Here is a 56045-nt window from a genome sequence, read left to right as displayed (position 1 = left end):
ATTCGACTGTTGGGGCGCGATTTCCGCCAGGATCAGTGCCCATGCCCAGCCAACGGCGTTATGCCCCGACGGGTAGGAGCCGTCCTTGGAAAGCATGGGCTCTTCGGCGGACGTGCAAGTCGGCTGATGGTTCACCCTGAAGGGCCGGGCGCGCGCATATTTGTCTTTTACGCCGTAGGTGGATAGTCCCGCATCGGCCAGGGTCCGGCGCAGCAGCAGGTAGAGCCTGGGCGTCTGCTCCTGCGATACCGGTGCGTCCAGGGCGCAGGAGAAGACATCGGCGGCCTGCGGGAATTTCAGGTTGGCGTCCTGGACCGCCAGCCGCCAGCGCGCCGTACCGCGCAGGGGCAGGTTGGCACGCGCGATCTCGTCGTCCAGCGCCTGGGCGGCTGAGCCGGGGGCGGGCGGTGGCGGTACGAGTGCCAGGCTGTCGGGCCGTGCCTGCGCCGGCAGGTAGCCGGCAAGAATCCCGGGCCGGATCTCCGGCACCGGGGCCGCGGCACTACCTTGCCCCTGGCTGGCGCATCCGGCTGCGATCAACGCGCCGGACAGGACCGACAAAGTCGCGATCCGGTTGATGAATGGCGAAAAATGCCTGGATGAATGGCTTGTCTGCATCTGATAGGTGTTTCCCTGTTATTCCCGTCGGACCGGCGTGGCACCGGCAAGCCTGGCCGACGTGCCCCCTTTCACGGCGACCGGGTTGCTATGCGTGCCTGGTTAAAGCCCGGCCTCAGGCCGCCGCGTCGAACATCTTGCGCAGAGTCGATTTCAGGATCTTGCCATTGGCATTGCGTGGCAGCATGTCGGGGCAGAAGACGATCCGCACCGGTACCTTGAAGGCTGCCAGCCGCTCGCCCACGAACGCCTGCAGCTCGGCCTCCGTCGCTTGCGCACCCGGCTTGAGGCTGACCACCGCCGCCGGTTCTTCGCCCAGCGTGCGGTGGGCGATGCCCACCAGCGCCGCGTCCATCACCGCCGGGTGATCGTACAGCGCGCTCTCGACCTCGATGCAATAGATGTTCTCGCCGCCGCGGATCAGCATGTCCTTCATGCGGTCGACGATATAGACGAACCCTTCCTCGTCCAGCCGCGCAATGTCGCCGGTCTTGAGCCAGCCGTCGATGAACGTCTGCGCGGTGGCTTCCGGCTTGTTCCAGTAACCGCGCACCACATTGGCGCCTCGCACCATCAGTTCGCCGGTTTCGCCGGTGGGCAAGCTGCGGCCGCGTCCATCCACCACCTTCATCTCGCCGATGGGCAGTGCCGGCCCGCCGCTTTCCGGGCGCGCTACATATTCCTCGGCGCTGTGGCTGGTGAAGGTGGCCGAGGTCTCGGTCATGCCCCAGCCGATGCCGGGCGCCGAGTGCGGGAACACCTCGGTGATGCGGCGCACCAGTTCGGCCGACGCGGGTGCGCCGCCGTAATTGACGTTTTCCAGCGAGGACAAGTCGAAGCGCTCGCGCTCCGGATGCTCGATGATCTGCCACGCGATGGTGGGGACACCGCCAGCCGCCGTGCAGCGCTCGCGTTCGATCAGTCCCATGGCGCGCACCACGTCCCAGCGGCGCATCAGTACGATCTTGGTGCCGCTGGCCAGCGCGCCGTTCAGCACCGCCATGCAGCCGGTGACGTGGAAGAAGGGCACCGACAGCAGCATGCCTTTCTGCGGTGCGGCAGGGTCAGGGGCCGGGATGGCTTCGCCGCGGCGCAGGCAATTGCGCATCGGGCTGAACGCGGCGGCCACCGCCACGTTTGTGGCATTGCGGTGGGTGCCAAGCGCGCCCTTGGGCTTGCCGGTGGTGCCCGAGGTGTAGAAGATGGTGGCGTCGTCGTCGGCGTGGAGCGGGATGTCCGGCACAGGCAACCCGGGCAGCGCGGCCCATTGCGCGGGCGTGCCGATCAGGCCTTCCAGCGCCGCGATGCGCGCGTCGGCCTGTGGCGCGGTGGCGCGGCTGACGTAGATCTTTTGCAGCGCGGGGCAGCCCGGCAGATGCTCCAGGATGCGGCCCAGGCGCTCGTCATCCACGATGGCGATCTTGCTGCCGGAGTCGGCCAGGCCGTATTCCAGTTCGGCGCCGGTCCACCAGGCATTGAGCGGCGTGACGATGGCGCCGGCCAGCAAGGCGCCGTAGAAGACCGCCGGCCATTCCGGCAGGTTGCGCATGGCCAGCGCAATGCGATCGCCCTTGCGCACGCCGTCGCGGATCAGCGCATGCGCGATGGTCAGCGCGGCACGGCCGAACGCGTCATAGGACACGCGTTCGTCTTCATAGACGACGAAGGTCTTGTCACCCAGCGCGCGGGCTTGCAGGAAAAGGTCGCGCAGCGTGGCCGGCGCGTTTTTCCAGACGGTGGTGGAGATGCCCCGGATCACGCGCGTTTCGGTTTCGAAAGGGGCGCCGGGAGCGGTAAGGCGGGCGTGCGCTTCGGCCAGGCTGATGGCCGGCCAGGACTTAGCGGTTTGCGGGTTGTTCGACATCGATGCCTCCCTGACTGCATGGCAGGATGGGCAGCGCTCTGGCGTGCCGGCGAGGCACGCGTGCCCGCGCGCATCGCCCACCCGGAGAGCCGGGCGGCAATGGGTGCGGGCACGGTGCGCCCCGGCTCAGGCCTCAAGCTTCAGGCTTGGAGCGAGCCCGTAAAGGGAACAACGGGTGCGGCGTGGCTCAGATCGTGACGCCGCCGTCCACCACCATGGCCTGGCCGGTCATGAAGGTGCTGGCAGCCGAGGCCAGGAACACCGCGGCGCCGGCAATTTCCACCGGTTCGCCGATGCGGCGCAGCGGCGCGCCCTGCGTCGACAGCTTGTAGCGCTCCGGATCTTCCCACAGCGCCTTGGCAAAATCGGTACGGATCAGGCCCGGTGCGATGCAGTTCACGCGCACGTTGTGCGGACCGAACTCCACCGCGAGGTTGCGCGCCAGCTGGAAGTCGGCCGCCTTCGAAACGTTGTACACGCCGATGGTGGGCGAGCCGCGCAGGCCGCCGATGGACGACACGATGATGATCGAGCCGTCCTTGCGTTCGATCATCTGCGGCGCGACCATCTGAATCAGCCAGTGGTTGGAGATGACGTTGTTGTCCAGCACCTTGCGGAACTGTTCGTCGGTGACCCCGCTCATCGGGCCGTAGTAGGGATTGGAGGCGGCGTTGCAGACCAGCACGTCGATCTTGCCGAACGTGCTGTTGGTTGTGTCGACCAGGTGCTGGAGATCTTCCTTGGAGGAGATATTGGCCGGTACGGCGATGGCGGTGCCGGCACCATGCCTGGCATTGATGGCATCGACGACTTCCTGGCAGGCCTCGGCCTTGCGCGAGGAAATCACCACTTTGGCCCCTTGTACCGCCATCTGCTCCGCGATGGCACGGCCAATGCCGCGTGAAGAGCCGGTGACGACGGCAACCTTGCCGGTCAGGTCGAACAATGACATGCGTGTCTCCTGGTGTCCTGGTCCTCGCGGGGCGGGACCAGATGTTCTGTAAAGGGCGCTATCGAAACTTCCTATTGGCAGCATCGCCGGATGCGTGTTCTGCACAGCGGATCATGCGGCGGTGCCGTGCGGCCAGGCCGCTGATCGCGCGTCCGGCAATCCTACCGCCCGGTACATTATGGTTGGGCGCTATCGCGCAGTCCACACACAAATCCGCGCCTGGCCCGGCTTATCAGCGTTTTTTCTTTTGGCAATGAGCGCGGTGCATAACGTGCGTGCGATGCGCGCGCAAGGGTATGCTTGCAGCGTGCCCGGCGTGCAACGCGTCGCCCGGCCATACCAATCATTCAGGACAAGGCAAGCGCCACATGCTCTGGCAAATCAGGAATACCGAGGTCTACCTGCTCGGGGCGATCCACGTGCTGGATGCGCCGTTATCGGCCCTGGAGCGGGCCGCTGAGCAAGCCTGGCACGCGTCGGCCCGCATCGTCTTCGAGGTAGCGCTGGACCGGCAACCGGATTTCGGCGCGGCGTATTTCCCGGACGGCGATGGACTCAGCCAGCATCTGCCGCCTGCCACGTTCGAACAGGTGCGGGCGCTATGGCTGGACTTCGGGCTGCCCGGTGCGGAGCTGGAACACCTGCGTCCCGTGTTTGCTGCAATGCACCTGCAGTTCGCGCTGGCCGCGCGGCACGGCATCCTGGCGCAGCATGGCGTCGATCGTTTCCTGTGGACGCGCGCCACGGCGGAAGGACGGGCGACGGATGCGCTGGAAGACGGTACCGAAGCGCTGCGCATGCTGCAGGGCGTGCCGCTTGATGAGCAGATGTCGATGCTGGCCTTCTTCGCCGAGCAACCCGAACTCGCCGCCGCGGAGCCGGCCGACATGGTGCGATGGTGGCGGCAGGGGCAAGCCGAACCGTTCGCCAGGCTGCTTGCGCAGCGCCGGGCACAGTGGCCGTGCTCGCTGGCGGTCCTGGTCGACGCGCGCAACCGGCAATGGATGCCGAAGATCCGGTCGCTGATCGCGGACCGCGTGCCGACCCTGATCGTGGCGGGCGCGCTGCATATGGTCGGGGACGCGGGCCTGCCGGCGCTGCTTGAGGCGGCAGGCTTCGAGGTACGCTCTGAATCTGGCTGAAGCCGGCTGAAGCGCGCCTAGCTTGATCGCCGCGCTGCGATCAACGCGGGCAGCATCCGCGTTAGTTGATCCCGGTCGGCAGGATCCAGCGCGAGGCCGAAGCTGTCCGCCAGCGCTTCGATGATTGCCGCCGGGGTTTCCAGGCGCTGGCGTTGCGCGCTGCCATCGCCAGCGCGTACGGTAAGGTCGTCGTTGACCAGCGTCAGCCGGCTGCCGCCCTGCGAGCGCGCCATGGTCAGTGCGTTGCGGAACAGGCTGTCGGGATGGGTTGAGGTGTACCAGTTGCGCGGTTCGAAATCGATCGCCTGCTGCGGCGAAAGATCGAATCGGTAGAGCTTGAGCCAGCCATTTGCGCCGCCGACTTCCAGGTCGTAGAGATGAAACGCGGCGCCTGGCGTATCCACCGCTGCCAGGCGGTAAGGGAATGCTGCATCGGCTCGCTCCGTCTGCGGCAGCGGCATCGCGCGATACGGGTTGGGGCCGCCGAAGCCCACGTCCACGATATAGCTGTGATGTGCCGCTTCCACGCGCAGCAGCATATGCGATTGCATGGTGGGCACATCGTCAGGGACATTCCACCGCACCCGCGCGGCGAGCGCTGTAACGCCATAGCCAAGCGTTCGCAGCACGGCGGCAAGCAAGGTGTTCTGCTCGAAACAGTAGCCGCCGCGCGCCTGCGTGACCAGCTTGTCGAAGACTGCGTCCAGGCCAATGCGGATCGGGCGCCCGAGCAGCACGTCGACATTTTCAAACGGAATATGCTCCAGGTGCGCGGCAATCAGGCTGTCGAGCGCCGCAAGGTCCGGCTGGCCGGGCTGCGGATGGCCGATGCGCTCGAGATAAGCGTGCAGGCGGATGTCGTCTAGCGTAGTCATGTGGTCATGTCGATGTTTGCCTTGCGCTAGCCGCGCAGGCTGAAGTGTCGGGAAGTCATGGCGGGCTCATTCCAGCGCCAGCAGCGCCGGCAGGTCGAGCAGCTCGATGTCCGCGTAATGCAGGCGCAGGAGCCCTCGCGTTTCGAGCTCGCGCAGAGCCTGGTTGACCGTCTGGCGAGACAACCCGAGCATCTGGCCAAGCTGTTCCTGCGGGATGTGTACGGAGCGGCGCTCCAGTCCGGGCTGGTTGCCGTAAGCCTGCGCCATGGCCACCAGCCGGCGCGCGGTGCGCGCGAGCGGGGGCAGCAATTGCGTTTCTTCCACGTAATGGAACGCCTCCCGGGTCTTGGCTGCGAGCAGCTTGCCAAATTCGCGCCACCATTCGGGATGCGCGGACAGCATCGCATAGAGCCTGTCGCGCTGCAGGTGCAGCACGGTGGCCGCGCTGGTGGCGTGGGCATCGTGCGTGCGGGCCAGTCCGTCGAACAGGCAGATCTCGCCAAACCAGTTGCCCGGTTCCAGCAGGCCGAGCAGGGCCGCCTTGCCCGACTCGCTGTGGGTGTCGATCTGCACCGTGCCGGCCACCACGGCGTAGATGCCATCAAAGGCGTCGCCACGGGCAAACAGCAACTGGCCGGCCGCGAGCTTGCGGCTGACGGCGTCCCGCAGCAGGGTGTCCTGCAGAGCCGCCGGCAAGGTGCCGAACCAGCTGCCGCCACGCAGGACGCGCAGCGGATCCGGGGACGGCTCCTGCCGTTCGCGGGGCGCCAAGCGCATGATGATCTCCTTTTATCGGCGCCATGCCGGATTGTCAGAAACCGGACAGACGGGCTTTTCCCTGCCTATTACTATACGGCCACAACAGGCGGCCACCATAAAGCAGCCGCGATAACGATGCCCTGGCAGGAGGAGCCCCGTGAAGACCCTGATCGACCACTTGGCCAACTACGCAGCCTATCACCGCAACGCGCGCAACGTGTTCACCCATTTCATCGGCATTCCCATGATTGTGCTGGCCGTGACCACGCTGCTGGCCCGCCCGGCCATGACGCTCGGCGAAGGCCCGGCGTACCTGACCCCGGCCATGGTGGTGTACGGGTTGTCCTGCCTGTTCTACCTGCGCCTGTCGGCGGGTTTCGGGCTGGCGATGACACTGATCCTGGCCGGTTTCGTGTACCTCGGCGACGCGATCGCGGCGCTATCCACCGGCGTGTGGCTGGCCTGGGGCGTCGGCCTGTTCGTGGCGGGCTGGCTGATCCAGTTTGTCGGCCACTATTACGAAGGCCGCAAGCCGGCGTTTGTGGACGATCTGGCCGGACTGCTGATCGGGCCGCTGTTCCTGGTGGCGGAAGCCGCCTTTGCCGCAGGCCTGGCGCGGGAGACACGCGAGGCCGTCATCGCCCACGCGCAATGACAGGATCCCCCTGCGCGCCGCACTCCAGCAACCAGCCGCGTAGCTGCAGGACCTTGTCGTCGGGTGCCAGGCCGCGCCGGTGAGCGAAGTAATAGGCCTTGCGATTGTCGATGCCGGCCGGCAGCGCGGTGAATGGCACCACCAGCCGGCCCTGCGCCAGTTCCTCGGTGATCAGGATGCGTGGGATCAGGGCTACGCCGACGCCGGCCGCCGCCGCCTGCGCCAGCATGGTGTAGAGGTCGTAGCGCGGGCCGCGCAAGGCTTGCGCCGGCTGCGCCGCGCCCGCGGCGGCAAGCCAGTCGCTCCAGGCGCGCAAGCGCGTGTTCAGGTGGAGCAGCGGAAGGTCAAGCAGTTGATCCAGGCCCAGTTGCTTGCGGCGTCCCAGCAGGGACGGACTGCACACCGGGACCGAAGGGCCTTCTTCCAGGATGCGCTCGCCTTCGGTCCCCGGCCACAATCCCTCGCCGTAATAGATCGCCGCGTCGAAAGCGGTATCGCTAAGCTCGAATGCCTCGGTGCGCGCCGACAGGTGCAGCGTCAGGTCAGGCAGGGCGCGGGCGAGCAGCGGCAGGCGCGGGATCAGCCACTGGCTGGCAAAGGTGGGCCCGATCGCCAGCTCGATGGCGCGCCCGCGCGGACGCTGGGCCATCACATCCAGCGTGACCTGCTCGATCTGGTCGAGCCGCTCCCGCACTTCCTCGGCATAGGTCCCGCCCGCTGGCGTCAGCACGATGCGCTTGCGGATGCGGTGGAAAAGCGGCACGCCCAGCCGCGCTTCCAGGCCGGCGATCTGACGGCATACCGCGCTTTCCGTTACCGCCAGTTCGTCCGCGGCGCGGGTAAAACTGCCAAGCCGTGCCGCGGCCTCGAACATCTGCAGCGCCGTGAGACTGGGAATGCCTTTGCGCATAGTGCGTTTTTGGAAGGAAGTTGGTGCGAAGTTATCAATTGTACGAAGTCTGCCGCGGTCGCACAATAAGACCCGCCCGGGGGCCGTCGGCTCCCGCCATCCCCTGAAAACAAACGAATTCCAGCGCATTGACCATGACGAAGCCGAATCTGCAACGCCTCCTCGAGACCGTTTGTGGCGAGACACAAGCAGCACAGTTGCTGCAATTGATGAATGTTTCGCCGCAACTGCTGTCTTCCAGCAGCGAACAAGCCAGCCGTGCCGAATTAGCGCAGGCGCTCAATATGGTGCTGTTCGCTGGCATCCTCGAACGCGTGCCGACGGGCATGGCCTATACGCGCGACGTCATCGAGGCGGGCGGCCAGGTAGTGTTCGACCACGGCGCGCTGCGCACGGTCAAGTGGGAATGCGGCGACCTGCCTGCGGGCGAGATCGCCTTCACCCGCATCCTCGCGCCGCTGGGCTACCGCCTCAACGGCACCTATCCGCTCGATCGCATCGGCATGACGGGCCGCTCCTACGCGCATGCCGACCTGCCGGACGACATCGCGCAGTACTTCCTGAGCGAACTGCACCCCGAGCGTTTCAGCGCGGCATTCCAGGCCGCGGTATCGCGCGTGGTGTCGGCGTCCGCCGACCCCCTCGATGACGATGCCGTGGCGCAGCTGGCCGTGCTGGAGCGCGATGCCAGCCTGCCGATGGCCGACGCGGCTCGGCTGGTGCCCAAGCTGGCCGCCTGCTTCGACCGTCATCATGCCGAGCCGGCGCTGGCCGACTATGAATTGCTGCTGAAGGAATCGGCCGAGATGGCCTGGATTTCCACCGAGGGCAATGCGTTCAACCATGCCACCGACCGCGTGGCGGACGTGCGCGCCGTGGCCGACGCGCAACGCGGCCTGGGTCGTCCGATCAAGGATACGGTGGAAGTGTCGCGCTCCGGGCGGGTCTTGCAGACGGCGTTCAAGGCGGACCCGGTGGAGCGCCGGTTTGTCGGTGCCGACGGCACCGTGGTAAAGCGCACCGTGCCGGGCTCGTTCTATGAGTTCATCACGCGCGATTTCGTGCCCGCCTCGGAAGCCGCGGGCGGCACGCTGGACCTGTCCTTCGATGCCGGCAATGCCCAAGGCATCTTCAAGATGACGGCTGCCTGCTGACAGGCAAGGGCGGGCCTGTCATGCCTGGCCCGCCGGCAGCCGCAGGCGGGCCAGCAGCCCGCCCAGGTCGCTGCCGCCTAGCGCCAGTCCTCCCTCGTAAAGGGCTGCCATCTCGCTGACGATGGCCAGCCCCAGTCCGCTGCCGGCAGCGGACTCATCCAGGCGCCCGAAGCGGGCCGTAGCCAGTTCGCGCGCTTCGGGCGGCATGCCCGGACCATCGTCTTCCACCACGATTTCGAGCATGCCTGCCTGCTCCGCGAGCCTGACGCGAACGCGCGAGCGGGCCCACTGGCAGGCATTGTCGAGCAGGTTGCCGAGGATCTCGATCAGGTCCTGGCGGTCGCCGGCAAAGTGCCCGCTGCCTTCCACTTCGATGACGATCTCGCGCCCGCTGTGCAGGCGCGTAAGCGCGCGCGCCAGCTCGGCCGCCGCCGGACCGGCCTCGATACGGGCACCGCGAGCACCGGCCGCACCGGCCGCGCGTGCGCGCGCCAGGTGGCGATCCACCTGCCGGCGCATCGCTTCGACCTGCGCGGCGGCGGCGCGGGCCGCCTCGCCGGGCAACCGCCCGGCTTCGTTGGCAAGGATGGCAAGCGGTGTCTTGACCGCATGGGCGAGATCGGCGGCCTGGCGCCTGGAGCGCTCCAGCGCATCGGCGTTGCGCGCCAGCAAGGTATTGATTTCATTGACCAGCGGCACCACTTCGGTCGGCCACGTCCCCCCTAGCCGGGTCTCGCGGCGTGCCTGTAGCGCGGCCAGCGCCCTGCGCAACCGCGCCAGCGGCGCCAGGCCGAATTTCACCTGGGCCGCCACCGCCAGCAGCAGTCCGGCGCCGAGCGCCGTCAGCGACCAGCCCAGCAACCGGTTGAAGGCCTGGCGCGCGGCGCGCAGCTCGGTGCGGTCCAGTGCGACCGAGAGCGTCACCGGCGTGTCCGCCGACGCCAGCACGATCGGGCGCGATACCACCAGCAACGATTGCCCGTTGGGCCCGGGCCGGATTTCCGCGTGGCTGCCCGCCACCTGGTTGCCCACCGTGGCAGGCATCTCGGCATCCCAGAGCGAGCGCGAGCGCAACGTGGCACCCTTTGCCTGCGCCTGCCAGTAGGCGCCGGAATAGGGCAGTTCGTAGCGCGGATCGGCCGGCGCGCGCGTCAGCGCGAGCTTGCCGTCGGGACTCCAGTCGAGCGCGGCGGCCAGGCTGGTGAGCTGGTTGTCGAGTTGGCGCACATAGGTCTCGTTGACATGGCGCGCGAACAGCGTGGAGAGCAGCCAGCCGGTGCCGCCAAGCGCGGCGGCCAGCCAGACAGCCGCGACCGCGAGCAGCCGGATGGCTAAGGAGTGGCGCATGGATCAGGCGGTGGGCGGGCGCAGCCGGTAACCCTGGCCGCGCACCGTCTCGATCACGTCGACGCCGAGCTTGCGCCGCAGCCGGCCGACGAACACTTCGATCGTATTGCTGTCGCGATCGAAATCCTGCGCGTAGATGTGCTCGGTCAGCACCGCTTTGCTGATGATCGCGCCCGGGTGGTGCATCAGGTAATCGAGCACCTTGAACTCATGCGCGGTCAGCACCACGGCGGCGCCATCGACCGTCACCACGCCCGTGCGTGCGTTCAGGCGCACCGGTCCGCAGGCGAGTTCGGGCGCGGCCATGCCGTGGGCGCGCCGGATCAGGGCGCGGATGCGCGCCAGCAACTCTTCCATGCGGAAGGGCTTGGCGAGATAGTCGTCGGCCCCGGCATCGATGCCTTCCACCTTGTCGGTCCAGCTATCGCGCGCGGTCAGGATCAGCACCGGCAGGTTCACCTGCGCCGCGCGCCAGCGGCGCAACACGGATAGCCCGTCAAGGCTGGGCAGGCCAAGATCGAGCACCACGGCATCGTAGGGCTCTTCGGCGCCCAGGTGCCAGCCATCGATGCCGTCGGCCGCCGTATCGACCGCGTAGCCCGCGTCGACCAGGCTCGCATGGATCTGCGCGGCCAGCGTGGGTTCGTCTTCTACCAGGAGGATGCGCATGGGGATCAGGATTTCTTGCGGGCCTGCTCAAGGCCGTGTCCCTTGGCCTTGAGCAGCGTGGCGGTCTTGGCGTCGTATTCCAGCTTGGCCACCGAGCCGCCCGGCAGCAGCAGCTTGACCTCGTATTGCCAGACGCCATCGTCGCGGTCGAGCTTGACGCCGATCACATCGCCCGCGTATTGGGCCGATACCGCTTCCAGGATGCGCGTGAGCGGCAGGATTTCGCCGGACTGCACGGCCGCCCGGGCGCGGTCGGCATCCTTGTCGGCATGGGCTGGCGGCGCGGCCGCCAGCAGCAAAGCCAGGGCAGCCGCCAGCGGCAGCAGCGCACGCGCCGCGCGCGGCGGCCAGGTGGGCGAGGAGGCAGTGCGCGCAGGACGCGCGCCGCGGAATGGAAGCAATGGTGTAAGGAAGCGGGGCAATACGGGAGCGGGCAAGCCTTGGTCGATCGGAGCAGTGTGCCGGGGCCTGCCTGAACGGAAGCTGAACGGCGTGCTCAGCCTCGGTTCAGGCTGGGGTTACCACAATGGACGCCGTTCATCGTCACGCTCACCGCTAAACAGGAGTCAGGCCATGCAAAGCGTCCGCATCCCCAATGATAGTCCTTCCGGCATCGACCACCGCGCCACGCGCGATGGTCTCGCGCTGGCCGCGGCCGTGCTGGTCGTCCTCGCGGGCGTTGTCGCGCTGTTCTGGGCGCAGGCCGATGCCCGGGCTGTGCTGCACGAATGGAAGCACATGGACAGCGGCCTGTCGATGATCGTGCTTGGCGCGCTGGTGCTCGGACCACTGCTGGCTTTCGGGCTGGACGACTGAGCGCGCACCCTTGGGATTCCCTGGATTTCCGGCGGGTTTTCCATGTATGGACAACGTTCGTTCCCTGGTCCTACACTCGACCCACAATAAAAACGCACGACCGTTCGCATTTATTGGCTCCGAGCATGATGGACCATGCACGCCGGGCATGACCGCGAAGTGCGATTCCACAGGGTCAATCCACCAAGGAGACATGGCATGGAATCAAAGAACGTCCCGCTGGTTGCCGAGCTGTTGCGCGATGCGCCGAAAAACTGGGGCAAATGGGGCCCGGACGACGAGGTCGGTTCGCTGAACTATCTCACCCAGGCGGAGGTGTTGCGCGGCGTGGCCTCCGTGCGCTCCGGCAAGACCTTCACCCTGCAGATCCAGATGGGCAATCCCGCCGGCGACCCCGTCTGGCCGGGGCGCTCGCAGGCGCGCCGCCTGAACGTGATGGACAAGGGCCATTACCTTTGCGGCAAAGGTCCAAAGTTTCCGGGCGAAAGCGAGTACGCTGACGACATGATGATCATGTACCTGCAGGGCTCGACCCAGTACGATGCCCTGGGCCATGTCTGGTACGGCGACCAGCTGTGGAACGGCTACGATGCCAGGTCCACCATCGGCGGGCTGGACAAGGCCAGCGTCCTGCCGATCGCGGAGCGTGGCGTGGTAGGGCGGGGCGTGCTGATCGACATGGCGCGGCATCGCGGCAAGGATGTGCTCGACCCTGGCGAAACCTTCACCCACCACGACCTGCTGGCCGCCGCCGAAATGCAGGGCGCGCGCATCGAGAAGCGCGACATCCTCGTGATCCGCACCGGCTGGATCGGCTCTTTCTACAAGCGCGACCAGGCCGAGTTCTACCGCAATTTCGTCGAGCCGGGCCTGACCTATAGCCCGGAGCTGGTCGACTGGTTCCATCGCATGGAAATCCCCAACCTCGTCACGGACACCATCGCCAACGAGGTAACCGTGGACCCGGTATCGGGCGTGGCCCTGCCGCTGCACAACGCCCTGATGCGCAACCTGGGCGTCACGCTGACCGAGATCGCCCAGCTCGATCCGCTGGCGACGGATTGCGCCGAAGACAAGCAGTGGGCCTTCCTCTATACGGCTGCACCGCTCAAGGTCGTACACGGGAGCGGCGCACCGGTCAACCCGGTGGTGATCAAGTAAGGCCCGGCGGCCTGCCAGGCGGCGGTGCCCAACGGGCATCCCACGCCGGGCGGCCGTCAGTTCCGTTCCGGCCAAGCGCTATCCTGACACTACCCGCCGCGCATATCGAGGTGCCTCATGACGCCCTATGAAGAAAAGCCCTGGCTTTCCAGCTACAACGCCGGCCAGCCGCACATCATTACCCCGCAATTTACCGATGCGCTGACCATTTTCCGGGCTGCCGCAAGCCGCGCGCCGGCAAGCCCGGCGATTCACTATTTCGATGCCACGCTCACTTATGGCGAGCTCGATTCGCTTTCCGACGCGCTGGCAGTAGCGCTGTCATCGCGCGGCTGCACGCGTGGCGAGCGTATCGCGCTGTACTTGCAGAACGTACCGCAGTTCGTTATCGGCCTGGTCGCCGCGTGGAAACTCGGCGCCATCGCGGTGCCGGTCAACCCCATGAACCGCGCGCGTGAACTGCGTTTGGTGCTGGCGGACTCCGGCGCCAAAGTACTGATTTGCCACGAATCCCTCTACGCGGACGTGGTCAAGGGCCTGTTCGAAGCGGAGCGCGGCGGCCAGGCCGATGCCGGCATGCCCCTTGCGCTGCCGGCGGTGATCACCACCTCCGAACTCGATTTCCAGACGCGCAACGATTCCCGCCTGTTTGCCGCATCCAGGCGCCGGCCCGCCGAAGGCGTGCCCGACATGCTGGCGCTGGTGCAGACGCATCACGGCCAGCGTCCGGCGCCGCTCACGCCGGCGGCCAGCGATATCGCGATGCTGGTGTACACATCCGGCACCACCGGGGTGCCCAAGGGCGCGATGAACACGCACGGCAATGTCGCTTTCAATGCGCAGGTGTACCGCGACTGGATCGGCTTGCGCGAAGGCGGTCCGATCCTGGGCGTGGCGCCGCTCTTTCATATCACCGGCCTGGTGGGCCACATCGCCGCGGCTTTCATCTGCGCCGCGCCGCTGGTGCTGGCCTGCCGCTTCGAGCCGGGCGTGATTCTGGAAGCCATCCGCGACCGGCGGGTGGCGTTCACGATCGGCTCGATCACGGTGTTCATCGCGCTGATGAACCATCCCGATGCCACCCGCGCGCATTTCGCCACGCTGGACAAGATCTATTCGGGCGGCGCACCGATCCCACCGAGCGTGGTGGCGCAGTTCCGCGGCAAGTTTGGGCACTATATCCACAACGGCTACGGCCTGACCGAAACCAATTCGCCCACCCATGTGGTGCCGCTCGGCCGGGAGGCACCGGTGGACCCCGCGTCCGGCACGCTGGCGATCGGCTTGCCCGCCTTCAACGTCGATTCCTTTATCGGCGACGACGCGGGCGAACCGGTACCCGTGGGCGAAGTCGGCGAGATCATCTCGCGCGGGCCGATGATCGTGCCGGGGTACTGGAACAAGCCGGAAGAGACGGCCAAGGCCATGGCCGGCGGCTATTTTCACACTGGCGACGTCGGTTTCATGGATGCGCAAGGCTGGTTCTACCTGGTCGACCGCAAGAAGGACATGATCGTTGCCGGCGGCTACAAGGTCTGGCCGCGCGAGGTGGAGGATGTTCTGTACACCCATCCCGCGGTGCGCGAGGCGGCCGTGGTGGGCATGCCAGACGCCTATCGCGGCGAGACGGTGAAGGCCGTCGTCAGCCTCAAGCCGCAGGCGAGCGTCACGCCGGAAGCACTGCAGGCCTGGTGCAAGGAGCGCATGGCGGCCTATAAATACCCGCGCGTGGTGGAAATCATCGACGAGTTGCCGAAGACGGTGACCGGCAAGATCCTGCGGCGCGAGCTGCGCGGTTGAGGCCGGAGCGCGCGTGGCAAAAAAGATAAAAACACGCGTTTAGCCCTTGTATATAGGGTCCGGCGACCTATCCACTGCTGCGTCCGCGCGACAGAACGGCAGGCCGCAAGAGACAAAACCTCAAAAAACCCCGGGGAAAACCCCGGTTTTTGCGTTGGCATGTGCGAAAACCCCTTGACGTCCCGTAGTTTCCGCTATGATTCAGTCGATGCCGCACGCCGATAGTCGATCGACGAAGCGTCGAGCGACATCGGATGCCACATCCCGTGCGACATCATTCTGTTCAACTCATCTTTATAGATATGGCGACCAAAGCGAATCCGACCGCGAAGACTGCAACCAAGACCGCTGCCAAGAAGGCACCGGCAACCAAAGCTGCACCTGTAAAGGCTGCTGCCAAGAAGGCCGCGCCGGCCAAGAAGGCTGCTCCCGCAGCTGCCGCGGTAACCCCGCGTCCGCTGAAGGAAACCTTCAACAAGTCGAGCCTGGTCGCTCATCTGGTAGCACAGACCCAGCTGGAGGCCAAAGCCGTGAAGACGGTGCTGGCTCATCTGGAAAACACCATCGTCAGCGCGCTGCACAAGAAGGGCGCAGGCGAGTTCACGCTGCCCGGCCTGATGAAGGTTACGGCCCAGCAAGTGCCCGCCAAGAAGAAGCGCTTCGGCAAGGACCCGTTCTCCGGTGAAGAGCGTTGGTTCCCGGCCAAGCCCGCCAGCGTCAAGGTCAAGGTGCGCCCGCTGAAGAAGCTGAAGGACGCAGCAGCTGCCTGATCGGGGCCTGTTTCCAGCTTGAAAAGGAGCCGCTAGCCGGCTCCTTTTTTGTATCTGGCGTTTGCACTGCGGGCATGCCGTGTGCATTCGCAGGTGCGCCGCGGCGCCTCAGCCGGCCGTGAGTGAAGCCGGTGCAATACTCCGGGAGATCGTCATGCCAAGCATCCAGTACCGCCTGTGGCGGCTAGCCCTGCGCCTGGTCCGGCGCAAACACCGTTTTTCCAGTGCGCAGGCGCTGCACGAAGAGATTCGCCGCCGCCGCAAGATCGGCCGGGCGGATCCCTCGCCGCGCTTGCTGGCGCGCCATGAAATCAGCATGGAACTGGTTGCCGGCGTGGAGGTCTACACCGTGCGCCCGCGGGGCGCCGACAGCGGCCGCCAGATTCTCTACCTGCACGGCGGCGGCTACGTATTCGATATCGTCAGCCAGCACTGGGACTTCATCGGCAAGCTGGTGGATGCCCTTGGCGCGACGGTGATCGTGCCGATCTATCCGCTGGCGCCGGAACATACCTACCGCGACGTGTTTGCCGGGATGCTGCCGCTCTACGACCAGATCGTGCAGCGCCAGCCGCCCGCCAGCCTGACCGTGATGGGCGATTCGGCCGGCGGCGGCATGGCGCTCGCGCTGGCGCAGATCGCGCGCGATTCCGGGCGCGCGCTGCCCGGCAGGCTGGTGCTGATGTCACCGTTCGTGGACGCGACAGGGAGCAACCCGGGCATCGATGCGCTCGAACCGCTGGACCCGATGCTGTCCAAGCCAGGCGGCATCGAGTGCGGCCGGGTCTATGCCGGCGGTGATCCCGTCACGCTGCCGCAGGTCAGCCCCATCTACGGCAGCCTGCGTGACCTGCCGCCGGTGACGCTGTTCATCGGCACCCACGACGTGTTGCTGCCCGACTGCCGCGCCTTCCGCCTGCTCGCGCAGGAACAGGGATTGCCGCTGCGGTACTACGAATACGAGGGCATGTTCCACGTGTGGATGCTGTTGCCGATGCCGGAAGCCGACGCAGCGTTCGCGCAGATCGTAGCCGCCGTGCAGGCCGACGACAGCGCACAGCGGCACCCGCCGGGCCTGGCCCCGCTCTGCGCGGAAGCGGAAACCGCGGACCACGCAGGGCAACGGTAGCGCCCGGGGTGCAACCCGGCGGGAGCGCAGGCCGCGAGGAACGGCGATAATCGCGGGGTTGCCGGCCAACTGCCGGCCTTTAGGAGTCCCCATGTTTTCTCGTCGTTACGGCGCGGTCTGGCTGACCGTGCTCGCGTTGCTCGCGCTGGCGGCGCTCGCCGCCATGCAACGGATTTCCCCGGCATGGCTGGCGGCGCCGGTCGCGCTGCTGTTGGTCGGTTTGTACGACATTGGCCAGTCGCGCCACTCCATCCTGCGGAACTATCCGGTCTGGGGCCACCTGCGCTTCTTCTTCGAGTTCATCCGCCCGGAGATCCGCCAGTATTTCATCGAGGACGACACCAACGAGATGCCGTTCTCGCGCCAGCAGCGCAGCCTCGTCTACCAGCGCGCCAAGAACGAGGTCGACAGCCGGCCCTTCGGCACCGAGATCGATGTGCGCCTGGCGGGCCACGAGTGGATCAGCCATTCGCTGGCGCCGACCCGCATCCCCTCCGCCGACTTCCGCATCACCGTGGGCGAGGGCCGCGCCCAGCCTTACTCGTTATCGATCTTCAACGTCTCGGCGATGAGCTTCGGCGCGCTGTCCGGCAACGCGATCCGTTCGCTCAACCGGGGCGCAAAGCTTGGCGGCTTTATCCACGACACCGGCGAAGGCTCGATCTCCCCGTACCACCGCGCCGAAGGCGGCGACCTGATCTGGGAGGTGGCCTCCGGCTACTTTGGTTGCCGCCGCGCGGACGGTGGCTTCGATCCCGACAAGTTCGCCGAGCAGGCGCGCTCGCCCCAGGTCAAGATGATCGAGGTCAAGCTCTCGCAAGGCGCCAAGCCGGGCCATGGCGGCGTACTGCCGGCGGCCAAGGTCACGCCGGAAATTGCCGCCACGCGCGGCATCGCCATGGGCGAGGACTGCATCTCGCCGGCCACGCACAGCGAATTCTCCACGCCGCTGGGCCTGCTGCAGTTCGTCGACCGGCTGCGCACGCTGTCCGGTGGCAAGCCGACCGGGTTCAAGCTCTGCATCGGGCACCCATGGGAGTTCTTCGGTATCGTCAAGGCCATGCTGGAATCGGGCATCCTGCCGGACTTCATCGTGGTGGACGGCGCCGAAGGCGGCACCGGCGCGGCGCCGCTGGAGTTCGTCGACCATATCGGCGTTCCGCTGCAGGAGGGGTTGCTGCTGGTCCACAACACGCTGGTCGGCGTGAACCTGCGCGACAAGATCCGCATTGGCGCCAGCGGCAAGATCATTACCGCGTTCGACGTGGCACGCACGCTGGCCACCGGTGCCGACTGGTGCAACTCGGCGCGCGGCTTCATGTTTGCGCTCGGCTGCGTGCAGGCGCAAAAATGCCATACCGACCGCTGCCCCGTGGGCGTGGCCACGCAGGATCCGGTGCGCCAGCGCGCCATCGTTGTGCCGGACAAGGCGGATCGCGTAGCCAGCTTCCACCGCCAGACGCTGCATGCGTTGCTGGAAATCCTGCAGGCAGCCGGCCTGCATCATCCTGCCGATCTCAAGCCGCACCATATCGTGCGGCGTATCTCGCCCAACGAAGTGCGGCTGATGTCCGAACTGCTCAAGTTCCTGACGCCGGGAGACCTGATCAACGGGAATTTCCGCTACCAGCTCTACGAGAAGTATTGGCCGCTGGCGCGCTCCGACAGTTTCTCGATGTAAAGCGCCGCGCTAGCGCGCGGCTTGCGGCGCCGGCAGGCGGGCGCGCCCGTGCTGGCGGAATGCGCTGGGCGCCTGCCCAACATGCTTGGCAAAGAAGCGCGCGAAATACGCGGCATCCGCAAAGCCCAGCGTCGAGGCGATCTGCTTGATATCGAGATCGCTATAGAGCAGATCGCGCTGCGCCTCCACGATCAGGCGCGAATGGATCAGCTGCAGCGCGCTCCTGCCGGCAAGCTGCTGGCAGATGCGGTTGAGCTGGGTGGGCGAGATGCCGAGCGTGTCGGCGTAGCCCGCCAGATCCTGGTGGTTCCGAAAACGAGCCTCCACCAGTTGCTGGAACTGCTGAAAATGGCGTGCGGTCCTGCCTGCCGGCTGCGCCCCGGTTGCACCCGCGCCCGAAGCGCGCCGGGCAATACCCACCAGCAGCAAGGACAGCAGCGCCGACAAGGCCGCGCCGCGCCACAGCGAGACCGCGTTCATCTCCGCACGAAACAGTTCCAGCGCTCCGGCGAGCACGGTGGCGTCATCGCGCTCGCCGCGGGCCGGGTCACCGAACTGGTCGTGGTAGGGCCGCTCGAACAGCGGCAGCGCATCCGGCACGCCAGCCAGCAGCGTGTGCAGGTAGTGATCGGTCATGGTGATCACGATGCCGTCCACGTCAGGCGTAAACCGAAAGCCATGCACGCAGCGCGGCGGCACCGTCACCACAGTGCGCGAGCCCAGCGGGTACTCGCGGTCGTCGAGCAGCGCGCGGCCGCCCCCCTGGTGCACGTAGAGAACCTGGAAGAAGCGCTCGTGGCGGTGCGGCTTGATTTCCCAGTCGTTGATGCCGCTGCGCTCCGGGATCGACTCGAAATGCAGTTGTTCCAGCAAGGGCTCGTTGGAGTTGACCCCGTAGAGCGAGTAGGTCGGGACGGTTTTCATGGAGCGGGGGCGGCACCGGGGTGCCAATTGTCCCGCCAGGGGGCGGATCTGTCCATCCGCGCTGCCGCTTGCCATGGCAGCGCAGCGATGGCTACTGATCCGCCTTGGCGCCCGACTTGCGTACGATCTCGGCCCACTTGTTGCCCTCCGCCACGGTGTAGCGCGCGAACTCGGCGGGGGAGGAACCTACCGGCTCGGCGCCCATGTCGGCGTACTGGCGCTGCACATCGGGCTGCCGCAGCGCCAGCGCGGCGTGGGCCGCCAGCTTCGCCACGATCGGGGCCGGCGTGCCGCGCGGTGCCCATAACCCGTACCAGGTGCTGATATTGAAGCCAGGCAAGCCCGACTCCGCCACCGTGGGCACGTCCGGCAGGGCACGCGCGCGCTTGAGCGTGGTGACGGCCACGGCGCGCAGCTTGCCGGCCTTGATAAACGGCATGGCCGATGGCATGGAATCGAACATCAACTGGATCTGGCCGCCCATCAGGTCGGTCAGCGCGGGCGAGCTGCCCTTGTACGGCACGTGCTGCATCGAGACATTGGCGGCGAACTTGAACGACTCGCCGGCCAGTTGCTGGGCCGACGCATTTCCCGCCGAACCAAAGTTGATGCTGCCACCCTTGGCCTTCGCATAGGCAATCAGGTCCTGCACGGTCTTGACGGGCGAATCGTTGTTGACCACCAGCACCAGTGGCACTTCGGCCAACTGCGTGATGGGCACAAAATCGCGAAACGCGTCGTAGCGCATCTTGGGGTAGATGCTCGGGTTGATCACATGCAGCGAGGCATTGGCGAGAATCGTGTAGCCGTCGGGCGCGGCCTTGGCGACCACTTCCGCGCCGATCATGCCGCTGGCGCCCGGCTTGTTGTCGATCACCACCGTCTGGCCGAGCGTGTCGCCCATCTTGACGCCGACCACGCGCGCCAGCAAGTCGGTTGGCCCGCCCGGCGGGTAAGGCAGCACCATGCGGATGGGGCGTTGCGGGAAATCGTCGGCGGCACGGGTGGGAGATGCGCCCAAGGCGGCAATGGCAGCCGTGGCCAGAGTCGCGAGCAAGACCAGATGGCGTGCGCAACGGCGATGCTTGGTGCGGTGTGTACCGTGTTGCGTGTTCAGGACCCTGAATCGGAATGGCATGAATTTGTCTCCTTGATTTTTATCGCGACTTTGCCGACGATCTGCCTGGCTTCCAGGGCGCCCAGCGCCTCGGCCAGCCCGCTCATCGGGTACACCTTCGACACGGTCGGTCGAATCTTGCCCTCGCTGGCCCAGGCACACAGCGTGCGCATGACGGCCTGCAGCGCAGGCGCATGCTGTGCCCGCTCGTTGGCGGGGGTCCAGCCGATATAGCGGCCAACAAAAAATCCATGCAGCGTCAGGTTCTTCACCAGCAGCAGGTTCAGCGGCGCTTGCGGGATGCGGCCACTGGCAAAGCCGATGCTGAGAATCCGCGCATTGGCAGCGGCCGCGCGCAGCGCCTGGTCGAACAGGTCGCCGCCTACCGGATCCACCACCACGTCGGCACCATGCCCGCCGGTTACGCGCTTGACTGTGGCGGCCAGGTCTTCCGGGGCCAGCGCATGCTGAGCGCCGCGCAGCAGGGCTTCCGCGCGTTTCGATTCGGTGCTGGCGCAGGCGATCACCCGCGCGCCCAACTGGTGGGCGATTTCCACCGCGGCCAGCCCCACGCCGGCGCCGGCGCCGAGCACCAGCACCGTTTCTCCCGGCTGCACGGCGCCGCGCCACACCAGGCCGCAGTAAGCGGTGCCGTAGGAGAGCGGGACCGGCAGGGCTTGCAGCGCGTCAAGCGTATCGGGTATGGGGTAGACGGTGTACTCCGGCAGCGTGACTTCGTCGGCAAAGCAGCCCCAGTCGGCAATGGCCACCACGCGGTCGCCGGGGCGCAGGCGCGTGACGGCCGCGCCGCAAGCCACTACGCGGCCGACCGCCTCGGTGCCGGGCACGAACGGCAACGGCGGCTTGGTCTGGTAGCGTCCCGCGACCATCAGGCCGGTGGCGTGGCTCACGCTGGCATATTCCACGGCAAGCGTGACCGCGTGCGGATCCGCAAGCGCCGGCCGCGGGATGCTCGCCAGGCGGACGTCTTGCGCTTTGCCGAAGTGCTCGCAGAGCAGGGCGCGCATCATGCCGTGGCTCCCGCCGTGTTTTGGCCAGCCAAAGGGCTAGCCTGCCTGACAACACCACACTCCAGCAATCGGGCGAGCTTGTCAGGCGCTATGCCGCATTCGCGCAACACGGCTTCGGTGTGTTCGCCGACACGCGGCGCTGCGGTGGGCACGCGCCGCATGCCCTTGGCCGGGATGCCGGCAAACGGCAGGGTAGCCAGGCCAGGCTGCGCTACCGTCTGGAACGTCTCCTGCTGCGCGGCTTGCGGGTGGTCGAGCACTTGCCGGTAGTCGCGCACCGGCGCATGGAGGATATCGTGCGCCTGAAGGATGCGCAGCCAGTGCCCCGTGCTCTTGCCGGCAAGCACCGCAGCCACGGCGTCCTGCAGCCACGCCGCGTGCGCCATGCGGCTGGCATTGTCGGCAAAGCGCGCATCGTCCGCCCACGCCGGGCGATCCAGCGCCAGGCACAGCCTGCCGAACTGCGCGTTGTTCAGCGCCAGCAAGGTGAGGCTGCCGTCGCTGGTCGCAAACACGCCATTCGGCGCGCTCACCGGCCCGGCGGCCACGGCACCCTGGATGGCGTACTCGAGGATATTGTTGGCCTGCAGCGCTACGCAGGCGTCGAACAGGTTTAGCTCGACATGCGCGCCGAGGCCGCGGCGAAAGCGCCTGCACAAGGCAGCGGCGCAGGCTTGCGCCGCATACAGCCCGGTGGCCGCGTCCGCCAGCAGCATGCCGATGCGGCGCGGCGTGCCGTCGGCCATGCGGTTGGTGTGCATGAGGCCGCTGTCGGCCTGCATCACCGAGTCCGAGGCCGGATAGTCGGCATAGGGGCCGTCCGCGCCGTAGCCGCTGATCGACACATAGACCAGCGCCGGATTGCGCGCGCACAGCGCGGCATAGCCCACGCCGAGCCGCTCGGCAACCTGCGGCCGGAAGTTCTGCACCACGATATCCGCTTGCAGCGCGAGGTCGAATAGCAGCGCCTTGCCGGCGTCGGTGGCCGCATCGATGCAGACGCCGCGCTTGCCTGCGTTGTACGCGATCGACAGCGCGCTGTGCTCCCCGCGCACCACGCCCACATGCCTGCCCCAGTCGCCCGCCGGCGGATCGACCTTGATGACCTCGGCGCCTTGTTGCCAGAGGATATGCGCGCAATACGGGCCCGCAATGCCCTGGCTGATATCCAGGATGCGCAGGCCAGAGAAGGGCAGTTCGTCAACCGCTTCGGATGAAGAGGCGGTAGGTGAAGCTAATGCGGATTGCAGGTCGGTCTGGGCCATCGGCAGGGATCTGAGAGTCGTAAGGTGGCGTCGGATGGCTTATGCTAGGGCGTACTCCTGGCCGTGACAATCCGTCGGCCTGTGCCACCCGTGTTGACTCATGATTGACAATAATCCCAGCTTCGACCTGAACCTGATCCGGCTGTTCGTCACGCTCGTGGAATCCAGAACGCTCACGGCCGCCGCCGCGCGCGGCGGCATGACCCGCTCCAATGTCTCGCGCCGTCTCAAGGCCCTTGAGCAGCATATGGGCGCGCAACTGATGCGGCGCACCACCCGCCATGTGGAGCTGACCGAGGCCGGGCGGCTGCTGTATGCGCACGGCGTTCGCATGCTCGATGAACTGCAGGCGGCGGGCACCTCGATCGACAGCCTTGGCCAGACCGTGCGCGGCGACGTGCGGATCCGCCTGCCCACCGGACTCGGGCATCTCTACCTGGCGCAGGTATTACTGGAATTTGCCCGGCAATACCCGGCCATCTCCTTGCGCGTGCTGATCAACGACTACATCGGCGACCTGATTTCCGCCGAGGTGGATGTGGCGCTGAAGATCACCTCCCTGCCGCCGGAGGACCACGTGGCGCGCAGGATTTGCGGGGTAGGCTGGTGCCTGTGCGCAGCGCCGGCCTTCCTGGCTGAGCATGGGCCAGTGAGCCGCGCCGAGGATCTTGGCCATTGCGACCTGATTGCGCCGGCATCGCTCGGGCGGCGCTTTGATCTCAAGCTGAGACTGGCCGGCACGCCGCTGATCCTGCGGGTCGCCCCGCGCATCCAGTCCGGCGATTATCCCTTCCTGTTCGAGTCGATGATGGCTGGGCTTGGCGTTGCTCTGTTGCCGCGCTATGCGGTGTGGCAGCAGATCGGCCGCGGCGAAGTGGTGGAGGTGTTGCCCGAATACGAACCCGAAGGCGTGGGCGACAGCATTTACATGCTGACGGCGCCGAACCGGTTTCCCACGCTGGCCACCCGCACCCTGATGGATTTCATCCGGGCGCGGCTGGAGAGCCAGGCGGGCAACTGGGTTGGGCGTGGGGCCGGTGGGGAGGCCGCGGCCGCTCGATAGGTTGGCGGCTCACACCAGCGAACGTGCACCGGATGGGTTGCCCTGCTGGCGCCTTGCGGCGCCCAGGAAGGCCGGCGCCATGCCGGCGCGCTGGCCGGCGGCGTCGCGCAGCGCCGGCAGGCGGATCTGGCGTGGCGAGCGGCGGATGCGGTGGCGCGGGCGAACATAACATGGAGGTCCTGGCGGAACTGGGCCTGGCCGGGGATGCGATCTTGCGCTGGCACGCCACAGGCGTGGTCAGGTCCGCTTCCCCGGCATCGCCCGGGTGACTGGCATGACTAACGCCGGCGCTGACGCGCCGGCGTAGCTCTGCGGTCCTCTTACTGCGGGCCCAGCTTCTTGATCAGCGCGTCCAGCATCGCCAGTTCCTGCTCGTCCAGATCGGTCAGCGGCGCGCGGACCGGGCCGGCGTCGTGCCCGACCAGCTTGGCGCCGGCCTTGACGATGCTCACCGCGTAGCCTGCGCGGCGGTTGCGGATGTCCAAGTAGGGCAGGAAGAACTCGTCGATCAGGCGGTTGGTGGTGGCGTGGTCGTCGGCCGCGATCGCGCGGTAGAAGTCCATCGCCGTCTTGGGGATGAAGTTGAACACGGCCGAGGAGTACACCGGCACGCCCAGCGCCTTGTAGGCAGCGGCATAGACTTCGGCGGTGGGCAGGCCACCCAGGTAGGACAGGCGGTCGCCCAGCTTGCGGCGGATACGTACCATGTTCTCGATCTCGCCCACGCCGTCCTTGAAACCGATCAGGTTGGGGCAGCGGTCCGCCAGGCGTTCCAGCATTTCCGCGTTGATGCGGGAGTTGCCGCGGTTGTAGACGATCACGCCGATATGAACCGACTTGCAGACTTCCTCGATATGGTTGGCAATGCCTTCCTGGCAGGCTTCGGTGAGGTAGTGCGGCAGCAGCAGGATGCCCTTGGCGCCGAGACGCTGGGCTTCCTTGGCGTAGGCAATGGCCATGCGGGTAGGTCCGCCGGCGCCGGCCAGGATCGGCACCTTGCCCGCACAGGTTTCCACGGCGGTGCGGATCACATTGGAATAGTCGTCCGGCGTCAGCGAGAAGAACTCGCCGGTGCCGCCGGCGGCGAACAGGGCCGTGGCGCCGTAGGGGGCCAGCCATTCGAGGCGCTCGACGTAGGTCTCGGGACGGAAGTTGCCTTGCGCGTCGAAGTCGGTCACGGGGAAGGAGAGCAGGCCTTGCGAGACGATCTGCTTGAGTTCTTGTGGTGTGGTCATGGTGGCTGGTCCTGAGCGCCGCAAGGGCAGGGTTTAGGGCAGTGGCTCTGGTGCTTTCCGGAGGTCCGCACATTTTCGAGATACGTCATCGTACAAGTAGGCTGGCGATTGTGCAAGTGGATTTGTTTGGCACCAGCAGGGCGCCGCACGAAATCCCGATGGCCTGCCCATGAGCGCCGGGGTCATGGTAAAACGCTGCAAAATACCTGGGCCGGCCTGAAAGCTGCTTGAAAGCTGCTTGAAAGCTAGCTTCGAACAGCGTGCGGCCGACATACCGTTGAACGCGCAACAAGAGCGCGCATCGATTTTCCACAAACACTTCACCTCGGGTAAACACTGAATGCTGCGTGAGAAACCCGTTGCCTATAATCCGAGTCATACGACGACATATCACGCGGCCATGAAAGCTTCGGGATGGCCGGTAGCCGGATAAGGGTGCCGCCCATATCCGTCGCGGCCGGCGCCGGAGACCCCATGAATCCAAGCAATACCCTCAGCGTGGCCGGGCAGGCCACCCGCCGCAGCAATGTCCGCTACTGGATCCTGCTGATGATCTTTGTGGTGACGACGGTGAACTACGCCGACCGCGCCACGCTTTCCATCACCGGTCCCGCGATGCGGGCGGAGTTCGGCTTCGACGCCGTGCAGATGGGCTTTATCTTCTCGGCTTTCAGCTGGGCTTATGTGATGGCGCAGATCCCCGGCGGCTGGCTGCTCGACCGCTTCGGCGCCCGCCGCATCTATGCCTGCAGCATCTTCCTGTGGTCGTTATTCACGCTGCTGCAGGGCTTTATCGGCGCGTTCGCCACGGTTGGCGCTGCCGTCACCACGCTGTTCGTACTGCGTTTCGCGGTGGGCCTGGCCGAGTCGCCGGCGTTTCCGGCCAATGCCAAGGTGGTTGCCAGCTGGTTTCCCACGGCCGAGCGCGGCACGGCTTCGGCCATCTTCAATTCCGCCCAGTACTTTGCCGCGGTGCTCTTCACGCCGCTGATGGCCTGGCTGACCCACGCGCTGGGCTGGCACCATGTCTATCTGTGGATGGGCGCGCTGGGCATGGTGCTGGCCGGCCTCTGGCTCAAGGTGGTGCGCAGCCCGGCTACCCATCCGGGGGTGAACCGCGCCGAGCTGGAGCATATCCGGCAGGGCGGCGGCCTTGTCGAGATGAGCGGCGACGCCGGCAAGAAGGAGCAGGAACCCGCGGGCGCCCGCTGGTTCTATGTGCGCCAGTTGCTGTCCAACCGCATGCTGCTGGGTGTGTACCTGGGCCAGTATTGCATCAACGTGCTGACGTACTTCTTCCTGACGTGGTTCCCGGTGTACCTGGTGCAGGCGCGCGGCATGTCGATCCTGAAGGCGGGCTTCGTCGCGTCGCTGCCGGCCATTTGCGGCTTCCTCGGCGGCGTGCTGGGCGGCGTGATGTCCGACGGCTTCCTGCGCCGCGGCTATTCGCTGACGGTGGCCCGCAAGGTGCCGATCGTCGCCGGCATGCTGCTGTCGGTCAGCATGGTGGCCTGCAATTATGTGGATAGCGAATGGCTGGTGGTGGGCTTCATGGCACTGGCCTTCTTCGGCAAGGGCATCGGCGCGCTGGGCTGGGCCGTGGTGGCGGATACGGCACCGAAGGAAGTGATCGGCCTGGCCGGCAGCATCTTCAATATGTTCGGCAATATCGCGGGTATCGTAACGCCAATCGTGATCGGTTATATCCTTGCCACCACCGGTTCCTTCAATGGCGCGCTGGTGTTCGTCGGCGCCAACGCGCTGGTGACAGTGATCAGCTACCTGGTGATCGTCAAGGAAATCAAGCGCGTAGAACTCAAGCATCCCTGATGGCCATGCCGTGTTGCGTGGCCAGGCTACCGGAAGCGTTTCGCAAGGAAAGAGAACATGTCGGTTATCGATATCAAAGTAGAGCAAGTAGGGCAGTCCGCCGGTTCGCAGCCTGGCACGCAGGCGCAAGGCACCCCGCTGTATATCCGCATCCATGAGCTGGATAACGTGGCCATCGTCGCCAACGATGGCGGCCTGCCGGCGGGAACCGTGTTTCCCTGCGGACTGACGCTGCGCGAGCGGGTACCCCAGGGCCACAAGGTGGCGCTGGCGGACCTGGCGGCCGGCGATGCGGTGGTGCGCTACAACGTGGTGATCGGTTATGCGCTGCATGACCTGCCAAGGGGAAGCTGGGTCAATGAGCGAGTGATCGAGATGCCGGTGGCGCCCGGACTGGACGACTTGCCCATCGGCACCCGCGTGACGGCGCCGCTGCCGCCGCTGGAGGGCTACACCTTCGAAGGTTTCCGCAATCCGGATGGCTCCGTCGGCACCCGCAACATCCTCGCCATCACCACGACCGTGCAATGCGTGTCGGGCGTGGTGGAGCATGCCGTGCGCCGCATCAAGGCCGAGTTGCTGCCGAAGTACCCCAATGTGGATGACGTGGTGGGCCTGGAGCATACCTATGGCTGCGGCGTGGCCATCGATGCGCCGGATGCCATCGTGCCGATCCGCACGCTGCGCAATATCGCCCTCAACCCCAACTTCGGCGGCACCGCGATGATGGTGAGCCTGGGTTGCGAGAAACTGCAGCCCGAACGCCTGATGCCGCCCGGCACCATGCCGGTACAGACCGGCGCGGGCAGCGTGGAGGTTGGCGTGGTGTGCCTGCAGGACGACCAGCATGTGGGCTTCGAGAGCATGATCGACGCCATCATGGCCATGGCGCACACCCATCTGGCCAGGCTCGACCAGCGCCGCCGCGAAACCTGCCCGGCCTCCGAACTGGTGGTTGGCGTGCAATGCGGTGGCAGCGATGCATTCTCCGGCGTGACCGCCAATCCCGCCGTGGGGTTTGCCACGGACCTGCTGGTGCGCGCGGGCGCCACCGTGATGTTCTCGGAAGTCACCGAGGTGCGCGACGGCATCGACCAGCTCACCGCGCGTGCCGCCACGCCGGAAGTGGCGCAGGCGATGATCCGCGAGATGGACTGGTACGACCGCTACCTGGAAAAAGGCCGCGTCGACCGCAGCGCCAATACCACGCCGGGCAACAAGAAGGGCGGTTTGTCCAATATCGTCGAGAAGGCGATGGGCTCGATCGTCAAGTCGGGCAGCACCGCCATCACCGGCGTGCTCTCACCCGGTGAAAAGCTCAGGCAGAAGGGTCTGATCTACGCCGCCACGCCGGCCAGCGACTTTATCTGCGGCACCCTGCAACTGGCCGCGGGCATGAACCTGCATGTGTTCACCACCGGCCGCGGCACGCCGTACGGCCTGGCCGAAGTGCCGGTGATCAAAGTCGCCACCCGCAGCGATCTCGCACGCCGCTGGCACGACCTGATGGACGTGAATGCGGGCCGCATCGCCACTGGCGAAGCCACCATCGAGGACGTGGGCTGGGAGCTGTTCCGGCTGATGCTGGATGTAGCGAGCGGCCGCAAGAAGACCTGGGCCGAACACCATAAACTGCACAATTCGCTGGCGCTGTTCAATCCGGCGCCAGTGACCTGAGCGAAGGGCGCTCCGGGACATCCGGGCGGGCGGCTATCTGTCAGCCAAACCAATTCGCTGGGCAATTCGGTCGATTCGCTTTATGACTCGAAACCCAGCGATTTGCTTTATTTTTGTGCCATTGGACTCACTTCAATCCCGTGTTAGTGGCCTGAAACCGGCAAGCCAGGCTTCAGCCAATGAGATCGGCACCTGTCGTAAGGACAATCTTCCCAAAGTGTGTGCCGGAATCGATCAGTTCGTGAGCGCCGCGAGCGTCGGCAAGCGCAAAGGTCTTGTAGACAACCGGCTTGATCTTGCCGCTCTCGATGTGCGGCCAGACCTGCCGCTCCAGTTCATTGATGATGGCCGCCTTGTCCGCGGATGTGCGCGATCGCAATGTCGAGCCCATATGCGTCAGACGCTTCGTCAACATCGGCAAGACGTTGAGATCCTTCGCCGGCCCCTTGATCACGCCCACCTGGAGGATCCGTCCGTCCATGGCTGCGGCGTCATAGTTTCTAGCCACGTAGTCGCCGGCAATGATGTCGAGGATCACGTCGACGCCTCTTCCATCGGTAAACCGCTTCGCCTCGGTGACGAAATCTTCCTCGCGGTAATCTATCGCGAGGTCTGCACCTAGCTCCAGGCTTGCCTCCCGATGCGCCTGCGAGCCAACTGTCGTGATGATTTTCGCTGCGCCGAAAGCCTTCGCCAGCATGGTCGCCGTGGTACCGATACCTGACGCGCCGCCATGGATCAACACCGATTCGCCGGCAACCAGCTTGCCGCGCTGGAACAGGTTCAGCCATACCGTCATGAACGTTTCGGGCATTGCCCCCGCTTCCACCAACGTCAGGCCTTTGGGGATATGCATCGTGTTGCAGGCGTGCGCGACTGCATATTCTGCGTAGCCCCCACCGGGAATCAATGCACACACCAGTTCGCCGATCCGGAATTGGGACACGTCGGAGCCAACGGCAACCACTTGACCTGCCACTTCCAGCCCTGGAATGTCCGAAGCGCCGGGGGGCGGATCATACAGCCCTTTGCGCTGGAAAACGTCTGGACCGTTCACGGCAGCTGCGTGGATGCGGATCAGAACCTGATCGGCGGCCGGCATCGGCACCGCGCGCATGGTCGGAACCAGGACCTCAGGACCGCCGGGCTGTTTGATCTCAACGGCCGTCATGGACGGCGGCACACGATAAGTTGAAGCAGACATGGATACCAATCCTTCTATAGATGAGGCTCGATTGATCCGGGCGGATCATTGAACGAGGAACTCTTGCGTTCAGTTTAGGCCTCGACGCTGATGAATATGTGCAGCATTATTCAATCTGACAGATGCAAATTTGCATCATGAGGGCGGCACGATGAACTGGGATGACGCGCGAGTGTTTCTCGCGGTGGAGCGCGAAAAAACGCTCCGTGGAGCGGCCAGGACGCTCAACCTCGATCAGGCGACGGTCGGCAGACGGATCGCGGCACTAGAGCATGCCCTACGTGCAACGCTCTTCCTGCGCACCTCTGGGGGTTACGCGTTGACCGCCGCAGGCGAGGCCGCGTTGAGATCGGCGGAGAAAATGGAACACTCCGCACACGAACTCGTCAGACGAACTCAAGGCACGGATACACGGCTTGCGGGGGACGTAAGAGTCACCAGCACCGACTCGATTGCGCTCGAATTCCTGCTTCCCGCCATCGAACGCCTGCATGCTGCGCATCCCGAAGTGCGCATCCTGCTGGACACGTCGACGCGCATGCTAAATCTGGCAAAGCGTGAAGCGGATATCGCGGTCCGGTCAGTCAGGCCGGAAAATCCCGATCTAGTCGCGCGGCGCCTGGCTCGCTGGCCCATGGCGCTCTTTGCATCGAATGCTTATCTCGAGCGCCACGGCAAGCCCGCTGCTGGCTCCGCCTTCGCGGGCCACGATCTTGTCTGCTATCAGGGAAACTGGACCGGTAATCGATCACCGACGCTTGCTGGCGAACCGATACACGCGGGGCGCATCGTATCGACCTTCAATTCCAGCCTCATGCTGCGTACCGCGGTAAAGGCAGGCCTCGGCATCGGTGAGCTTCCGATCCATCTGGCTGAACACGACGGCCTCGTGCAGGTATGGCCGGAACCCGCACGTGGGGCGGTCTACGAAATCTGGCTCGTCACGCATCAAGACCTTCGGCATACCGCGCGCATCACAGCAATGATTGACGGCATCGTCTCCGCGTTCGAAGATCACACAACCCACACAAAATGGTCGCGCACGACTTAGCTGCGGCTGCTGCGTGTCGCGCTACCTGCCCGAGCGGCCGATTTATGCGGAATGTCAGCCGTTCAATGCGAGCCGCAGCCGGGCCCATTCAAGTCGGTCAGGTCGCTGGTGCCACGGATAACGGCCTCTTTGAGGACGACGCCCTCAATTGCCTGATCTTTACCGCCATCACTGCGCACTAACTCGAACAGCCGCAGCTTGTGCCAGGCACGTCGCCAACTTCGATGATGCGCTGTTGCGAGTACTTGTTGCCGCTCGCTGGCGCGTCGAATGCGGCGATACGCTTCTCCTGCGCAAGTGTGATCGTCGAAGCGAGAAGCGGCTATCGGGACCAGTGTCCCGGTTGCTTTACATTACCCGGGGATCAACCTTAAATGAGGAAGGATTCGGCCCCTCCCAGCCTTCCTCAAGCCAGCCGGCAGCCGCTTTTCCCCCTTCAGTCCGCCATGCCGTCCTCCCTGGAGACATGACGCCGGAGACGGATCAAGCCGTGCTTTGTGGCACCTTGCCGGTAGCGCGGCCGAACCCGTAGCCGGGGATTCCGTCGCGAGGTGCATCATGGCTGATCTGTCCAGCGAGCTGGTCGAAGGCTTGAAGTCGAAATTGAGAGGCCAGGCGCTGCAGCCTGGCGATGCGGGCTATGACGAGGCCCGCAGCATCTGGAACGCCATGATTGACCGGCGCCCCGGGCTCATCGTCCAAAGCGCGGGCGCAGCCGATGTCATGCATACCGTGGCGTTCGCGCGAGACAACGGCCTGCTGCTCTCGGTACGCGCCGGTGGCCATAATATCGGCGGCCTGGCGATATGCGAGGGCGGGATCACGCTGGACCTGTCTGCCATGAAGTCGGTGCGAATCGACCCTACCGCGCTGCGCGCCTATGTCGAGCCTGGCGCGACGCTTGGCGATTTCGACCACGAGGCCCAGGCCTTTGGCCTCGCCACGCCGCTGGGCATCAACTCGACTACCGGTGTGGCCGGCCTGACGCTGGGCGGCGGCTTTGGCTGGATCAGCCGGAAGTACGGTTTGTCGGTCGACAACCTCGTCGGTGCGCAGGTCGTCACCGCCGACGGCAAGCTGGTGCGCGCCAGCGCCTCCGAGCATGCCGACCTGTTCTGGGCCATCCGCGGCGGCGGCGGCAATTTTGGCGTGGTCACGCTGTTCGAGTTCGCGCTGCATCCGGTCGGCCCGGAAGTGTTCGGTGGCCTGATCGTTTATCCCTTGTCACAGGCAGCTACGGTCTTGCAGGCACTGCGCGACCGTTTCGCCGGCATGCCGGACGAGCTGACCGTCTGGGCCGTGATGCGGCTGGCGCCGCCCCTGCCGTTCCTCCCGCCCGAAGCGCATGGGAAGCCCATCGTGGCGCTGGCTATCTGCTATATCGGGCCGGTGGCGGACGGGCCGCGACTGGCCGAGCCCCTGCGGAAACTGGGCACGCCCTACGGCGAGCACGTAGGGCCCATGCCATTCACCGCGTGGCAGCAGGCGTTCGATCCCTTGCTGACGCCCGGCGCCCGCAATTACTGGAAATCGCACAACTTCGCCGGGCTCGACGACGGCCTGATCACGCTGCTGACGGACTACATCAACAAGCTGCCTTCCCCGCACACAGAGATATTCATCGGCTCGCTGGGCGGCCAGACCAACCGGGTGGCGGTGGATGCCACGGCCTATCCCAGCCGCGATGCCAACTTCGTCATGAACGTGCACGGACGCTGGACCGACCCGGCCGACGACGATGCCTGCATCGCCTGGTCGCGCGAGGTCTTCCAGGCGGCGGCGCCGTACGCGCAGGGCTCGGTGTACGTCAACTTCCTGACGCAGGAAGAGGGCGATCGCGTTGGCGCGGCCTACGGGCCGAACTACGCGCGGCTGGCCGACGTCAAGCGCAGGTACGATCCCGACAACCTGTTCCGCCACAACCAGAACATCAAGCCTGCGTAGCGGGGGGAACCTGGCCTTGCCGCCGGCTCGCCGCCGACGGCATGGCCGACCGCCAAAGGGGTTCCGCGGGCCTGCGTCTGGCAGACGACGCAGTAGCGCTCCGTCAGGCGCAGCAGGGTCTAGACCTGCTCGACCGGAGCGTCCGTATCCAGTTCAAGACGCAGCCGGATCGCCTGAAAACCCACGGCAGTTTCCTTGCTCACGCCAAGCGTGCCGCGGAAATCGAGGTCGCCTTCCACGAGCACGCGCGCATCGCGCAGCGCGACCGAGGCGGCCTCGGGGTGCTCGAGGTACTCGGAGCCTGGATGGTACGGAATTGGTCGGCGTTCATGGATAGTCTCCTCGCGTTTGGCATTGCCCATGGCCTTGGCGGGCTTTGATGCCGGTCAAATCAACCGCGCCCCCGGCCACGCCCCCGACATCACGATATTCCGCACCGACTGCCTGACCGTCTGCATGATGTCCCACAGCTCAGGCACCGGTGTGCGGTTGCGCGCGGTGGCAAGCGCCACCTGCCGCGTCACTACCGGATCCACCAGCCGCGCCGAATGCAACCGACCTTGCGCCACGCGGTCGGCCACCGCGGCAAAGGGCAGCAGGGTGGCGCCGCAGCCATCTTCCACCAGCCGCATCGATACGGTATTGGAGGCATCGCATTCCAGCGCCAGTTGCAGGCTCGTGCCGGCCCTGGCCGCCAGCGACTCGGCCAGTACGCGCAGGCCGTGTCCGGTGCTGGGCAGGATCAGCGGCACTTCGCCCAGCCGGCGCACCGGAAAGGTGGGGCCGAGATGGCTCCACGAGGTTGGCGTGACCAGGGTCAGGTCTTCTTCCAGCAGGATGTCGACCTTCAGCGCGCCTTGCTGCTCGGGCAGATAGAGCAGGGCGACGTCGATCTCGCCCGCCGCCAGCCAGGCTAGCAACGGGCTCGCCAACCCTTCGACAAAGCGAACCCTGGTGGCGGGAAAGCGCTGCTTGAGCGCGGTGCCGATGCTGGCGAACGCAGTGTTGGCAATGGTAGGCTGCGCCGCGATCACCAACTGCGCCGGACCCTGCGCCGACGACGCGCGAATGGCTTCGCGCGCTTCCGCCAGCGTGGCCGCTACCTGGCGCGCGTAGACGATCAGGGTCTGGCCGGCTTCGGTCAGCACCACGCCGCGCCCGCTGCGGTGGAACAGGCGGGTGTCCAGCGCCGCTTCCAGCCGGGCGATCTGGCGGCTGACGGTGGACTGGTCCGCGCCCATTTCAAGCGCCGCGCGCGAGATGCTTTGCGTGTTGGCGACGCAGACGAAGCAGGCGAGGTCCTCGGAGTTGAGCGCGGTCATGCGGTGTGTGCGGGCAAGTTCAGGCCTTGGCGGCGGGCTTGTCGCCGATGGCGTGCCCGGACATGTGTTCCAGCGCCCGCACCAGGCCGGAATGGTCCCATCTGGCGCCGCCAAGCGCGCCGCACACATTGAACAGTTGCTGGCACGAGGCGGTATTCGGCAGGCTCACGCCCAGCTTGTGCGCGGTCGACAGCGCCAGGTTGAGGTCCTTCTGGTGCAGTTCGATGCGGAAGCCCGGATCGAAGGTGCGCTTGATCATCCGCTCGCCATGCACTTCCAGGATGCGCGAGCTGGCAAAGCCGCCCATCAGCGCTTCGCGCACGCGGGCCGGGTCGGCGCCTGCCTTGGCGGCCAGCACCAGGGCCTCGCCCACGGCCTCGATGGTCAGCGCGACGATCACCTGGTTCGCCACCTTGGCCACCTGCCCGTCGCCCACGCCGCCCACCAGCGTGATGTTCTTGCCCATCAGTTGCAGCAACGGCAGCACGCGGTCGAACACGGTCTGCTTGCCGCCGGCCATGATCGACAGCGTGGCGGCCCTGGCGCCGACTTCGCCGCCGGAGACGGGGCCGTCCACGTAGTCGCAGCCGAGCGCTTCGATTCTTCCGGCGAAGACGCGCGTTTCTATCGGAGAAATGGAACTCATGTCGACCACGACCTTGCCTTTGGAGAGGCCTTGCGCCACGCCGTTTTCACCAAACAGCACGCGCTCCACGTCGGGCGTGTCGGGCAGCATCAGGAAGATCACATCGCTCTGCCGCGCCACTTCGGTGGCATTGGCGCAGGCCTGGGCGCCGGCATCGAGCAGGGCCTTTGGCGGCCCGCTGCGGGAGTGGACATAGAGCGTATTGCCGCCGGCCAGCAGGTGTTGCGCCATGGGCGTGCCCATCACGCCCAGTCCGATAAATCCGATCTTGCTCATGTCAGTCCCCTCGTCTGTCGTCTGTCGTACGTTGGGGCCGCGCGCGGCGCGGCTTCGGGCGGATGCCGCGCCTAGCCGGCGAAGCGATCGCGCAGCGCCTGCGTGGCGCTGCGGAAGATATTCTGGTCCAGGCCCACCGCCACGAAGCTCGCGCCCATATCCAGGTAGCGGCGCGCATCGGCTTCCACCGGCGTCAGCGTGCCGACCGCCTTGCCCGCTCGATTGGCGGCGTCAACGATGCGCGCCACCTGCGCCTGCACCTCGGGATGGTTGGGGTTGCCGAGATGGCCGCAGGCTGCAGCCAGGTCCGACGGGCCGATAAAGATGCCGTCCACGCCTTCCACGGCGCAGATGGCATCGGCGGCATCGACGCCTTTCCGGCTTTCGATCTGTACCAGCACGCAGATATTGTCGTTGATCTGGCTGAAGTACTCCGGCACGGTGCCGTAGCGGTTGCTGCGCTGGACCATCGACACGCCGCGCACACCGGCCGGCGGGTAGCGGGTGGCGCTGACGGCGCGCCCGGCCTGTTCGGCGCTTTCGACAAAGGGAATCAGGAAATTATAGAAACCGATGTCCAGCAGGCGCTTCATCACCACCGGATCGTTTACCGGCGGGCGCACCACAGGCGCGCTCACGCTGCCTTGCAGCGCCATCAGCTGCGGAATAAAGGTGAGCACATCGTTGGGCGAGTGCTCGCCGTCGAGCAGCAGCCAGTCGAAGCCGGCCAGGCCGAGGATCTCGGTGGTAGTGGGATTGCCCAGCGAGCACCAGCAGCCGATCACGCGCTTGCGCGCGAGGATGTCGGCACGGAAGCGGTTGGGCAGCGGGGAGGGCAAGTTCGAATTCGGCAGCGTTGACATGTCGTTTAGTGTTCCTGTTTATTGAGGCGCGGCGCGCGATAGCGGATGGGGGCTGCGTCAGCCGGTGATGCCGATCTGCCACGGCGCGAACTCATGGTCGCCCAGGCCGAGCAACTCGCTCTTGGTGCGCTGGCCGGAGGCCGCCGCCAGGATCCGCGCGAAGATGTGTTCGCCCATGCTCTGGATGGTAGCGGTACCGTCGAGGATCTCGCCGCAATTGATGTCCATGTCTTCTTCCAGGCGCTGGTACATCGGCGAGTTGGTGGCGAGCTTGAGCGATGGCACCGGCTTGGCGCCGAACATGGAGCCGCGCCCGGTGGTGAAGCAGATCAGGTTGGCGCCGCTGGCGATCTGCCCGGTGGCCGATACAGGGTCGAAACCGGGCGAGTCCATGAAGACGAAGCCCTTTTGCGTGATCGGTTCGGCGTAGCGATACACGCCCATCAGCGGGCCGGTGCCGCCCTTCATCGACGACCCCAGTGATTTCTCGAAGATATTGGCCAGCCCGCCGGCCTGGTTGCCGGGGCTGACGCGGCCATTGATCTGCACATCGCGGCCGGCGGCGTAGCTATCCTTCCACCAGCGGATGCGCTCGACCAGCTTCTCGCCCACCTCGCGGCTGGCCGCGCGGCGCGTCAGCGTGTGCTCGACGCCATAGATCTCCGGCGTTTCCGACAGGATGGCCGTGCCGCCGTGGCGCACCAGGATGTCCATGGCCGCGCCCAGCGCCGGGTTGGCCGTGATCGACGAAAAGCTGTCCGAACCGCCGCATTGCAGGCCGATGCTGATGTGGCTGGCCGGCACCGGCTGGCGTACGGCCCGGTTGGCATCCGGCAGCAGTGCCTGCACCGCGGCCACGCCGGCGGCGATGGTCTTGCGGGTGCCGCCGGTGTCCTGCATGGTGAACGCATGCAGCCGGGGCCCGGGCTCCAGTCCTTCGGCCTTCAGCAGCGCATTGATCTGGTTGCGTTCGCAGCCCAGCCCGACCACCAGCACGGCTGCCAGGTTGGGGTGGCGCATATAGCCGGCCAGGGTCCGCTGCAGCATGGCCATCGGCTCGCCGCTCATCTCCATGCCGCAGCCGGTGCTGTGGGCGAAGGCCACCACGCCGTCCACGTTGGGATATTCGGCCAGCCGCTCGGGCGTGAACCATTCGGCGATCTTGTGCACCACGGTGGCCGAGCAGTTGACGGTGGCGACCACGCCGATAAAGTTGCGCGTGGCCACGCGGCCATCCTCGCGCACGATGCCGTCGAAGGTGGCTCGTTCCGCTTCGGGCAGCAGCGCTACCGGCACGAAGTCGCGCGCATGGGCGTAGTCGCGGTCGAACTCGCGGAACTCGATATTGTGTCCGGATACCAGCGCGCCCGGCGCAATGTCGGCACCGGCAAAGCCGATCGTGGTGTTGTACTTGAGGATGGGCTCGCCCCTGGCGATGGCGCGCGCCGCGATCTTGTACCCGGCCGGCACCTGGCTGCGGATGCTGAACGCCTCGCCGGGCACTGGCGTGCCGATGCTGAGTTCGGTACGCGCGATCAGTACGTTGTCCTGCGCGTGCAGGCGGATCACCGGGGCGGCGGGTTGGGTAGCGGACACGTTATCTCCTGGGGGCTTCTTCGCGATTGGATATGGCGTGGCCTTTCGTTGCCGCCCGCCGCTGGTGCGGCAGGCGTCGAGGCCATCGTTGTTGCCGGTTCCCGGCGGGCCGCCGCGGCGGCCCTGGCGCAGCCTCAGCGTGCGCCGCTGACGATCTGCTTGGCAAAGCTGGCGCGTTCCATCTCCACGACTTCCACGCTGACCTGCACGCTGTCTTCGGCGTCGCCCGGCCGTACGGCTTCGGCGATGACGTCGCAGACCGCCTTGCTGAGCGCCTGGCGCACCGCCAGTTCGCGGCCGTCCAGGATGTGCAGGCGCGCATGCACGAAGGCGCGTTCGCGTGCTTCGGTGCCCTGGCGGAAGGAAGTCAGCGTAATGCAGCGCGACTTGATGTCGGGTTCGTTGAACTGGCCGGATGCCAGCAACGCGGCATTGGCTTCGTCCAGCAGTTCCTCCTGCGAGCAGGTCAGGCGCGTGTTTTCGGTGATTTCGATAATTAGGTGCGGCATGGTGGCTAGGCCTTGGGTTGTCGGTTTATCGCCCGGAACAGGGCGGATCAGTCCACCGCCAGCCGCGATAGCGGGCCGGGCGATTTCCCTCGCGCGGCCTGCACGCGTGCCGCGGCATCGTCGAGCTGGGCGAGCGTTCCGCTGTCCACGGGCATGAACGCCGCGCGGGCGCGGCGCCATGCGCGCTCGGGCTCGCCGGGCAGGAGGATGGCATCGGTGCCGGGCTGCAGTTGCGAGGACCGCAGCCAGTCGACGAAGGCCTGCACCTCATGGCCAAAGGTGGTGCTGCTGCCCAGGCGCGCCGGGTCGAACACGATGGCCAGCATATTGTTCCAGACCGCATGCTCGTGGGTCAGGGTCTCCGGGCGGATGGTGTGGCCGCCCGTCACGGCAGCGCCCAGCAGTTCGCACATGACCGCCAGCACATAGCCCTTGTGCTCGCCGAAGGCGCGCAGCGCGCCTTGCGGATCGCCTGCGGGCGGGAACATCACGGCGGGGTCGTCGGTGGGCTGGCCTTGCGCATCCAGCAGGCAGCCCGGCGGCACCGGCACGCCCTTGTTGTTGGCCACGCGCACCTTGCCCAGCGCGATCGCACTGGTGGCGAAGTCCATCACCAGCGGCTCGGCGCCGGCCACCGGCACGCCGATGGTGAACGGGTTGGTGCCATAGCGGGCCTCGTAGCCTCCGTGCGGGGCCACGATCGGCTTGGACAACACGTTGACGAAGTGGATGGAGATCATGCCGGCCGCGGTGGCCTGCTCGGCCCAGTGCCCGACCCGGCCCAGATGGTGCGAGCGGCGCAGGCCCAGCACGCATACGCCGTGCTCGCGCGCGCGTTCGATCGCCAGGCCCATGGCCTCCTCGGTCACCGCCTGGCCCATGCCGCGGTTGCCGTCCAGGCTCAGGATGCCGCCGGCCTCGTGCACCACGCTCACGTACTGGTTCAGCTGGAGCTGCTCGCCCAGCCAGGACAGCACGTACTTGGGGATCATGCCGACGCCGTGGGAATCGTGGCCGGACAGGTTGGCGCCGACCAGGTGATCGGCGGTGAGGCGGGCCTCGCGCGCGTCGGAACCGGCGGCGAGCCAGAGATCGACTACCCACTGATGGAGGGCGGCGGTCGGAATGCGGTGTTCACTCATGGGCTTCGGGGGGGAAGAGGGAAGGGGTCACAGGCAAAATCAATTGGCCATCATAAGCCGCCGGGCCCCGCTTGGGTACCCGGCAAGGCACGCGAGCCATGCGCTGGCGTCATTCCGGCCGGATATTCGCGGTCTTGATCAGTTGCGCCCATTTGGCCACTTCGCTCTTCTGGAAAGCGCCCAGTTCGGCCGGGCCCGCGCCGGACGGCTCGATCCCCAGCGCGGCGAGGCGGGCGCGCATGTCGGGTTCCTGGATGATCTTGCCTATGTCGGTGGCAAGGCGGTTGACGATGGGCGCGGGCGTGCCGGCGGGGGCGAACACGGCTTGCCAGGAAACAATCTCGTAGCCCTGCAGTTTCGGCCCGCCGGCCTCGGCCACCGTTGGCACGTCCGGCAACTCACGCGCGCGCTTGGCGGCGGTGGTGGCCAGGGCGCGGAATTTGCCGGACTGGATCATCGGCATGGCGGCCACGCTGTTTTCGAACAGCACGTCCACCTGGTTGCCCAGTAGCGCCTGCACTGCCGGGCTGCTGCCTTTGAATGGCACATGGAGCAGCTTGACGCCTGCCATGTTGGCGAACAATTCGCCGGCGAGGTGCTGCGAGGTGCCATTGCCCGCCGAGCCGAAGGAGACCGTACCGGGCTTGGCCCTGGCCGCCGCAATCACGTCCTGCACGTTCTTCCACGGGCTGTTGGCATTGACCACCAGCAGGTTGGGCAGTGTGCCGATCAGGGCCACCGGCTGGAAATTCCTGATCGGGTCGTAGGGCATTTTCGGGTACAGGCTCACATTGATCGCGTGCGAGCTGATGGTGCCGCCCACCAGGGTGTAGCCGTCAGGCGCCGCCTTGGCCACGTAGTCCGAGCCGATATTGCCGCCCGCGCCGGCCCGGTTTTCCACCACCACCGGCTGGCCGATCATCTGCGACAGGCGCTGGCCGATCAGGCGCCCCAGCACGTCAGTGGTGCCGCCCGCGGCGAAGGGCACGACGTAGTTGACCGGCCTGGTCGGCCACGCGTCCTGCGCATACGCCGGCAGGACGCTGGCCAGGGTGCCCAGCGCGATAAGTGCGGCCAGTGCGCAGGTCCAAAGCCTGGCGAAGCGGCGGGAAGGCTGGAGTGACTGGCCGGGTTGCGGGCGCATGGGCATATCTGGGTCTCCTGATCGTTTTTGTCGAAGCCATCTTCCTTTCCGCTGCCTCGCCGCACCGCCATGCATGGGCAAGGGACGCGGGGGCAGGGCGAGATCGCCTGGCAACAATCTACACGCGCCCGGCAAGCGCAGCCTTGCGTTTTACGCATAGCAGAAATGCGGCGTATGCCAGGCGCACAAGGCACTCGCGGCATAACAATCCATGCAGTCCCGGCTTTTCCGGATTCGCCGGACGCTTTCCGATGCGCTCGTGCCAAGGCAGCGCCCGGCATCTGTCCGATTGCACCGCACCATTCCGTATCATCATGACCAGCCAATCCGTTGCAGCCACCGCGCTTTCCCCGTCATCGCCCGCCAGGCTGGCCCGTTCCGGCGGCCGCGTGCTGGTGGACGCCCTGCGCATCCATGGCGCCGAGCGCATCTTCTGCGTGCCGGGCGAGAGCTTCCTCGACGTGCTGGACGCCTTGCATGACCAGCCCGCCATCGACCTGATCGTGTGCAAGCACGAGGGCGCGGCGGCCAATATGGCCGAGGCCGACGGCAAGCTCACCGGGCGCCCCGGCATCTGCTTCGTCACCCGCGGGCCGGGCGCCACCCACGCCAGCATCGGGGTGCATATCGCCGCCCAGGATTCCACGCCGATGCTGCTCTTCGTCGGCCAGATCGCACGCGGCCACAAGGGGCGCGAGGCTTTCCAGGAGGTGGACTATGGCGCCATGTTCGGCTCCATCGCCAAGTGGGTGGTGGAGATCGAGGATCCGGCGCGCATCCCCGAACTGGTGGCCCGCGCCTTCCAGTGCGCTACCTCCGGCCGGCCCGGTCCCGTGGTGATCTCGCTGCCGGAGGACGTGCTGGATGGCCTGTGCGAAGTGGCCGATACAGGATGTTATTGCCCGGTGGAGGCCGCGCCGCACGCGGCCGACGCGGCAGCGCTGGCCGTGGCGCTGGCCGGCGCGCAGCGTCCGCTGGTGATCGCCGGCGGCGCCAACTGGAGCGCGCGCGCGGCGGCCGATTTCACCGCCTTCGTGCAGCGCTGGAACCTGCCGGTGGCATGCGCCTTCCGCCGCCAGGACGTGTTCGACAACCGCGACCCGCACTACGTCGGCCACCTCAGCCTTGGCGTCAATCCCGCGCTGGCGGAGCGCGTGCGCGACGCCGACCTGATCCTGGCCTTCGGCACGCGGCTGGGCGACATCGCCACCGATGGCTACACCTTGCTGGAAGTGCCGCGCCCGCGCCAGCGCCTGATCCACCTGCATGCCGACAGCGCCGAGCTTGGCCGCGTGTACCAGCCCGAGCTGGCCATCCATGCGGGCATCGAACCCGGCGCCGCCATGCTGGCCGCGCTGACGCCGCCCGCCGCCGTGCGCTGGGGCGAATGGACCAGCGCCGCGCGCGCCGCGCATACCGCCTTCGCCATGCCGGCCAGGCCGCACCCGCAGCTCACGGGCGTGGACATGGGCGCGGTGATTGCGCACCTGGACCGCGTCTTGCCCGACGACGCCGTGCTGAGTAACGGCGCGGGCAACTACACCGTCTGGCTCCATCGCTTCTACGCCTACCGCCAGCCGCGCACCGAGCTGGCGCCGACTTGCGGCGCCATGGGCTACGGCCTGCCCGCGGCGGTTGCCGCCAAGCTGCGCGACCCGCGGCGCACCGTGGTGTGCTTCGCCGGCGACGGCTGTTTCCTGATGTATCCGCAGGAACTGGCCACCGCCGCGCAGTACGGCGTCAACCTGATCGTGGTGGTGGTCAACAACGGCATGTACGGCACCATCCGCATGCACCAGGAAAAGCGCTATCCGGGCCGCGTCAGCGGCACGGCGATCCCGAGCCCGGATTTCGTGGCGATGGCGCAGTCGTGCGGGGCCTGGGCCGAACGCGTGACGCAGACGGAGGACTTTGCCGCGGCCTTCGCGCGGGCACAGGCGGCGGGCAAGCCTGCGTTGCTGGAACTGGTGACGGATCCGCGCCAGATCACGCCGGCGATGCGCATCGCCGATTAGCACCGCCATTAGCACTGCCATTGGCACTGCCAGTACGAGAAGACACCCCACATAAGACAAAAACAGGAGACACGCCATGACCGATGCCACGCTGGCCGACCTGCGCAGCCGGTTTGCCGGCCGCTTGCTGACCGCGCCCGAGGACACAGCCCCGTTCCTCACCGACTGGCGCCGCAGCTGGACCGGCCGCGCGCTCGCGGTGGCGCAGCCGGACACCACCGGGGATGTGGCTGCGATCGTGCGCTGGTGCGCGGCGCGGCGGGTGCCGCTGGTGCCGCAAGGCGGCAATACCGGCATGGTGGGCGGCGCCATTCCCGATGGCGGCGGGCGCGCGCTGGTGCTCTCCACGGCGCGGCTGAACCGCATCCGCGAGATCGATCCGCTCAATAACACGCTGACCGCCGAGGCCGGCTGCATCCTGGCCGCCGTCCAGCAGGCGGCGCAGGAGGCGGGGCGCCTGTATCCGCTGTCGCTGGGCGCGGAGGGCAGTTGCACCATCGGCGGCAACCTCGCCAGCAACGCGGGCGGGGTGCAGGTGCTGCGCTATGGCAATACGCGCGAGTTATGCCTGGGCCTGGAAGTGGTCACGCCCGACGGCGAGACCTGGGACGGCCTGCGTGGCCTGCGTAAAGACAACACCGGTTACGACCTGAAGCAGCTCTTTATCGGCGCCGAGGGCACCCTGGGCGTGATTACCGCCGCTACCCTCAAGCTATTCCCCCGGCCGGCCGCGCGCATGACCGCGCTGGCCGCGGTGAGCAACCCGCATGCGGCGCTGCGCCTGCTGGAACTCGCGCAGCGCCGGCTGGCTGCCACGCTGACCGCGTTCGAACTGATGAGCGGCGTGTGCGTGGCACTGGTGGCACGCCATTTCCCGGACTGCCGCGCGCCGTTCGACCAGGCGCATCCCTGGTACGTCCTGCTGGAAAGCAGCGACCCGCACAGCGAAGCCCATGCCACGCAAGCCTTCGGCGAGTTGATGGAGGAGGCCTTCGAGGCCGGCATCGTGGCCGATGCAGCCATTGCCGCTTCGCTGGCGCAGTCCGATGGCCTGTGGCGGATCCGGCATCACCTGCCCGAGGCCCAGTCGCAAGAGGGCGACAACCTCAAGCACGATATCTCGGTGCCGATCTCGGCCATCGGCGAGTTCATCGCCCACACCAGCGCCGCCATCGTGGCCGCGCATCCGGGCGCGCGCGTGCTGGCCTTCGGCCACCTCGGCGACGGCAACCTGCACTACAACGTCAGCGCGCCGCAGGGCATGCCGCAGCCGGAGTTCGTGCAGGCAAACGGCGCGGCGATCAGCGCGCTGGTGTACGAGGCGGTGCACCGCGCGCGCGGCTCGATCTCGGCCGAGCATGGCATCGGCCAGCTCAAGGTCGACAAGAACGCGCACTACAAATCCGCCGTGGAAATGGCGCTGATGCAGAAAATCAAGCACGCCCTGGACCCGCACGGGCTGATGAATCCGGGGCGGCTGCTGCCGGATCCGTCTCATTGAGCGCACTTCGCATGATCCTGGGGCCGGCAGCATGGCCACTACAAGAACCACAAAGGAGACAACCATGCATCAAAGCTTCAAGCCTTCGCGCCGCGCGCTGCTGGCGGCACTGGCTGCGGCCACCGCCTGCGCGGCGTTGCCCGCGCAGGCGGATACCTATCCCTCCAGGCCGATCCGCGTGGTGGTGCCGTTTGCCGCCGGCGGCAATACCGATATCGTGGCCCGCCTGATCGGGCGCGACCTGCAGAAGGCGCTGGGCCAGCCCGTAGTGGTGGAGAACCGCCCCGGCGCTTCGGGCAATATCGGCGCCGACATTGTCGCCAAGTCCGCGCCGGACGGCTACACGCTGCTGATGGGCACGGTCGGTACCAACGCCATCAACGCCAGTTTCTATCGCAAGATGCCTTACGATACGGCGAAGGATTTCACGGCCGTGGCGATGGTCGCTTCGGTGCCGAACATCCTGGTGGTCAATCCCTCGGTGCCGGCCCGCAACGTCAAGGAGCTTACGCAGTTCGTGAAGAGCGAGAACGGACGGGCCACCTTTGCCTCGTCGGGCGCGGGCAGCTCGATCCACCTTTCGGGCGAGCTGTACAAGGTGATGACAGGAACCGCGATGGTGCACGTGCCATACAAGGGCAGCGCGCTGGCGGTGACGGACCTGATGGGCGGCCAGGTGCAGATCATGTTCGATAACGCGCCGACCTCGCTGCCGTTCGTCAAGTCCGGCAAGCTCAAGGCGCTTGCGGTCACCGGCGCCAGACGCATGGCCGCGCTGCCTGACGTGCCTACCATGGAAGAGGCCGGCCTGCCGGGCTTTGTCACCGGCTCCTGGTTCGGCCTGTTCGCCCCGGCCGGCACGCCGCGCGAGATCGTGGCGAAGGTCAGCGACGCCGTGATGGCAGCCATGCGCCGGCCCGAGTTCCGCGAGCAGCTGGTCAATGCCGGCGCCGAGCCCGATCCCAGGCCCAGCACCGAATTCCAGTCCTTCGCCCTGGCCGAGAAGGTGCGCTGGGAAAAGGTGGTCAAGGCCGCCGGCGTATCGGTCAACGAGTAAAACCAGAGGCGTGCCCGGCACGCCCGACCTGACGGAGCCACTATGCAAAGCCAATCCACAGCCATTGCGCGCCATGATGCCGCTGCGCTGCGCAGCATGGCGCAGGCCATGTTCGAGCGCGCGGGCATGCCCGCCGAGCGAGCCGCCGACGTGGCGGACATCCTGGTCGAAGGCGACCTGATGGGCCACGATACGCATGGCCTGCAATTGCTGCCTACCTACCTGGCCGAGATCGAAAGCGGCAGCATGGCGCTCAGGGAAGACTACGAGGTGCTGGCCAATCGCGCCGCCGTGGCCACCTGGGACGGCAAGCGCCTGCCAGGGCCGTGGCTGACGCTGCGCGCCATGGAAACCGCGATGGCCCGGGCACGCGACTACGGCACCGGTACGGTCACGATCCGCCGCTCCCACCATATCGCCTGCCTGGCGGCTTACCTGGAACGGGCAACCAAGGCCGGCTTCGTCATGCTGCTGTTTTCCTCGGCGCCCGGCGCGGCCACCGTGGCGCCCTTTGGCGGTATGCGCCCGGTGTTTTCCCCCAGCCCGCTGGCGGTGGGATTTCCCACGCCGGAGGGCCCGGTGCTGATCGATGTCTCCACTTCCATCACCACCAATGGCCTGACCGGCCGCTTGTACAAGGAAGGCAAGCGGCTGCCGCACCAGTGGCTGATCGACGAACACGGCAATGCCAGCGACGATCCGGCGGTGCTGTTCCCGCCGCACTCGGGTTCGATCCTGCCCCTGGGCGGACTCGATGCCGGCCACAAGGGCTTTGCGCTGTCGCTGATGGTGGAAGCGCTGACCGCCGGGTTGACGGGCCATGGCCGCGACGATCCAGGCAAGCGCTGGGGCAATACCGTGTTCCTGCAGATCCTGGATCCGGCAGCCTTTGCCGGCGAGGAGGCCTTCGCCACCCAGATGGGCTGGGTGGCGCGCGCCTGTACCGGCAACCCGCCGCGGCCCGGTGTGGAGCGCGTACGGTTGCCAGGGCAGGGCGCGCTGGAGCGCAAGGCGCGCCAGTTGCGCGATGGCGTGGCGCTCAACCCCGTCATCCTGCCGCAGCTGGCGCCGTGGCTGGAAAAATACGGCATGGCGGCACCCGCGCCGTTGGCTTGATGCGGGCGGGCGGCTGCCTGGGATGGAGGACAGCCAAGGCAACGCCGGGGCCGTGGCTTAGCGGTCCTGTGCGCGCAGCACCGATTCGATCTCGCGAATGCGCTCGACCAGTCGCGGGCGCACCTTCTCGAGCAATTGCGTGGCTGGCAGGATGGCCGTCGGGCCGCTGCAGGACAGCGTCATCGGCGGCAGCGCCGGGCCGGGGCGGAAGGCGGCGGCGATCGAGTTGATGTCTGGCAGCCATTCGCCGAAGGATGTGGTGCAACCCAGGCGCAGTACGTCCGCGCGGCTGCGCGCGACGATGGCCTCGGCACTGGCGGCATCCATCCCGTCCTGGTGCCGGAAGGCAGCGAGGGCCTGGCGTTGTTCGCCAGCGGGCAGGGCCTCCAGATAGGCGCGCCCGGCAGCCGAGGTCAGGCCGGAAATCCGCGTGCCGACCGCTACCCGCAACGTCAGGTATGACTCGGACTGGCAATTCTCGTAGATCAGCATCTGCGCGCGGTCGCGCACGATCAGTGAAGTCACGCCCTGTGACAGGTCGGCCAGCTCCTGCATATACGGCCGCACCACGGCGAGCACGTCGACGCCGCGCTGCGCCGCAGGCGCCAGCGCCAGCGCCGAACTGCCGAGCTGGTACTTGAGCTGCTCCGGGTCCGGCCGCAGGTAGCCAAGCTCGGTCAGCGTATGCGTAAGGCGCGACACGGTCGACTTGGGCAGGCCGCAGCGTTGCGCCAGCTCGGCATTGCCCAGGCGCGTCTCGAAGCTGCGGAAGCAGGCCAGCACGTCCAGGCCGCGCGCCAGCGCGGTCACGAAATGCCGGTCTTCCTTGTGCTGGTGCGCCTCGTCGGTCTGCGGTTCGCTCTGCGGTTCGGACATGCGGTGGCCTCGGCGGCGTCAGGGTTGTGCTTCAGCCCGCGCTGGCCAGCAGCTCGCGCAGCCTGGCCTTGAGGATCTTGCCCGACGGCGCGGCCGGCAAGTGGGCCACGACCCTGACCTCGGCTGGCATCTTGTAGGGCGACAGACGCTCGCGCAGGAAAGCGCGCAGGGCGGCCTGGTCCACTTCCATGCCGTCGCGCACTTCGATAAAGGCGATGACCTCCTCATTGCCTTCCACCGCGCGCCCGACCACCGCGGACTGCAGCACGGCCGGGTAGGCGTTGATCGATTGCTCGACTTCCTCGGGGTACACGTTAAAGCCGGAATGGATGATGATTTCCTTGGAGCGGCCCACGATGGACACCGCGCCGTCCGCGTCGATGCGGGCCAGGTCGCCGGTATGCAGCCAGCCGTCGGCATCGATCACCTGCGCCGTCAGGTCGGGGCGGCGGTAATAGCCCTTCATCACATTGGGGCCGCGCACCTGCAGTTCGCCGCTGCCGTCGGGCAGCGGCTCGCCCAGGCGGATCTCTACGTCAGGCACGACCGGGCCCACCGAGCAGTCCGTGCGCGGGGCTTCCACCCGGGTCTGGCAGACCGTGGGCGAGGTTTCTGTCATACCGTAGCCGTTGTGCAGGATGATTCCGAAGCTGGCTTCGAAGGCGGCCTTGAGCGAGGCCGTCAGCGGCGCGCCGCCGGATTGCGCCATGCGCAGCGCGGGCGCCTGCAGCGGCGTGGCCTGGGCGCGGCTCCATTCGATCAGCTTGGCGTACATGGCGGGCACGCCGTGCAACACAGTGAGTTGCTCCGTGACCAGCGCGTGGGCGAGTTTTTCCGGGCGGAAGCGCGGCTCGTAATAGACGGTGGCGCCGTTCGAGAGCGGGCCGACCAGCAGCACCGACAGCCCATAGACATGCGAGATCGGCAGCACGCCGTAGACCCGGTCACCCGGCTGCACGCGCGCCTGCAGCCGGTTGGAGCGGCCAATGAACATCAGGTTGGCATGCGTCAGCATCACGGCCTTGGCGGCGCCGGTGGTGCCCGTGGTGTAGATCAGCGCCGCGACCTGGTCGCGCGCCGCCGCTTCCACCGGCTCGGCCACGGCGGCCTGGTCGGTCGCGCCCAGCAGCAGGCGGCCCACGTGCGGCCATTCGGCCGGCTGTGCGCCGCGTGCCAGGCCGTGCTCGCGCGCTTCGGGATGGGCGCTGTCGAGGTACAGCGCGATGCGCGCCCCGCAATGCTCGACGATGTTGTCGATCTCGCGGGCGGACAGGCGGGCGTTGACCGGCACGGCCCATGCATCGAGTGCGCTCAGCGCCAGGATCAGCACCGCGCAGCCCACGCTGTTCTCCGTCACCAGCACCACGCGATCGCCGCCGCGCACGCCCTGGGCCGCAAGGGCGCGGGCAGTCTCGGCAATGGCGCCGTCCAGTTCGCCGTAGCGCAGCGACCGCTCGGCATCCATCAGCGCCACGCGCTCGCGATGGCTCTGGACCCAGGGGCCAAAGGTCTGATGCAGGCGGGTAAACGAGGAGGAGGGGGCGGCAGCCGGCGCGTGCGCGCCGGGCATGGGAGTGCGACTCATACAGTCTCCGTGTAAGGCTTCCGGCGTGGGCCGCCGGATTGTTCGATCGCCGGATATTCCCACCGATCGCCTTGCGCGTCAACTGCAGGGTGGAACTGCAGTTCTGCATTGCAGAACTGCAGTTCGATTGCCATGACACCTGCTACGCTGACCGCCGCCTGATAGCCACCCTCAGAACCGGAAGCGAGCCACCCCGGCCGCCAGCCCGGCCGCTTGTTGATCCAGGCTGGCGGCCTGCGCCGTGACGGCTTCCACGAGTTCGGCGTTCTGCCGGGTGGTCTGGTCGAGCTGGGCCACGGCCTCTCCGACCGAGCGGATGCCGCGTGCCTGTTCGTCCGCCACGCCGCACAGCCGCTCGGCCAGCGCATGGCTTTGAGCCACCGCCTGCTCGATGCCGCCCATTGCGCTGACCACTTGCCCGCTCAGGCGCGCCCCGCGGGCGATCTCCTCGCCCGCGTGGCCAATGGTGGCGCGAATTTCGCGCGCGGAGGTTGCGCTGCGCTGCGCCAGCCCGCGCACTTCCTGGGCCACGACCGCGAAGCCGCGCCCGGCCTCGCCCGCGCGCGCGGCTTCCACGGCAGCATTGAGCGCCAGGATATTGGTCTGGAAGGCGATGCTCTCGATCACCTCGACCATTTCCGTGATGCTGCGCGAGTGCTGGTTCACCGCCTCCATGGCGCCGCTCATCTGGCCGACCACCGCCATGCCACGGTCGGTGGCTTCGCGTGCCCGGAGCGCCATCGCGCTGGATTCGGTGGCCTGTGCGTGGGCCTGCCCGACCAGCGCGGTAAGGCGCGCCACGCTGTCGGCGGCGGCGGCCAGCGCCGCAACCTGCAGTGCGGTGCGGCGGGACAGATCCTGGTTGCCATGGGCAATGCCTTCGCTGGCCGCGGCGATTTTGGCGCCGGAAAGCTGGATGCCTTCCAGTACGCCGGCCAACTGGTCGCGCATGCGTGCCAGCAGGCACATCAGGCTGTGCTCGTCGCCCGCCCGCACGCGCACCGGCTGCTGCAAATCCCCCGAGGCGATGCGGCTCGCCACCTTGGCCGCGTCGGCCGGTTCGCCGCCCAGCTCCGAGAGCAGCAGGCGCGAAGCAAACCAGGCCAGCGCGGCCGCCGCCGCCAGGCTCGCCACCAGCATGGCCGCCATCACGGCCTGGGCCCGCAACTGGCTGGCGGCCACCGTGGCGACCGTATCGGCGGCCTGCCGCTCCTGCTGCTTGCGGGTGACTTCGACCAGCTCGGCCAGCTTTTGCAGCTGTTCGCCCAGGAAATGACCATCGACCGAGACCGAACTGTCGAACTGCAACGCATCGAGCGGCTGCTTGCGCAGCAGGGCGACGTAATCCCGCAGCATTGCCGCGGCACTGTCGCGCTCCTGCTGCAACGCCTGAGCCTGCGCGGGCGCCGCGTTGCGAACGATCGACAGGGCCTGGTCGAGGCCACCGAGAGCGCTATCGATATCGGCCACCGCGCCATCGCGCTCGCTGCCGCTGGTGGCCATGGTCAGCGCCAGCTGGGCACGGCCAAGCCGGGCCAGCGCCGATTGCGCGCGTTCCGCGGCGATGGCGCCCTGCATATCCCGCTGGTAAAGCGTATCTGTCATCTGCTTGACCGAAACCAGACTGAAGATGCCCGTCAGCCCGACCACGGCACCAAACACATAGACCAGCGCGAACGCGGCGCACATGCGCGCGGTAAGCGGAAGCCGGCCCAGCCAGGACGGGATGCGCCAGCCCGTGCGGCGTGGAAAACTGAGTTTGATGGTTTGCGACACGTTGAGACTCCGATGGACCAGGCGGCCCACTTGCTGACCCTGGGGTACCGCCATCCCGCGCTTGCGGCGGGCGGCGGCATGAATTGGATTTTCCCCGCATGCTGGCCGGCATCTGTGACGCATCCATGACATCCCGGCCGCGCGAGGGGGTAATCGATTTTGTCATCCGGGCGACACATTCCTGACATGAAATAGAGGGCGAGTCACTTTGGCTCACCGGCTTTTCGCGCCTGGCGCCGCGCTTTCCCCACGTCACGTTCACTCCGTCCATGCAATTTGCCTCTCCCCTGGCCGGCGCGCCCGTGCCGCGGCTGCGTTTGCCGCCGCTGCACGCCGTCTTCCAGCCTATCGTCGCCTTCGGCACTGGCGAGATCCTGGGCTATGAGGCATTGGTTCGCGGCCCGTCCAACTCGCCGCTGGCCATGCCGGACGCTTTGTTCCGTCTCGCCCGCAACGAGGCCGAAACCGTCCAGATCGAATTGCAGGCGGCGCGCACCGGACTAGCCGGCTGCCTGGCGCTCGGCTTGCGCGGCAAGCTGTTCCTCAACTTCAGCACCATGGCGCTGCGCTACCTGCTGGCCGAAGACGGCCGCGCGATGCGGACCCTGATAGCGGACAGCATCGCGCCGGAACGGGTGGTGATCGAGGTCACCGAGCAGACGCCCATCGAGGACGCCGAGCGCTTTGGCCAGGCCATGGCTGTGCTGCATGCGTTGGGCATGCAATGCGCGCTGGACGATTTCGGCACCGGCCACGCCAATCTCGACCGGCTGATTCTTCTCGCACCGCACTTCACCAAGCTGGACAAGTCGCTGGTGCGCGGTATCGGCACCTGCTCGCGCCGGCTCGAGGTCGTGCGCACGCTGCTGGCCCTGGTGAAGGCAATGGGGGGCGCGGTAATCGCCGAAGGCATCGAGGACGCCGACGAACTGGCGGTGCTGCGCGACCTGGGCGTGCCCTTCGGCCAGGGTTATTACCTCGGACGGCCGGAGCCGCAGCCGCTGCGGGAAGTCGGGCAGCAGGCCCGCCAGGCGCTGGTGTCCAGGCAGATCGCCGTGTTTCCGCAGGCCGTGCGTTCGGCGCATCCCGGGGTGTCGGCGGGCAAGCTGCTGCGGTCCGCTCCCGCCGTGAGCCCGGCCACCAGCAACAATGAACTGCTGGCGCTGTTTCATGCGCATGCGGGACTGCATGCGGTGGCGGTGGTGAGCGAGGACGACACACCGCTGGCCATCGTCAACCGGCACTACTTCATCGACCGCTTCGCGGTGCCGTTCCATCGGGAGCTGTATGGCAGGAAAGCCTGCATCGGCATGGCCAATCGCGCGCCGCTCTGTTTCGACTTGAGCGCGAGCATCGAGGAAATGGCGCAGGCGCTGTCGGGCGAGGACCAGCGTCCGCTGGCCGACGGCTTCATCATCACCGAGCGGGGGCGCTACGCCGGCCTTGGCACCGGCGCCGACCTGATCCGCGCGGTGACCGAGATCCGCATGGAGGCGGCGCGCTACGCCAACCCGCTGACCTTCCTGCCGGGCAACATGCCCCTGAACCGCCATATCGATCGCCTGATCGAAGCGGGCGCGGAGTTCCATGCCTGTTATGTGGACCTCAACCATTTCAAGCCCTACAACGACCAGTACGGCTACTGGAAGGGCGACGAAATGCTGAAGGGAGCGGCCGCCATCCTCACGCAAACTTGCGATCCCACGCGAGATTTCCTGGGCCATGTGGGAGGAGACGATTTCCTGGTGCTGTACCAGAGCCCCGACTGGGCGGAACGCACGTGCTCGGCGATTGCGCGTTTCAATCGTGCGTCACGCGAGATGTACGACGACGCCGACCGCGCGGCAGGCGGCATCCATGGCGAAGATCGCGGCGGGCAGGCCGTGTTCTTCCCCGCCGTGTCGATGGCTGCTGGCGCGGTGCGGGTCGGGCCACGGGTGCTGGAAGGTATTGCCGGGCTGCCCCGCCTGGGCAGCAGCCATATCGGCGCGGCCGCGGCTATGGCCAAGCGCGAAGCCAAGAAGGCCGCCAGCGGTTTTGCCGTGATCGACCTGCGCGACCTGATGCCAGGCAGCCGGCCGGGGACCTGACGGGCGCCGCCGCGGCAGCGGTCAGCCGAACCCTTGGGGGCTCGGCGCGGCCAGGCCCGGACCGGTTTGATCGAGGCGATAGCCCTGGGCATAGATCACGGTGAGGACCAGGCCGTTGCGGGGACAGAGCCGCAGCGTGCGGCGCAGGCGCGAAACCAGGCTCGCCAGCGCGCGCGACGACGGCGGCAGCGGGTAGCCCCATATCGCCAGCTCGATATGCGTGTGCGATAGGACGCGTCCTACATTGGAAAACAGCAGCGAGGCGAGATCGAACTCCTTGGGCGTCATCGGCAGCCGCCGGCCCTGGAATACGGCCTGGTGCGAGAGGCAATCCAGTGCGTAAGGGCCGACCTTGACGACACGGTCAAGCGATTGCCCGCGCGAGGCAGTGCGGCGCTGCAGCGCATACAGCCGGGCCACCAGTTCCCGTGAGCGCAGGGGGCGGATCATGTAGTCATCGGCGCCGGCCTGCAGGGTATTGACGACGGAGTCTTCGTCTCGCCGGCTGGATAGCACCATGACGGGCACCTCGCAGCGCCAGGCGCCACGTACCGCGCGCACGGCATCCACGGCGGGCATGTCCGCCAGTTCGTGGTCGATCAGCAGGACGTCGTATCCGGACTGGTCGATGCCGTGGAAGAGTTCCTGGCTTGCGTGGTAGGTGTGGCAATAGACGCCGGCGCGCGACAGGGAGTCTGCAAAGGCCTTGGCCTGAACCGATAGGTCCGCTAGCAGTGCGATCTTCATAGAAGTGTCATAAGCGTTATGCAGGTTTGATGGTGGCGAACCGGTCCGCCTCAGGCGCGGCCTGCGCCTGGTCGAAGAGAAGTTCTTCCAGGCGCAGCTTGGCGACCTGACGCTTCAGGTGCCCGATCCCGGTCGCCGAGGCCAATAGCCCGGACTCGAGCAAAGCGATACGCTCGTCGAGTTCGCCTGGCATTTCGGCATACGCGCGCCCCATCGCCTGCAAGGCATGGATGTTGGTGGGAAGGAATGCGGCGGCGAAAAGCATGTCGGGAGTTTACTGGCGGCATGGCGCCAATAAAATCGGACCCGTCCTAAATGAAGGGGGTAAAGCCCATGCAGCGTGAATCCACAAGCTCTCGCGCACGCTTCCCGATGCGGGATTGGCGTGATCCCAACGTCTCCCGGCATTGCGCATGGCCGCGCAAACGCAGCGCGGATTGCTGCGACGCACGTACACAATTTGTCCACAATTGCCAGATCGCGTTATCCACAGTTTGTGTGGATAACCAAGTCCGGTGCGTCGCGTTCGCCCAATAGTGGCGGTTATGTATCGGTCTGCCTAATTTTTGGACAGTGCCGTGGCAGACGGCCAACGGGTGACAGTTGCCGGGGGCGAGCTCAGCGCGCTTGCGCGCGCAGCAGCGATCGGGGCAGGGTGGCCATGCCATGCAACAGCAAGCCCAGGTAAAGAAGGGCGCCGAGCCAATCGGGGCGGGGTTCCAGCAGTGGGCCGGCCAGGCCGATCAGGAGGTCCGGCATGGGCCGGCGCCGCGCGGGATTCCCCGCATCCTTGCCGGCAGCACCACCATGCCGAAGCCGGCGCGGCCGCTCCGTGCATGCCGTTATTCATGCGTCGTGCGTGACCGAGCGCAGACGCACGATGCGGCAGCGCTTGGTGGTGAAATCGGCGGGTGGCGGCGCGGCGTCGTATTGCCAGTCCAGCCCGACAACGGCGACCCCAAGCTCCGCAAGCACCGTCTCCAGCCGTGAGCGGCAGGCCGCTTCCACGACGCTGCCGCCCTCGGCATAAAGGGATAGCGCGTTCGACCCGGTCTGGCGCAGCCGGTAGTCCGCGGCCAGCGGCAAGGCCTGTGCGAAGGCACGCGACAGCACGTCGGCAAAGACCTTGACCGGCTCCCCGTTCCTGCCCGGCAGTACCAGCATGTCGTCGCAGCGGCCTTCGATGCGGGCCAGCGCCAGCGCTGGGCTGCCGCACGGACAAGCGCCGGCGCGCCGTACCAGCACATCGTCGAGCCGGTAGCGGACGATGGGCTGGGTGGTGCGGGTGAAGTCAGTCACGATGGGAACGAAGCGTTCGTGATCCAGCCATTCCGGCTCGACATGGACAAACTCCTCGTTGAGGTGCAGCGTGCCGTGGGCACAAGTCACGCCGAGAAAACCCTCTGTGGCCTGATAGACCTCGCCGGGCTCGCCGAACACGCTGGCCAGCAAGGCGCGGTCGCGGTCTTCCAGCACTTCGGCTACCGAAACGACGCGTGCCGGCCGCAGCGCGCTACGGCCCGCCTGCCGCGCCAGCGCGAGAGCCCGCAGCACCTGCGCGGGCGCCACGACGATGGTGGGCGCATAGCGCTCCAGCCGCGCAAGATGGTCCTCGAACGGCGTGAACAGGTCGAAAAACGCGAACGAGAGCCAGGGATTGCGCACCGCGGTGTAGAGGTTGCTGTTGGTGCGCAGGAACAGCGCCACGCGCTCGCCCGCCAGCAGCCCGCGCGGCAGCAGCCTGGCCAGCAGGGTGCCGGCCCATTGCGCCTGTTCCGGCCGGCTCACCACAAAGGCGCCACGGCCGCCGGAGGTGCCGGAGGACAGCCCCACGCTATAGCCCTGCAAGGTGGGACTGAAATCGCGCGATGCCTCGGCGCGCCGGGCGCACGCCAGGACATCGTCAAGGCGTAGTCCGGCGGTGTTGATCCGGTCGAAGTTGGCCATCAGCACAGCCTTGTCCATGCGTGGCCAGTCCTGCATCGGCCGCGAAAGCCAGGGCGCGAAATAGGGGCTGCGGACCAGCACGCGCTGGCGGAAACGGGTCATCTGCCGGGTCTGGTGCGCCTCCAGTTCGGCGCGGCCGGCAAAGCGCAACCGGCGCGCGTGCCAGTAGGCCCCGAGCATGCGTGGCAAATGCATCAGAGCGCCCCCTCATGAGTCAGCCGGATTTCCACCTGTCCGTTGCGATGCAGGGCATGCAATTGCCTGAGCGTGGCATGGTAGGTCCGTGGGTTCTCCATGATCAGGTTGGCAATCGGCGACGGACCGATCAGTTCCCGGTAGCTGGTCGGCGACCATGCCGCGTCCGAGGCCAGCAGCACCCAGCCTTCAGGCGTGTGCACGAAGGCGCCGAGATGGCCGGCGGCATGTCCTGGCAGTTCCACCAGGAAGACTTCGCCGGCGCTGTCCGGCAAGGCATAGCCCTGGTGGAACGGCGTCAGCGCCGCGGGCAGCGGCTGGCGCCCGAAGACCTCGACAAAGCCAACGCGTTGCTCGAAATCCGCCGGCATCAGTCCCGGTACGAAGCCCCGGCGCAGCGCGCCGATACCGCGCAGCGAGCGCGTGGATTGCCATCCGGCGCCGGAGCAGTAAAACCGTGTATCGGGAAAATCGCGCAGGTGATGGATGTGATTGGAGGTGCGTATTGTAATGAGTCGGCGGCGAGGGGATGGCTTTTGGCGGCAAATGCAGGAATTTGACTTCACGGCAACGGCTCAAAGGCCTGAAATCAAAGGCAGTTTCACCTCCCCCGCAAGCGCGGCAGACGGCGACCAGTCATTGCTTTTGGCGGACTAGCTCTCGCGGCCCCCTAGTCGCGGATAGCGACAGGAGACAGGAGACAGGAGACAGGAGACAGGAGACAGGAGACAGGAAGTTTAAGCCCTCAAATTCCAGGGACCTGCAACGTCGTCAAACTCCCGATTTGGTGTAGCCGTGTTTACCGCCCGTGGGGCGGCAAACACCGACCCGCGATGCGAAGCGAGCCGTGAAGGTGTACCAGGCCGTATGGGGCGCCTCGGGATCCGGYGAAAAGAGCGGAAAAGAGGGACCCATGTTTGAGTATCGCCTTAAGGCGATGCGAGTTTGGGTCCCGGCCGCTCTTTTCGCCGGATCCCGAGGGGGTGTCGCCCCATCCGG

General features: G+C 66.8%; 50 protein-coding genes and 1 pseudogene (1 of these 51 running past the window's edge). 19 read left to right on the top strand and 32 right to left on the bottom strand.

The genetic code is table 11. From position 1 onward, the window contains the following. The 3 genes from AC1DS6_RS03675 to AC1DS6_RS03665 all read right to left on the bottom strand — a co-directional run. Window positions 1-618 carry the 5' portion of an acid phosphatase gene (locus AC1DS6_RS03675; RefSeq protein WP_477102084.1) on the bottom strand. It extends 246 nt beyond the left edge of the window, so only the first 618 of its 864 coding nucleotides appear in the window; it begins with the start codon at window positions 616-618; the stop codon falls past the left edge of the window. 115 nt (window positions 619-733) lie between these two features. Further along, window positions 734-2482, bottom strand: coding sequence for a class I adenylate-forming enzyme family protein (locus AC1DS6_RS03670; protein ID WP_477102083.1), 1749 nt, complete (start codon window positions 2480-2482; stop codon window positions 734-736). A gap of 187 nt (window positions 2483-2669) precedes the next feature. Further along, window positions 2670-3434, bottom strand: coding sequence for an SDR family oxidoreductase (locus tag AC1DS6_RS03665; protein ID WP_035861350.1), 765 nt, complete (start codon window positions 3432-3434; stop codon window positions 2670-2672). Between the two features lie 368 nt (window positions 3435-3802). On the opposite strand from AC1DS6_RS03665, the gene AC1DS6_RS03660 reads away from it, so the two are divergent. Then, window positions 3803-4576: a TraB/GumN family protein gene (locus AC1DS6_RS03660; protein ID WP_441627739.1), complete on the top strand. Its 774-nt coding sequence runs from the start codon at window positions 3803-3805 to the stop codon at window positions 4574-4576. Between the two features lie 17 nt (window positions 4577-4593). Here the strand turns inward: AC1DS6_RS03660 and AC1DS6_RS03655 are convergent, their stop codons facing one another. Both AC1DS6_RS03655 and AC1DS6_RS03650 read right to left on the bottom strand, forming a co-directional pair. Beyond that, window positions 4594-5451 (bottom strand): arylamine N-acetyltransferase family protein, encoded by an 858-nt coding sequence (locus AC1DS6_RS03655; RefSeq protein ID WP_477102082.1) that lies wholly within the window; start codon window positions 5449-5451, stop codon window positions 4594-4596. A 66-nt stretch (window positions 5452-5517) separates the two neighbouring features. Then, on the bottom strand, window positions 5518-6228 hold the full coding sequence (locus AC1DS6_RS03650; RefSeq protein WP_441627735.1) for a Crp/Fnr family transcriptional regulator: 711 nt from the start codon (window positions 6226-6228) through the stop codon (window positions 5518-5520). 139 nt (window positions 6229-6367) lie between these two features. Here AC1DS6_RS03650 and AC1DS6_RS03645 point away from each other — a divergent pair, with 139 nt between their 5' ends. Beyond that, window positions 6368-6865: an Mpo1 family 2-hydroxy fatty acid dioxygenase gene (locus tag AC1DS6_RS03645; RefSeq protein WP_441627733.1), complete on the top strand. Its 498-nt coding sequence runs from the start codon at window positions 6368-6370 to the stop codon at window positions 6863-6865. Here the strand turns inward: AC1DS6_RS03645 and AC1DS6_RS03640 are convergent. After that, a complete protein-coding gene (locus AC1DS6_RS03640) occupies window positions 6846-7775 on the bottom strand; it encodes a LysR substrate-binding domain-containing protein (RefSeq protein WP_441627731.1) in 930 nt (309 codons plus the stop codon). The two genes, AC1DS6_RS03645 and AC1DS6_RS03640, sit on opposite strands and share 20 nt — an antisense overlap. Window positions 7776-7909: 134 nt before the next feature. On the opposite strand from AC1DS6_RS03640, the gene AC1DS6_RS03635 reads away from it, so the two are divergent. Beyond that, on the top strand, window positions 7910-8929 hold the full coding sequence (locus tag AC1DS6_RS03635; RefSeq protein WP_477102081.1) for a 2-oxoadipate dioxygenase/decarboxylase family protein: 1020 nt from the start codon (window positions 7910-7912) through the stop codon (window positions 8927-8929). A gap of 18 nt (window positions 8930-8947) precedes the next feature. Here the strand turns inward: AC1DS6_RS03635 and AC1DS6_RS03630 are convergent, their stop codons facing one another. From AC1DS6_RS03630 to AC1DS6_RS03620, 3 genes are read right to left on the bottom strand one after another with little or no spacing between them, the layout of a single operon-like run. After that, window positions 8948-10276 (bottom strand): sensor histidine kinase, encoded by a 1329-nt coding sequence (locus AC1DS6_RS03630; protein WP_477102080.1) that lies wholly within the window; start codon window positions 10274-10276, stop codon window positions 8948-8950. 3 nt (window positions 10277-10279) lie between these two features. After that, on the bottom strand, window positions 10280-10945 hold the full coding sequence (locus AC1DS6_RS03625; RefSeq protein ID WP_441637713.1) for a response regulator transcription factor: 666 nt from the start codon (window positions 10943-10945) through the stop codon (window positions 10280-10282). 5 nt (window positions 10946-10950) lie between these two features. After that, the gene (locus AC1DS6_RS03620) at window positions 10951-11346 is read right to left on the bottom strand and encodes a PepSY domain-containing protein (RefSeq protein ID WP_447430857.1); all 396 of its coding nucleotides are present in this window, start codon (window positions 11344-11346) and stop codon (window positions 10951-10953) included. 172 nt (window positions 11347-11518) lie between these two features. Between AC1DS6_RS03620 and AC1DS6_RS03615 the strand changes: the two genes are divergently transcribed. From AC1DS6_RS03615 to AC1DS6_RS03590, 6 genes are all read left to right on the top strand, one after another. Next, window positions 11519-11761, top strand: coding sequence for a hypothetical protein (locus tag AC1DS6_RS03615; RefSeq protein ID WP_441636707.1), 243 nt, complete (start codon window positions 11519-11521; stop codon window positions 11759-11761). Between the two features lie 198 nt (window positions 11762-11959). After that, on the top strand, window positions 11960-12922 hold the full coding sequence (locus AC1DS6_RS03610; RefSeq protein WP_477102079.1) for a cyclase family protein: 963 nt from the start codon (window positions 11960-11962) through the stop codon (window positions 12920-12922). 117 nt (window positions 12923-13039) lie between these two features. Then, entirely contained in the window at window positions 13040-14722 is a 1683-nt protein-coding gene (locus AC1DS6_RS03605; RefSeq protein WP_477102078.1) for a class I adenylate-forming enzyme family protein, read from the top strand. Window positions 14723-15024: 302 nt separating this feature from the next. Beyond that, the gene (locus tag AC1DS6_RS03600; protein ID WP_035861317.1) at window positions 15025-15492 is read left to right on the top strand and encodes an HU family DNA-binding protein; all 468 of its coding nucleotides are present in this window, start codon (window positions 15025-15027) and stop codon (window positions 15490-15492) included. A 154-nt stretch (window positions 15493-15646) separates the two neighbouring features. After that, window positions 15647-16621 carry an alpha/beta hydrolase gene (locus AC1DS6_RS03595; RefSeq protein ID WP_477102077.1) on the top strand — a complete coding sequence of 325 codons (975 nt, stop codon included), beginning with the start codon at window positions 15647-15649 and terminating at the stop codon, window positions 16619-16621. A gap of 91 nt (window positions 16622-16712) precedes the next feature. Beyond that, window positions 16713-18302 (top strand): FMN-binding glutamate synthase family protein, encoded by a 1590-nt coding sequence (locus AC1DS6_RS03590; RefSeq protein WP_441636715.1) that lies wholly within the window; start codon window positions 16713-16715, stop codon window positions 18300-18302. Between the two features lie 9 nt (window positions 18303-18311). Here the strand turns inward: AC1DS6_RS03590 and AC1DS6_RS03585 are convergent, their stop codons facing one another. From AC1DS6_RS03585 to AC1DS6_RS03570, 4 genes are all read right to left on the bottom strand, one after another. After that, on the bottom strand, window positions 18312-19226 hold the full coding sequence (locus AC1DS6_RS03585; protein WP_441636717.1) for a helix-turn-helix domain-containing protein: 915 nt from the start codon (window positions 19224-19226) through the stop codon (window positions 18312-18314). A 91-nt stretch (window positions 19227-19317) separates the two neighbouring features. After that, the gene (locus AC1DS6_RS03580) at window positions 19318-20364 is read right to left on the bottom strand and encodes a tripartite tricarboxylate transporter substrate binding protein (protein WP_477102076.1); all 1047 of its coding nucleotides are present in this window, start codon (window positions 20362-20364) and stop codon (window positions 19318-19320) included. Then, window positions 20340-21371, bottom strand: a complete 1032-nt coding sequence (locus AC1DS6_RS03575) for an NADPH:quinone oxidoreductase family protein (protein ID WP_441636725.1) — start codon at window positions 21369-21371, stop codon at window positions 20340-20342. The genes AC1DS6_RS03580 and AC1DS6_RS03575 overlap by 25 nt, the downstream gene beginning before the upstream one ends. Next, window positions 21371-22639: a CaiB/BaiF CoA transferase family protein gene (locus AC1DS6_RS03570; protein ID WP_477102075.1), complete on the bottom strand. Its 1269-nt coding sequence runs from the start codon at window positions 22637-22639 to the stop codon at window positions 21371-21373. The genes AC1DS6_RS03575 and AC1DS6_RS03570 overlap by 1 nt, the downstream gene beginning before the upstream one ends. 100 nt (window positions 22640-22739) lie before the next feature. Here AC1DS6_RS03570 and AC1DS6_RS03565 point away from each other — a divergent pair, with 100 nt between their 5' ends. Beyond that, window positions 22740-23702, top strand: a complete 963-nt coding sequence (locus tag AC1DS6_RS03565; protein WP_441636723.1) for a LysR family transcriptional regulator — start codon at window positions 22740-22742, stop codon at window positions 23700-23702. 320 nt (window positions 23703-24022) lie between these two features. On the opposite strand, the gene kdgD is transcribed toward AC1DS6_RS03565, so the two are convergent. Further along, on the bottom strand, window positions 24023-24937 hold the full coding sequence (kdgD, locus tag AC1DS6_RS03560) for a 5-dehydro-4-deoxyglucarate dehydratase (RefSeq protein ID WP_441636065.1): 915 nt from the start codon (window positions 24935-24937) through the stop codon (window positions 24023-24025). A gap of 474 nt (window positions 24938-25411) precedes the next feature. Between kdgD and AC1DS6_RS03555 the strand changes: the two genes are divergently transcribed. Then, a complete protein-coding gene (locus tag AC1DS6_RS03555; RefSeq protein WP_441636067.1) occupies window positions 25412-26767 on the top strand; it encodes an MFS transporter in 1356 nt (451 codons plus the stop codon). Window positions 26768-26824: 57 nt separating this feature from the next. Continuing rightward, the gene (gene garD / locus AC1DS6_RS03550) at window positions 26825-28444 is read left to right on the top strand and encodes a galactarate dehydratase (protein ID WP_441636069.1); all 1620 of its coding nucleotides are present in this window, start codon (window positions 26825-26827) and stop codon (window positions 28442-28444) included. Window positions 28445-28616: 172 nt separating this feature from the next. On the opposite strand, the gene AC1DS6_RS03545 is transcribed toward garD, so the two are convergent. Next, window positions 28617-29648: an NAD(P)H-quinone oxidoreductase gene (locus tag AC1DS6_RS03545; RefSeq protein ID WP_477102074.1), complete on the bottom strand. Its 1032-nt coding sequence runs from the start codon at window positions 29646-29648 to the stop codon at window positions 28617-28619. Between the two features lie 151 nt (window positions 29649-29799). On the opposite strand from AC1DS6_RS03545, the gene AC1DS6_RS03540 reads away from it, so the two are divergent. After that, window positions 29800-30699, top strand: a complete 900-nt coding sequence (locus AC1DS6_RS03540) for a LysR family transcriptional regulator (RefSeq protein ID WP_441636073.1) — start codon at window positions 29800-29802, stop codon at window positions 30697-30699. A gap of 558 nt (window positions 30700-31257) precedes the next feature. Next, entirely contained in the window at window positions 31258-32643 is a 1386-nt protein-coding gene (locus AC1DS6_RS03535) for an FAD-binding oxidoreductase (RefSeq protein ID WP_441636075.1), read from the top strand. 119 nt (window positions 32644-32762) lie between these two features. On the opposite strand, the gene AC1DS6_RS03530 is transcribed toward AC1DS6_RS03535, so the two are convergent. From AC1DS6_RS03530 to AC1DS6_RS03495, 8 genes and pseudogenes are all read right to left on the bottom strand, one after another. Further along, window positions 32763-33005, bottom strand: coding sequence for a hypothetical protein (locus AC1DS6_RS03530; protein WP_441636077.1), 243 nt, complete (start codon window positions 33003-33005; stop codon window positions 32763-32765). Between the two features lie 24 nt (window positions 33006-33029). Further along, a complete protein-coding gene (locus AC1DS6_RS03525; protein ID WP_035861286.1) occupies window positions 33030-33965 on the bottom strand; it encodes a LysR family transcriptional regulator in 936 nt (311 codons plus the stop codon). Between the two features lie 19 nt (window positions 33966-33984). Next, a pseudogene (locus AC1DS6_RS03520) lies at window positions 33985-34911 on the bottom strand (2-hydroxy-3-oxopropionate reductase); the annotation flags it as partial. A gap of 47 nt (window positions 34912-34958) precedes the next feature. Beyond that, window positions 34959-35750 carry a 2-dehydro-3-deoxyglucarate aldolase gene (gene garL / locus AC1DS6_RS03515; RefSeq protein WP_477102073.1) on the bottom strand — a complete coding sequence of 264 codons (792 nt, stop codon included), beginning with the start codon at window positions 35748-35750 and terminating at the stop codon, window positions 34959-34961. A 57-nt stretch (window positions 35751-35807) separates the two neighbouring features. Continuing rightward, window positions 35808-37346 (bottom strand): UxaA family hydrolase, encoded by a 1539-nt coding sequence (locus AC1DS6_RS03510; protein ID WP_477102072.1) that lies wholly within the window; start codon window positions 37344-37346, stop codon window positions 35808-35810. A 134-nt stretch (window positions 37347-37480) separates the two neighbouring features. Beyond that, complete coding sequence (locus AC1DS6_RS03505; RefSeq protein ID WP_441636083.1) at window positions 37481-37855, bottom strand: 5-carboxymethyl-2-hydroxymuconate Delta-isomerase; 375 nt, start codon at window positions 37853-37855, stop codon at window positions 37481-37483. A gap of 47 nt (window positions 37856-37902) precedes the next feature. Beyond that, window positions 37903-38997, bottom strand: a complete 1095-nt coding sequence (locus AC1DS6_RS03500; RefSeq protein ID WP_477102071.1) for a malate/lactate/ureidoglycolate dehydrogenase — start codon at window positions 38995-38997, stop codon at window positions 37903-37905. 109 nt (window positions 38998-39106) lie between these two features. Continuing rightward, entirely contained in the window at window positions 39107-40141 is a 1035-nt protein-coding gene (locus tag AC1DS6_RS03495; RefSeq protein ID WP_477102144.1) for a Bug family tripartite tricarboxylate transporter substrate binding protein, read from the bottom strand. A 314-nt stretch (window positions 40142-40455) separates the two neighbouring features. Here AC1DS6_RS03495 and AC1DS6_RS03490 point away from each other — a divergent pair, with 314 nt between their 5' ends. From AC1DS6_RS03490 to AC1DS6_RS03475, 4 genes are all read left to right on the top strand, one after another. Next, a complete protein-coding gene (locus AC1DS6_RS03490; protein WP_477102070.1) occupies window positions 40456-42156 on the top strand; it encodes a thiamine pyrophosphate-binding protein in 1701 nt (566 codons plus the stop codon). 76 nt (window positions 42157-42232) lie between these two features. Next, window positions 42233-43657 (top strand): FAD-binding oxidoreductase, encoded by a 1425-nt coding sequence (locus tag AC1DS6_RS03485; protein WP_477102069.1) that lies wholly within the window; start codon window positions 42233-42235, stop codon window positions 43655-43657. A gap of 64 nt (window positions 43658-43721) precedes the next feature. Further along, window positions 43722-44714 carry a Bug family tripartite tricarboxylate transporter substrate binding protein gene (locus tag AC1DS6_RS03480; protein WP_035861276.1) on the top strand — a complete coding sequence of 331 codons (993 nt, stop codon included), beginning with the start codon at window positions 43722-43724 and terminating at the stop codon, window positions 44712-44714. A 42-nt stretch (window positions 44715-44756) separates the two neighbouring features. Then, on the top strand, window positions 44757-45830 hold the full coding sequence (locus AC1DS6_RS03475; RefSeq protein WP_477102068.1) for an Ldh family oxidoreductase: 1074 nt from the start codon (window positions 44757-44759) through the stop codon (window positions 45828-45830). 57 nt (window positions 45831-45887) lie between these two features. Here the strand turns inward: AC1DS6_RS03475 and AC1DS6_RS03470 are convergent, their stop codons facing one another. From AC1DS6_RS03470 to AC1DS6_RS03455, 4 genes are read right to left on the bottom strand one after another with little or no spacing between them, the layout of a single operon-like run. Beyond that, entirely contained in the window at window positions 45888-46706 is an 819-nt protein-coding gene (locus AC1DS6_RS03470) for an IclR family transcriptional regulator (protein WP_441636409.1), read from the bottom strand. 31 nt (window positions 46707-46737) lie between these two features. Continuing rightward, the gene (locus AC1DS6_RS03465; protein WP_477102067.1) at window positions 46738-48291 is read right to left on the bottom strand and encodes a class I adenylate-forming enzyme family protein; all 1554 of its coding nucleotides are present in this window, start codon (window positions 48289-48291) and stop codon (window positions 46738-46740) included. Further along, on the bottom strand, window positions 48288-48425 hold the full coding sequence (locus AC1DS6_RS03460) for a hypothetical protein (protein WP_441636405.1): 138 nt from the start codon (window positions 48423-48425) through the stop codon (window positions 48288-48290). Before AC1DS6_RS03460 ends, AC1DS6_RS03465 begins: the two co-directional genes overlap by 4 nt. A gap of 37 nt (window positions 48426-48462) precedes the next feature. Then, window positions 48463-50067: a methyl-accepting chemotaxis protein gene (locus tag AC1DS6_RS03455; RefSeq protein WP_477102066.1), complete on the bottom strand. Its 1605-nt coding sequence runs from the start codon at window positions 50065-50067 to the stop codon at window positions 48463-48465. Between the two features lie 269 nt (window positions 50068-50336). Between AC1DS6_RS03455 and AC1DS6_RS03450 the strand changes: the two genes are divergently transcribed. Continuing rightward, window positions 50337-52157, top strand: coding sequence for a phosphodiesterase (locus tag AC1DS6_RS03450; protein ID WP_477102065.1), 1821 nt, complete (start codon window positions 50337-50339; stop codon window positions 52155-52157). Between the two features lie 21 nt (window positions 52158-52178). Here the strand turns inward: AC1DS6_RS03450 and AC1DS6_RS03445 are convergent, their stop codons facing one another. From AC1DS6_RS03445 to AC1DS6_RS03425, 5 genes are all read right to left on the bottom strand, one after another. After that, window positions 52179-52904 (bottom strand): response regulator transcription factor, encoded by a 726-nt coding sequence (locus AC1DS6_RS03445; RefSeq protein WP_441636399.1) that lies wholly within the window; start codon window positions 52902-52904, stop codon window positions 52179-52181. Between the two features lie 16 nt (window positions 52905-52920). Next, window positions 52921-53169: a hypothetical protein gene (locus AC1DS6_RS03440; RefSeq protein WP_441636397.1), complete on the bottom strand. Its 249-nt coding sequence runs from the start codon at window positions 53167-53169 to the stop codon at window positions 52921-52923. 353 nt (window positions 53170-53522) lie between these two features. Further along, entirely contained in the window at window positions 53523-53663 is a 141-nt protein-coding gene (locus AC1DS6_RS03435) for a hypothetical protein (protein WP_441636395.1), read from the bottom strand. An 87-nt stretch (window positions 53664-53750) separates the two neighbouring features. Further along, window positions 53751-55046 carry a F390 synthetase-related protein gene (locus AC1DS6_RS03430; RefSeq protein WP_477102064.1) on the bottom strand — a complete coding sequence of 432 codons (1296 nt, stop codon included), beginning with the start codon at window positions 55044-55046 and terminating at the stop codon, window positions 53751-53753. After that, window positions 55046-55612, bottom strand: a complete 567-nt coding sequence (locus AC1DS6_RS03425; protein WP_477102063.1) for an MBL fold metallo-hydrolase — start codon at window positions 55610-55612, stop codon at window positions 55046-55048. The genes AC1DS6_RS03430 and AC1DS6_RS03425 overlap by 1 nt, the downstream gene beginning before the upstream one ends. Window positions 55613-56045 lie beyond the last annotated feature (433 nt).

The sequence above is a fragment of the Cupriavidus sp. 05L310 genome (genome assembly GCF_056398185.1).
The sequence above is the reverse complement of the archived record's forward strand: the minus strand, read 5'-3'. Positions and strand labels throughout refer to the sequence as shown.

Bases quoted from the DNA above. Each gene is read 5' to 3' on its own strand.
- AC1DS6_RS03590 (WP_441636715.1), top strand. From the start codon at position 16,713: ATGTTTTCTCGTCGTTACGGCGCGGTCTGGCTGACCGTGCTCGCGTTG.
- AC1DS6_RS03470 (WP_441636409.1), bottom strand. From the start codon at position 46,706: ATGTCCGAACCGCAGAGCGAACCGCAGACCGACGAGGCGCACCAGCAC.
- AC1DS6_RS03460 (WP_441636405.1), bottom strand. From the start codon at position 48,425: ATGGCAATCGAACTGCAGTTCTGCAATGCAGAACTGCAGTTCCACCCT.
- AC1DS6_RS03625 (WP_441637713.1), bottom strand. From the start codon at position 10,945: ATGCGCATCCTCCTGGTAGAAGACGAACCCACGCTGGCCGCGCAGATC.
- AC1DS6_RS03670 (WP_477102083.1), bottom strand. From the start codon at position 2,482: ATGTCGAACAACCCGCAAACCGCTAAGTCCTGGCCGGCCATCAGCCTG.
- AC1DS6_RS03505 (WP_441636083.1), bottom strand. From the start codon at position 37,855: ATGCCGCACCTAATTATCGAAATCACCGAAAACACGCGCCTGACCTGC.
- AC1DS6_RS03525 (WP_035861286.1), bottom strand. From the start codon at position 33,965: ATGACCGCGCTCAACTCCGAGGACCTCGCCTGCTTCGTCTGCGTCGCC.
- AC1DS6_RS03615 (WP_441636707.1), top strand. From the start codon at position 11,519: ATGCAAAGCGTCCGCATCCCCAATGATAGTCCTTCCGGCATCGACCAC.
- AC1DS6_RS03595 (WP_477102077.1), top strand. From the start codon at position 15,647: ATGCCAAGCATCCAGTACCGCCTGTGGCGGCTAGCCCTGCGCCTGGTC.
- AC1DS6_RS03570 (WP_477102075.1), bottom strand. From the start codon at position 22,639: ATGGCCCAGACCGACCTGCAATCCGCATTAGCTTCACCTACCGCCTCT.
- garD (WP_441636069.1), top strand. From the start codon at position 26,825: ATGTCGGTTATCGATATCAAAGTAGAGCAAGTAGGGCAGTCCGCCGGT.
- AC1DS6_RS03480 (WP_035861276.1), top strand. From the start codon at position 43,722: ATGCATCAAAGCTTCAAGCCTTCGCGCCGCGCGCTGCTGGCGGCACTG.
- AC1DS6_RS03440 (WP_441636397.1), bottom strand. From the start codon at position 53,169: ATGCTTTTCGCCGCCGCATTCCTTCCCACCAACATCCATGCCTTGCAG.
- AC1DS6_RS03540 (WP_441636073.1), top strand. From the start codon at position 29,800: ATGAACTGGGATGACGCGCGAGTGTTTCTCGCGGTGGAGCGCGAAAAA.
- AC1DS6_RS03580 (WP_477102076.1), bottom strand. From the start codon at position 20,364: ATGCCATTCCGATTCAGGGTCCTGAACACGCAACACGGTACACACCGC.
- AC1DS6_RS03610 (WP_477102079.1), top strand. From the start codon at position 11,960: ATGGAATCAAAGAACGTCCCGCTGGTTGCCGAGCTGTTGCGCGATGCG.
- AC1DS6_RS03660 (WP_441627739.1), top strand. From the start codon at position 3,803: ATGCTCTGGCAAATCAGGAATACCGAGGTCTACCTGCTCGGGGCGATC.
- AC1DS6_RS03665 (WP_035861350.1), bottom strand. From the start codon at position 3,434: ATGTCATTGTTCGACCTGACCGGCAAGGTTGCCGTCGTCACCGGCTCT.
- AC1DS6_RS03575 (WP_441636725.1), bottom strand. From the start codon at position 21,371: ATGCGCGCCCTGCTCTGCGAGCACTTCGGCAAAGCGCAAGACGTCCGC.
- AC1DS6_RS03545 (WP_477102074.1), bottom strand. From the start codon at position 29,648: ATGTCTGCTTCAACTTATCGTGTGCCGCCGTCCATGACGGCCGTTGAG.
- AC1DS6_RS03605 (WP_477102078.1), top strand. From the start codon at position 13,040: ATGACGCCCTATGAAGAAAAGCCCTGGCTTTCCAGCTACAACGCCGGC.
- kdgD (WP_441636065.1), bottom strand. From the start codon at position 24,937: ATGACCACACCACAAGAACTCAAGCAGATCGTCTCGCAAGGCCTGCTC.
- AC1DS6_RS03430 (WP_477102064.1), bottom strand. From the start codon at position 55,046: ATGCATTTGCCACGCATGCTCGGGGCCTACTGGCACGCGCGCCGGTTG.
- AC1DS6_RS03485 (WP_477102069.1), top strand. From the start codon at position 42,233: ATGACCGATGCCACGCTGGCCGACCTGCGCAGCCGGTTTGCCGGCCGC.
- AC1DS6_RS03650 (WP_441627735.1), bottom strand. From the start codon at position 6,228: ATGCGCTTGGCGCCCCGCGAACGGCAGGAGCCGTCCCCGGATCCGCTG.
- AC1DS6_RS03495 (WP_477102144.1), bottom strand. From the start codon at position 40,141: ATGCGCCCGCAACCCGGCCAGTCACTCCAGCCTTCCCGCCGCTTCGCC.
- AC1DS6_RS03600 (WP_035861317.1), top strand. From the start codon at position 15,025: ATGGCGACCAAAGCGAATCCGACCGCGAAGACTGCAACCAAGACCGCT.
- AC1DS6_RS03465 (WP_477102067.1), bottom strand. From the start codon at position 48,291: ATGAGTCGCACTCCCATGCCCGGCGCGCACGCGCCGGCTGCCGCCCCC.
- AC1DS6_RS03475 (WP_477102068.1), top strand. From the start codon at position 44,757: ATGCAAAGCCAATCCACAGCCATTGCGCGCCATGATGCCGCTGCGCTG.
- AC1DS6_RS03565 (WP_441636723.1), top strand. From the start codon at position 22,740: ATGATTGACAATAATCCCAGCTTCGACCTGAACCTGATCCGGCTGTTC.
- AC1DS6_RS03555 (WP_441636067.1), top strand. From the start codon at position 25,412: ATGAATCCAAGCAATACCCTCAGCGTGGCCGGGCAGGCCACCCGCCGC.
- AC1DS6_RS03535 (WP_441636075.1), top strand. From the start codon at position 31,258: ATGGCTGATCTGTCCAGCGAGCTGGTCGAAGGCTTGAAGTCGAAATTG.
- garL (WP_477102073.1), bottom strand. From the start codon at position 35,750: ATGTCAACGCTGCCGAATTCGAACTTGCCCTCCCCGCTGCCCAACCGC.
- AC1DS6_RS03435 (WP_441636395.1), bottom strand. From the start codon at position 53,663: ATGCCGGACCTCCTGATCGGCCTGGCCGGCCCACTGCTGGAACCCCGC.
- AC1DS6_RS03655 (WP_477102082.1), bottom strand. From the start codon at position 5,451: ATGACTACGCTAGACGACATCCGCCTGCACGCTTATCTCGAGCGCATC.
- AC1DS6_RS03640 (WP_441627731.1), bottom strand. From the start codon at position 7,775: ATGCGCAAAGGCATTCCCAGTCTCACGGCGCTGCAGATGTTCGAGGCC.
- AC1DS6_RS03490 (WP_477102070.1), top strand. From the start codon at position 40,456: ATGACCAGCCAATCCGTTGCAGCCACCGCGCTTTCCCCGTCATCGCCC.
- AC1DS6_RS03635 (WP_477102081.1), top strand. From the start codon at position 7,910: ATGACGAAGCCGAATCTGCAACGCCTCCTCGAGACCGTTTGTGGCGAG.
- AC1DS6_RS03630 (WP_477102080.1), bottom strand. From the start codon at position 10,276: ATGCGCCACTCCTTAGCCATCCGGCTGCTCGCGGTCGCGGCTGTCTGG.
- AC1DS6_RS03530 (WP_441636077.1), bottom strand. From the start codon at position 33,005: ATGGGCAATGCCAAACGCGAGGAGACTATCCATGAACGCCGACCAATT.
- AC1DS6_RS03450 (WP_477102065.1), top strand. From the start codon at position 50,337: ATGCAATTTGCCTCTCCCCTGGCCGGCGCGCCCGTGCCGCGGCTGCGT.
- AC1DS6_RS03500 (WP_477102071.1), bottom strand. From the start codon at position 38,997: ATGAGTGAACACCGCATTCCGACCGCCGCCCTCCATCAGTGGGTAGTC.
- AC1DS6_RS03445 (WP_441636399.1), bottom strand. From the start codon at position 52,904: ATGAAGATCGCACTGCTAGCGGACCTATCGGTTCAGGCCAAGGCCTTT.
- AC1DS6_RS03585 (WP_441636717.1), bottom strand. From the start codon at position 19,226: ATGAAAACCGTCCCGACCTACTCGCTCTACGGGGTCAACTCCAACGAG.